A 57671-nucleotide genomic window follows, 5' to 3' on the forward strand; every position below is an offset into this window, starting at 1 on the left:
CGAAGCCGTCGACTCCGCCAAGACCGGCGGCATCATGGGCGGCGCCGGCGGCGGCCTCGGCGCCGGCGCCCGGGTCGTCTCCACCGCCGCCGAGAGCGCCGAGAACGCCTCCGTCGCCCTCGCCGGCCTGGCCAAGGTCACGGGCGCCGCCGACACCGTCCCCGGCCGCATGATCACCGGAGCCGGCCTCAGCTACGGCTACGACGCCGAGTTCAAGACCGGCCCGGTCATGCCCCTCGACGTCGTCGTGGGTGGAGTCGGCGGTGCGGCGGGACCACGTGGACGTTCCGGCGACAACGTTCCGCGCGGCCCGAAGCATGCCAAACCCGTTGAGCTACCGATGCCCGGCAAGTTGCCGCTTGAGTATGTCGAAGATCACCCGACGATCGCGAAGGTGAAAGCGGAGCTGGCGAGCGTGCCGTCCGAGATCTTCAACAAGGTCTGGGCCCATCTGAAGGAGGTGCCGGGTGGCGGGGTCAGTATCGGCCCCCGGCCCATCACGCAGCTCCCGGGCGGCTACCATCTCGCCGGCGTCAGCCCGGTGGGAGGAACTTCACCGGCGGATCACGTACCTGGTATGTACATACCTGGCCAGCGTAGGCTCCTGGTCAATTCGGCTGCCAAGACGCCGAGTAGTGTTGCTGTCCATGAGTTCGGGCATGCGGTCGATGAAGCTTATGGCAATCTGAGTCGTCAGCCAGAGTGGCTGCATGTGCAACAGCAGGTCATGGACCGGATCGGCAACAACCCACGGCTGACTCCGTACATTCGCCAGCCGCACGAGTACTTCGCCGAGGCGTTCAATCAGTGGACTGTCAAGAGGCTGGAAAGATTTACGTTCGGCGACCGCGAGGCCGCGCGGCTCCTGGAGGAATATTTTGAGCGAGCATTCTGAGCCCTATGAAGTCACCGACTACCCGATGCTCGACGCCAATGGCGTCACCATCTGGTTGAAGTACGGCGGAAGGACCGTGGAGGGGTACTTCTACGACGGGTGGTACAAGTTCGAGCCGGGGGATCCCCGCTACGACGAACTCCTCCCGCAAGCACGGCAGAATCCGCAGGATGTCGAAGAGAGCAACGCCCCGATCTACCCCGAGACCATGGCCATGCTGGACGAGATGCAGCGCAAGACGCGGGAGCGGAACGCCGGGCATTAGCAGAACGGGGTTTGCGCGGAGCCCGGGCGACGGTCCGGGCTCCGCGCGTGCGGAGCGGCGCCGCTCCTTGGAGGTCCATCCGTTCCGGTGGGTCATGAGGGATCAGCCGCGCTTGCCGCCGAAGCGCAGCTTCCACGGGGTGAGGGCGGATTCGAGCTGCACGGCCAGGCTCATCTTCGACACGCCCTGCCCGCGTTCCTCGAAGCGAATCGGCACTTCGAGGATGGTGAGTCCGCGCGTGACCGCGCGGTGGTTCATCTCGACCTGGAAGGAATAGCCGTTGCTGTGCACGGAGTTCGGGTCGATCGCGCGCAGTGTCTCGGCGCGCCATGCCTTGAATCCGGCGGTGGCGTCCTTCAGGCGCAGCCGCAGGATCGCGTTGACGTAGCCGTTGGCCCAGACCGACAGGGCTCTGCGGGACCAGGGCCAGTCGGCGGCGGTGGAGCCACCGGCCACGTAGCGCGAGCCGATCACGGCGGCGGCGCCCTTCGTCAGCAGGGCGTCGAGCATGACCGGGATCGCCGAGACGGGGTGGGAGAGGTCGGCGTCCATCTGGACCACGATGTCGGCGCCCTGTTCCAGCGCCCGGATCATGCCGGCGATGTAGGCGCGGCCGAGTCCGTCCTTGGTGTCACGGTGGAGCACGCTGACGTTGTCCGGCGACTCGGCCGCGAGTTTGTCGGCGATCTCGCCGGTGCCGTCGGGTGAGTTGTCGTCGACCACGAGCAGGTGCAGGTTCGGTACCGGCAGGTCCGCGAGCAGACCGGCCAGGACCGGCAGGTTGTCCCGCTCGTTGTAGGTCGGCACGACGACGACGGTCTTCGGGGATGCGACGGTCATCGGCAGCTCCTCGGGTCGGAAACGGGTCAGGGGCTGGTCATCTGGCGCCCGCGGGGCGCCGCGCGTCCTGTTCGTGTGAGGGGGCGGGCCGGAGCCGCCGGAAGAAGTCGAGGATCTGTCGGTTCACCTCCTCCGGTTGCTCCAGGTACCCGTAGTGGCCCGCGTGGGGGATCAGCCGGTGGGCGGCGCCGGGGATGGCCCGGGCCACCTCGGCGACCAGGTGCGGGGGCGTGACCAGGTCGTCGGCGAAGCCGATGACCAGACACGGAGTGGTGATCGCGGCGTAGGCCGCGAGGCGACCGGGGTCCGGTGTGAGGGCGAGCTGGTGCCGCAGGCCGGGGCCGGTGGACAGCGACTGTTCGAACACCGACAGCCAGTCGGACACCGCGAGGTCGTCGTCGAGTGTCCGCGGGGACAGGTTCTGGATCGCCTGCTGGGCCGCGTGGTACCGGCGTGGCAGTGTGATGCCGGAGTCCAGCAGCTCGATCTCGGCGCGGGCGGCGGCCGCGCGCAGCCGGTCGTCGCGGCCTCGGGTGGCCATCAGTACGGCGGCGGTGGCCAGGTCGGGCCGGGTCAGCAACAACTCCTGGACCACGTAAGCGCCGAGCGACGTCCCCACCAGGCGGCACGGTCCGGCGTGCAGGTGCTCGATCAGCCCGGCCAGATCGGCCGCGAGGTCGCCGACCGTGAAGCCGGCCTCGCCGGGGTCGCTGGGGGGCACGCCCCGGGAGTCGTACGTGATGACTCGGTAGCCGGCCTCGGTGAGCGCCGGTGCCTGGTGCAGGTGCCAGGCCCGGCCGCGACCGCCGGCGCCCATGACCAGGACGACCGGCTCTCCGGCTTCCCGGCCGTCGGGTGCGTGGTCGTCGTAGTGCAGCTGTGTCCCGCCGACGGTCGCGACGCTCATCAGCGGTCGGCCAGGCGATCGGCCAGGCTCTTCGGGCGCATGTCGGTCCAGTGCTCCTCGACGTACGCGAGGCAGGTGCCGCGGTCCGTGTCGGCCAGCGCGACCGACCACCCCGGGGGAACAGCGGCGAACGCGGGCCAGAGCGAGTGCTGACCCTCGTCGTTGGTCAGCACCTTGAACGTCGCGTCCGGGTCGTCGAACGGATTCGTCATCATCTGCTCCTTCGGGGGAGGGGTTTCAGGCGAGTGCCTGGCCGGAGACGAGCGTCTCGGCGTATCCGAAGACGTGGCCGCGCCCGACCGAGACCGGCCGCAGCGAGGCGAAGTCCGCGTCGAGCACGTCGAACATCTCCAGCGTCGCGTCGCCCGACCACACCTCGGAGAACTCGACCCCCGTGACGGTCGAGGTCACCAGCCCGACGGGCGGCTGCTCGCCGGGGAGCCAGGCCGGCTGGACCCGGCTGTGCACCAGCGGCACGGTGTGCAGCAGCGGCGGTTCGGCGGCCGGGGCGGTCACGCTCACCGAGGCCTGGGCGATCCGGCGGCCGCCGGTCGCGGCGGTGCCGTGGTAGGTGCCCGCGGCGGAGCCCAGCGGCCCCGCCCTGCCGACCCGCATCGGCCGGGTCTGGTGCACCTCGCCGAACTGCTTCGGCATCCCCTGCACCCAGCCGCGCAGCAGCGGCACGGGCTGGTCGACCCAGGCGTACGGGCAGCGGGCCAGGCGGCGGCCGCGGTACTCGCAGCCGAGCAGGATCAGGAACTCGCTGAACTGGCTGGCACCCGGATCGGCCAGCTCGGTGCCCGGCTCCGAGCACCACTGCCAGTGCGCGAAGACCGCGGCGGCCTGCCCCGGATCGGCACCGGGGTCGAGCTCGGGCGGGAGGAACCGCGCTGCCGCTACCGGGTCCACCCGGTAGTCGACCATGACGACCTCGCCGGAGAAGTGCCACGGCGGAGGGGTCAACGTGGCCGAGGTGCCGGACGGGGAGAGCGGCAGGCTGTAGCCGAGCAGGCCGCTGACGACGGAACTGGTCATCGGAGGGTTTCCTGGTTTCTCCAGGCGGTGGCGAGCCGTGCGGCCGCCTCCGCCAGTCGGTCGGGGGAGTTGAAGCTGTACGCGAGTCGCAGGTGGGTGCCGGTCGCGCTGCCGAAGCGGGAGCCCGGGGCCACCGCGACGCCCGCCCGGTCGGCGGCGGCGAGCAGGGACGCCTCGCCGCGCCGCGGGTCGAAGGTCAGCCAGACGAAGAAGCCGCCGGCCGGACGGTCGATGGTCACCGACTCGCCCAGGTGGGCCCGAAGGGCGGCCACCAGCGTCTCGCGCCGCAGCCGGAGTTGCGCACGCAGCCACGACAGGCGCTGGTCGTAGCGGCCGTCCCCCATCAGCATGGCCACGGCCAGTGAGGTCAGGTGGTTGAGCGCTCCGCCGCTGACCAGCTGGCCGCGGCCGGTCAGTGTCTCGACCAGGTCCGGCCCGGCTTCCAGCCAGCCGAGCCGCAGGCCCGGTCCGAGCGTCTTGGCGAACGAGCCGAGCCGTATCACCCCCTGCCGTCCGGCCAGCGCGGCGAGCGAGGGCGGTGGTGCGGTGCGGTCCAGGCTCAGTTCGGCGTACGCGTCGTCCTCCACGATCGGTACCCCGTGCCGGGCGGCGACCGCGAGCAGCTCCCGGCGGCGCGGTTCGCCGGCGACCGTGCCGGTCGGGTTGTGGAAGGTGGGCGTCAGGTAGCCGAAGGCCACGTCGTCGCCCTGGGACAGGGCCCGGTCCAGGTCCTGCGCCCGCATGCCCTCACCGTCGGCGTCCACCTCGCGCAGTCGCAGGCCGTGGTCGGTCATGATCCTGCGGCCCAGGTCGTAGCACGTGCGCTCGACGACGACGGTCCGGCCGGGCCGGCCCAGGACGGTGCACAGCAGGGCCAGCGCCTGTGAGGTGCCGGCGGTGACCATGATCTCCTCGGCCGTGCAGCCGTGGCGGGCGGCCAGCAGGGCGCGCAGCGGCTCGGCTCCGGCGTTGGCGCCGTAACTGAGCGCCGCGGGGCCGAACTCGGTGAGGGCCTCCGCGTAGAGCGGCACCACCTCGTCGACCGGCAGCAGGTTCGGTTCGAGGTAGCCGGGTCCGAGGTCGATGACGCCGGGTGGGGAGACGGCCTGCACCACTCCCGCACGCCACCAGCGGGTGTGCGGGAGCGGGGCGGCCGTGGTGTCCGGTGGAACCATCAGCTCTGCAGCCCCGGAGCGGCCAGCAGGGCCGAGCGCAGCACCTGCGCGCCCGTGACCAGGGTGGAGGGGTTGCGGGACAGGGCCAGGCGCAGCATCCGCTCGCCCTCGTCCGGCCTCGCCCAGTGGAACTTCTGGCAGGGCAGCACGTAGAGGTTGTGGGAGCGGACCGCGGACCAGACGTCCAGCGCCAGCCGGGAGCCGACGTGCAGGCGCTCCACGCTGGTCCGGGCGTGTTCGTCGACGAAGGCGATGTCGGGTACGCCCGCGAGCTCGGCGCGCACCAGGGCCCGGTTCTCGGCGATCGTGCGCTGCAGCTCGGTCAGGCCGCCGTCCGCCCCGTCGTCCGCGAACCGCTTCACCATGAGCAGGATCAGCGGCGAGGTGCCGAGCAGGATGTCCGAGTGGATCTTCTCGATCGGCAGGTCCACGTTGGCCGAGCGGACCAGCCAGCCGATCTTGAGCTCCAGCGTGGGCCACAGCTTTCCGGTGTCCTCGATGACCACCCAGCGGCAGCCGCTCCCGTCGAGGACGGTGTAGTGGTCGAACTGGGCGTCGGGGTCGAACCCGCGGAACGACGTGTCCAGGGCCAGCACCACGTCGTGCTCGGCGCACTGCTCGGCGAGCCTGGTCAGGCGGGCCTCCGTCATCACCCGGCCGGTGGGGTTGTTCGGCGTGGTGACGAAGACGCAGCCCACCTGCCGGAGCAGCTCGGCCGGCAGGTCGTCGTCGTGGGCCTGCTCCTCCTCGACCGGGATCAGCCGCAGGCCGACCCCGCGCAGGATGTCGGGGATGTTGTCGAACGTGGGGTGGATCAGCGCCACCGCGTCGGACGAGGTGACCAGCGAGCGGGCGAGGATCTCCATGGCCAGCGAGGAGGAGTAGCAGCTCAGCGTCCGCCCGGCGGCGAACGGGTGGCTGTGCTGGCCGAGCATGCCGAAGAACGAGTCGGCGGCCTCCTGCTCGATCTCCGCCACCGGACGGAGGACGGCCTCGGCCCACATGTCCGGCAGCTCGGCGACGATCTTGGCCTGCGCGGCCGTGAGTTGCTGGCGGGCGTGCCCGTCGGCGAGGTTCATCGAGCTGTTCAGGGCGAGGGTCTCGAATTGGGTCAGGTTCTCCGCGGAGACCGTCGGCAGAATTCTGTTCACAAGCACCTCTCAGGAGAGTGTCGGGCGAAGTGTGCTTGGAGCCACGGCGGTTGCCGGGACTCACCGGCTCGGGCGCCGGGATAGGAATCGCATTGACCTGCTGTCAGCAGTAGGCGAACCGGGTGAGCAATCGTTCGGCGTCGTCGATGCGTTCACCGGACGGCAGCCCGGCTTTTCCGACGAAGCGTTTGAGGTACCCGGCCCCCTCGGTGCCGCCGGAGCCGGTCATGTCCGGCAGGTAGCGGCGGCCGAATCCGTAGTGCCGGCCGCGCCAGACGTGCAGTGGCGCTTCGCTCGCGGCGAATGCCTCGCGAACGTCGGCGTCGCGGGCGCCGGCCGCGGCGTCCCGCAGGGACGTGAACTCGCGGAGCACCGGGTCGTTGACCGGGGCCAGGTGTGCGAACCCCTTGTAGATCTCGATCTTCCGCTCGTCGTAGCCGTACACCACCAGTTCCATCAGGTGGTAGTTGAGCGACTGGACGGCGCTGGCGCTCCCGGTCGCGTCCCGGAAGCCCTTGAAGAGCTCCGGGGTCAGCGTCCGCAGCGCGTGGAAGACCACGTTCAGCAGCTCGGCCGCCCAGGTCAGCTGGCTCATCCGCAGGATGTACTCGGCGCGGTCGTGGTCGATGGCCTCGGTCGCGCGGCGCGCGGTCCAGCGGACGAGGAAGAAGCCGATCTCGCAGGCCTGCACGGCGCGCATGAAGATGTGCTCGTCGTGCTTGTCCGACCGGCGGAATCCCGAACAGCGGTTGACCACCATCAGGTCGTGGATCAGCACGCCGTCGTGGCCGGCGAGCCGGACCAGCCCGGCGCTCGCCATGGTGCGGTCCGGGCCGATCGGGGACCGGCCCAGGTGGGCGAGCACGGCCTCCAGGCGGAGCACGCGTTCCGCGCCCTCCTCGACCGTGGTCTCGTGCAGTCCGGCCTCGCGCTCCTCCAGCCCGATCAGGTCGGTGACCAGTGCGTGCACCAGCAGCAGGCCGGCCTGGTACGGGTCCTCCCGCCGGGCGAAGTACCAGCCGGCCACGTGCAGTCCGGTGTAGCGGTAGTACTCGGGTATGTCGAGCCGCCGGCTGAACGGCCGGGTCAGCAGCCGCAGGATCTCGTTCTCGTCGGTGTCCGGCCCGGCCACGGCCGCGTCGTAGCGCCCGGACAGCCGCAGGACCTCGTGCTCGGGCAGCTCGGCGAGCGGCGTCGCGTGCAGCCGGGCGGCCAACTCGGCGCAGGCGGCGGGCAAGGCCCGCGAGCGGGGCGGGGTGACGGCTCGTGCGGTGCTCACCGCTCGGACCCGCTCGTCGCGCGCCGGCCGATGATCAGGTGCTTGTCGCCGCTGGAGCGCCGGACCGTGCCGTCCGCGAATCCGGCCTGTCGCAGCAGGTCCAGGTACTCGGCCGCGGTGCGGTGCCGGCCCTGGGTCTCGATGTGCATGGAGAGGTTCATGACGGCCGTGGCGAGCGGGCCGCCGCGGTCGTCGTCGAAGAGTCGCTCCATGATCAGGACCCGGCCGCCGGGCAGGCACGCCTCGTACGCCTTGCGCAGCAGCGTCGCGCAGGTCTGGTCGTCCCAGTCGGACAGGATGTAGCCGAAGGCGAAGCAGTCGCCGGTCGGCAGCGGGTCGTGGAAGAAGTCGCCGGCCGTGAAGGCCAGCCGGTCGTCGAGCCCGTGCTCGGCGGACCGCGCGGCCAGGTGCGGACCCACCTGGGGAAGGTCGAACACGGTCGAGCGCAGCTGGGGAAAGGCCTGCAGGGCGGCCACGGAGAAGGGCCCGCTCGCTCCGCCCACGTCGATCAGCTGACGCGCGCCGCTCAGGTCGGCCAGGGCGGCGAGTTCGTGCGAGACGTGGTGGCTGAGGCCCCACATCGCGCCCAGGAAGCGGCCCACCGACTCGTCGTCGCGGTAGATGGCCTCGAACGGAGCCGGCTCGTCCCGGTCGGTCTCGACCTTGCCCACGTGCAGGTAGCCGCTCAGTTGTCCGAACTGCCCGGCGGTGTCGTCGATCAGGTGGTCGACGAATCCCATCAGGTAGCGGGGGTCCGCGCGGTCGACGTAGGGCCTCACGTCCGCCGCGAGTGCGTAGCACCCGCCTTCGGCGTCGAGGACGCCGAAGGCGGACAGCACCAGCAGGAGTCGCTCCAGGGTGTCCTCGTCGACGGTCAGGGCGGCCGCGATCTTTCCGGCGCTTTCGCCGCTGTGTCGGGTCAGGTACTCGAAGACGCCGTGCCGGTCCGCGATGCGCAGAGCGTGGGTGGCGTACATTCCGTAGACGGCGCGTTCCAGATCCGCAGGAATCATTGTTTTCGCTGCCCATCGGTGCAAGGGAATGGTCGGGCATGGTCGGGCGGCAGGTTTTCCAGGAGGCCGCCGGGATTCCGGGCGTGGGATTGCCCGGTGCCCGGGAGTGAGGATTCGCCCGGGGTCGCTGAGAAGTATTTCGGCGCACGCGACGGATCGGCCATCTTCTTGACCGCAGAGTGAAACCCCCAGTTCAGGGGTGTTTCCGGAAAGCCGGACGAGCGGTTTCACGCCTGACCGGCAGGGCGGCGGGGCCGGCGGTGACCGTGGCTCGGGACTCGCACCGCCCGGGCCGACATGGAGGGGAGGATTCCGCTCCGGCCGGCCGCACCCCGGGCGTCGAGTTTCGGACGGGCGGTCGGCGCGGGAGCCTGGTTCGAATGGGAAAGCGCTGGTGGGAACCGTTATTCGAGGGCCGTCGGGGCGGGCTCTAAGATCATTTTTCCGCTGGGCTCGGGTTGATCGTGGAGGGCGTCAGACGGTACGGTTCCAGCAAAAAGGGGGAAAGGGTCTCCAGTGAGTAGTGGATATGCTCTCCTGTTGGAATCTGTGACAAAAACCTACGGTTCCGGCCGCAATGTGGTCACAGCCTTGAATGACGTGACGATCGGCGTGCGGCGGGGAACATTCGTCGCGATCATGGGCCCCTCCGGCTCGGGCAAGAGCACGTTCCTGCACTGCTCGGCCGGTCTCGACCAACCCACGACGGGCGGCGTGACCCTGGGCGACACCCGCCTGGCCGGGCTGAACGAGGAGCAGCTCACCGAGATGCGACGGGAACGGGTCGGGTTCGTCTTCCAGGCGTACAACCTGCTCGACTCGCTCACCATCGCCGACAACGTGGGCCTGCCCTTCCGGCTGGCCGGCGAGCCCGTTCCCACCGACCGGGTGCGTGCCGCGCTGGCGAACGTCGGGCTCGACGACATGGGCGACCGCTACCCCGGGCAACTGTCGGGCGGTCAGCGGCAGCGGGTGGCCATCGCCCGGGCCCTCATCACGGGACCTGACGTGATCTTCGCCGACGAGCCCACGGGTGCGCTCGACACACGTACCGGCAGGCAGGTCCTGCAACTGCTGCGGGGGGTCGTGGACCGGACCGGCCAGACCGTGGTGATGGTGACCCATGACCCGGTCGCCGCCTCGCACGCGGACTCGGTGACCTTCCTGGCCGACGGCCGGCTGGCCGGCGAACTCGTCGGGCCGACGCCGGAACTGGTGGCCGACCGGATGACCAGGCTGGGTGAGTGGTGAGCCGCAGAAAGAAGGCCGAGCCGGCGGATCCGCCGGCGGCCCAGAAGGCCAAGAAGAAGATCCGCACCCTCTCGCGGCAGAACCTCTCGCTGGCCTGGAGCACGATTCGCGGCCGCAAGGGCGGCTTCGCGGCGGTGCTGGTCGCCGTCGCGGTCGGCTCCGCCGTGATCACCGCCTGCGGGGTGCTGCTGGAGACCGGGATCAGCTCGGGAGTCCCGGCCGAGCGCTACCACCAGGCAGCCGTGGTCGCCGGCGGCTACCAGGCCATGCCCGTCGACGGCGACACCGACCCGAGGCTCTCCGAACGGGTCAGGCTGCCCGCCGACACGGTCGCGAAGGTCGCCGCGGTCCAGGGCGTCCAGTCCGCGGTCGGGGACGTCAGCGTCAGTCTGACCGTCCTCAGGAAGGGCTCCGTCCTGGACGGTCCGCCCGTGTACGGGCACGGCTGGTCCGCCTCGGTGCTGGCGCCGTTCACGCTGCGCTCGGGCGCCCGGCCGCAGGCGACCGACGACGTCGTGCTCGACAGCGACCTCGCCCAGCGGGCCGGGGTCGCCCCCGGAGACACCGTCACGCTGGTGACCGGGTCGACACCGCAGTCGTACCGGGTCAGCGGCGTCGCCGCGCCCGCGGCCTCGCTCGACCGGCAGTCCGCGGTCTTCTTCACCGACGACCGGGCGGCGCAGCTCTACGGCACGTCGGACACGATCGACGCGGTCGGTGTGCTGGCCGCGAACGGAACCGACGCGGACACCCTCGCCGACCGGATCAAGAAGGCCGTGCCCGGCGTGGTCACCTCCACCGGCGACGACCGCAGCGACGTCGAGACGCTCGACGTCGGGCAGATGCGGTCGTTCGTCATCGAGGTGGCCAGTGCGTTCGGCGCCACCATGATCCTGCTGGTGATCATCGTGGTCTCCGGCACGCTGGCCCTGTCGGTGCAGCAGCGCCGCCGTGAGCTGGCCCTGCTGCGGGCCGTCGGCGCCACCCCCCGGCAGGTGCTGCGCATGATCGGCGGCGAGGCCGTGCTCGTCGGCGGGATCGGCGCCGTGCTCGGTGCCCTCCCCGGCATCCTGCTCGCCATGCTGCTGCACACCCTGTTCACGGCGGCCGGCGCGCTGCCGTCCGGGTTCTCGCTGGTGATCACGCCGTTGCCGGTGCTGTTCTCCCTGCTGATCTGCGTCCTCGCGGCCCGGATCGGCGGCTGGCTCGCCGCCCGGCGCGCCGCGAAGGTCAGCGCCGTCGAGGCACTCGGCGACGTGGCCGTGGAACCGAAGAAGCTCGGCTGGGTCCGGCTCACGATCGGCGTGCTGCTCGTGCCCGGCGGGCTGGCCGTCGCGATCGTGCTGCCGATCGCGCTGCCCGGTGAGTCGGCCATCGACGGCGCCGCCAGCTCGGCGCTGGTCCTGGTGATCGCCATCGGCCTGCTGGGACCGAAGCTGTTCGGCGGCATCGCGGCCCTGCTCGGCCGCCGCCCGGGCGGCGTCACCCGGTTCCTCGCCATCGCCAACTCCCGGGCCCGGGCCCGTCGGCTCAGCGCCGCCACGACTCCGCTGATCATGGGCGTGACCATGGCGTCCGCACAGCTCTTCAGCGGCACGACGCTCGCTGCCACCGCGCACGACCAGGTCGTCGGCGGCGTGATCGCCGACCACGTGGTGACCTCCGACAGCGCGGGCATCTCACCCGATCTGGCGGACGTGCTCCGGAGGGTCCCCGGCGTCCACACGGTCGGGCCGGTCGCCCGGACCTCGACGATCCTCACCTGGCCGGACGGCGACAGCATCCAGTACCGGGTCTCCACGGCGCAGGGCGTCGACCCCGCGGCCGTCCCGGACACCATGAACCTGGACGTGCTGCGCGGCGACCTCGGCGGCCTCACCGGGGCCACGGTCGCACTCAGCCGCCTCGTCGCCGGCACGGTCGGCGCCGACGTGGGCGGCCACGTCGACGTGCACCTCGGCGACGGCACCGTCGAGAAGGCCACGGTGGTCGCGGTCTACGAGAACGGCCTCGGCTTCGGCGACGTCACGCTGCCCCACGACGTGGTCCTCGCCCACACCACCGACCACCTCGACCAGTGGCTGATGGTGAGGTCCGACCGGGCGGCGGACCTGGGCGCGGCGCTGAAGGCGTACCCGACGACGAGCGTGCGCGACGCCGAGGCGGTCACCGTCGCACCGACCGATTCCGCCAACGACGGGATCAGCCTCGTGCTCAACGCCGTACTGCTCGGCTATCTCGCGATCGCCGTCGTCAACACGCTGGTCATGGCGACGATCTCACGGCGGCGTGAGTTCGCCCTGCTGCGCCTGGTCGGCACCCGCACCGACCAGGTCCGGTCGATGATGCGGCAGGAGGCGGCCATCATCGTGCTCTGCGCGATCGTGGTCGGCACGATCGCCGCGCTGCCGTCGCTGATCGGGATGAGCTACGCGATCCGCCACTCGGTGTTCCCGTCCATCCCGCCCCTGATCTACCTCGGCATCGTGGTCGCGGCCGCGGCGATCGCCTGGCCCGCCGTGATGCTGCCGGCCCGGCTCGCCCTGAGGCCGGCGGCCGTGGAGGCGATCGCGCGGCCCGAGTGACGTACGAGCGCCGGCGCGGGTGAGGCGTGGCTTCGGCCACGCCTCACCCGTTTTCGCGCGTCCCCCGCCGGGCCTCCACCAGGAGGGCACTTTCCGCACCGTTCAAGCGGGCAGTTTCCTCACCGCTCAAGAACGTGGAGCCGGTGCGCCTGCGCAGGCCAAGCTCGACCGTCGGAAGATCCGCGCGCCACGCGTGTCTCTAGCGGAAGGCCGAGCATGTCCCACGGTTTTGACAACGCACCCGCCGCCCCGGGGAACCGGGCCGTCCACCACGTCGTAGCCGCGCACGCCCGGCGGGACCCGGGCGCGCCCGCGGTCGTCGATGCCGAGAGGACGCTCACCTACGGCGAGTTGGACGAGCGCGCCAACCACCTGGCCCACCTCCTCGTCGCCGCCGGGGCGAGCGCCGAGTCACGGGTCGGCATGCTCATGGGCCGCTCGGGCCACTCGCCGGAGACCGTCGTCGCCATGCTCGCCGTGCTCAAGGCGGGCGCCGTCTACGTGCCGCTACACGAGAGCCACCCCGACGACCGGATCCGCTGGACGCTCGCCGAGACCGACGCGGTCGTGCTGATCGCCGACGGGTCGACCGCCGGCCGGGCGGCGACCGCCGGGCCGCCCGTGCTCGTCGTGGACGGGGCGGACACCGGCCGACGCCCCGACGCCCCGCGGGTGGGAGTCGACGAGGAGCAACTCGCCTACCTCATCCACACCTCGGGCTCGACCGGCAGCCCCAAGGGCGTGGCCATCACCCACCGCAACATCACGGCGCTGGCCCGGGACCGCCGCATGCGCGCCGCCTTCGGCCGCAGCGCGCTGTTCAACGCGCCGCTCGCGTTCGACGCCTCCACGTACGAGGTCTGGCTGCCGCTGCTCAACGGGGGCCGGGTCGTCATCGGGCCCGCGGAGCTGACCGCGCCGGGGCTGGCCGGGCTCATCGCCGAGCACCGCCTCGACGCGGTCTTCCTGACCTCATCGCTGTTCCGGCTCTTCGCGGAGGAGCGACCCGGCTGCTTCGCGGGGCTGCGCGAGGTGTGGGCCGGCGGCGAGGCGCCGTCGGCGGCCGCCATCGAGGGGATGCGACGTGCTTGCCCCGGCACCGACTTCGTCAACGGCTACGGCCCGACCGAGTGCACGGTGTTCGCCACCACGCACCGGATCACGTCGGACGACGTGCGCGTCCGGGCCACCGTGATCGGCACCGCCCTGGACGACACCGAGGCGTACGTGCTCGACGAGCGGCTGCGGGCCGTCGCGCCGGGCGGTGCCGGCGAACTGTACCTGGCGGGCGAAGGCACCGGCCGCGGCTACTTCGGGCGCCCCGCGCTGACCGCCGAGCGCTTCGTCGCCGACCCGTTCACCCCCGGCAGCCGCCTCTACCGCACCGGCGACCGGGTGCGCCTGACCGAGGACGGGCTCATCGAGTTCCTCGGCCGTGCCGACCACCAGGTCAAGATCCGCGGGTTCCGGATCGAACCGGGCGAGATCGAGGCGGCGTTGCGGGACTGCCCCGGCGTCACCGAGGCCGTCGTGGTGGTGCGGGAGAGCGGTCCGACGCGCAGCATCGTCGGGTACCCGACGGGGCCGAGTCCGCTCGCCGAGCGCGCGCTGCTCGACCGGCTGGCCGAACGCCTGCCGGGCTACATGGTGCCCGCGCGCATCGTCTGGATGGACCGGCTGCCGGTCAACGCCAACGGCAAGGTGGACCGGCCCGCGCTCCCCGAGCCCCCGGCCGACGGCGCCGGGGCGTACCGCGCACCGCGGACGGACACCGAGCGCGAACTCGCCACGATCTGGGCCGAGGCGCTCGGCGTCGAACGGGTCGGTGTGACGGACGACTTCTTCGCCCTCGGCGGAGACTCCGTGCTCACCATGAAGATCGTCGCCCGGGCGCGGGCCAGGGGGCTCGTGCTGAGCACCGCCGACGTCTTCGCCCACCCGACGGTCGAGGCGCTGGCCGGCACGGCGGCGCCGCTCGACGAAGGCCCGGCAGCGCCGACCGGGTCACAGCCGAACGGGTCGCCGCGGGCGGGCAGTTACCCGCTGACCTCGATGCAGAGCGGCATGCTCTTCGACAGCCTGATGCTCGACGACCCGGCGCTGCACCTGGTGCGGTTCGTCGTCCGGCTCGGCGACGTCACCGACCCCGCCCGGCTCGGCCGGGCCTGGCAGGACGCCACCGAACGACACGCGGTGCTCCGGACCGAGCTGCGCTGGGCCGACGTCGAGGAGCCCGTGCAGGTCGTCCGGGACGAGGTCACCCTGCCGGTGACCCAACTCGACTGGAGCGCCCTGCCGGAGGCGGAGCACCCCGGGCGGCTGCGGGAACTGCTCGACGCCGACCGCGCCGCCGGCGTCGACCTCACCCGGGCGCCGCTGAGCCGGGTCACGATCGTGCGGCTCGGCCCGGACTCCGTCGAACTCGTCTGGACGATGCACCACGTGCTCACCGACGGCTGGAGCGCCGCGGAGCTGCTGCAGGACGTGCTCGACGGGTACCGCGGCGAGCCGGTGCGCTCGCGCCCGCCGTTCCGGGACTTCGTCCACTGGCTCGCGGGCCAGGACCTGGCCGCCGCCGACGACTACTGGCGTGGCCGGATGGCCGGCTTCACGAGTCCGGTCGCCGTGCCCGGCGACCACCTGCCGCCCGACGACCACCGGCCCACGGCCAGGCGGTTCGTGCAGGTCACGGTGCCGGCGGAGACGGCCGCCCGGGTCTGCGCTTACGCGCGGCGCACCGGGCTGACCACCAACACGCTGGTCCAGGGGGCGTGGGCGATCCTGCTGGCGCGGCTGAGCGGCGAGCGTGACGTCTGCTTCGGCACCAGCATGTCGGTGCGGCCGGCGGACCTGCCCGGCGTCGAGTCGATGGTCGGCATGATGATCAACACCCAGCCCGTCCGGGTCCGGGTGGCCGACGACGAGGAGCCCCGGACCTGGCTGACGGAGCTCCAGCACGAGCAGGTCGCGGCACGGGAGTTCGGGTACGCCCCGCTGAACCGGGTGCAGTCCTTCGCCGACGTGGCGCCCGGCGCCGCGCTGTTCCACACGGCCGTGGTCTTCCAGAACTATCCGTTCGACCGGACCGCGGTCCGCGCGTTCGACGTCGAGTTCGCCACCAACTACCCCCTGGCACTGAGCGTGTTCCCCGACGAGTCGCTGGTGATGCGACTGCTCTACGACGAGACGATCTTCGAGTCGGCCACCGTCGAGCGGGTCGCCGCGCGGCTGATCACGGTGCTGGACGGGTTGGCCGGCGGGTCCGCGCCCAGCGTCGGCGACGTGACCGTGCTGACCGACGCCGAGCGGGAACTCGTCCTCGGCGGATGGAGCGTGGCCGCTCCCTCCGAGTACCCCATCGAGCGGCGGATGCACCGGCTCATCAGCGAGCGCGCCGCCCGCCGGCCGGACACCGTCGCGATCGAACGCGGCGAGGAGCGGCTCACCTACGCGGAGGTCGAGGAGCGCGCCAACCGGCTCGCCCACCACCTGGTCGGCCTCGGCATCGGCCCGGACGTGCTGGTCGGTGTGTCCGTCGAGCGCGGCCCGGACCTGGTCGTCGGCGTCCTCGGCACGCTCAAGGCCGGCGGCGCCTACGTGCCGATCGACCCCGACCACCCGGCCGAGCGCGCCGCCGCGATCCTGGCGGAGGCGCGCCCGGCGGTGGTGCTCACCCACGCCCGCCACCGCGACCTCTTCGCCGGCACGAGCACCCCGCTCGTCCTGCTCGACCAGGACTGGCCGGCCGTCGCCACCCGGCCGGCGACGGCGCCGCCCGACCGCGGCGGCCCGCGCGATCTGGTGTACACCGTCTACACCTCGGGCTCGACCGGAAAGCCCAAGGGCACCATGGTCGAGCACCGGTCCATGGTCAACACCGTCGAGGCGGTCATCCCGCTGCACGTGCGCCCCGGCAGCCGGATCTACCAGCTCTCCCCGATGAGCTTCGACGCCGCCTCGCTCGTCCTGCTGAGCACGCTCGCGGGCGGCGCCACCCTGGTCGCCCCGGTGACCGCCGGGACGTACAGCGGCGCCGAACTGATCGAGCGACTGCGGGAGTCCGACGTCACCGCGGTCACCGGGCCGCCGACCGTCCTGCCGGTGCTCGACCCGGCGGAGCTGCCGAACCTCGAATCCATCCTGTGCGGCGGCGAGGTCCTCACCCCGGACCTCGCCGAGGCGTGGTCACCCGGCCGCCGGCTGCTCAACGGTTACGGCCCCAGCGAATGCGCGGTCGCCGCGACGCTGTTCGCCGCGGAGCCCGGCGTCCGGTACGACAACGTCCCGATCGGCAGGCCGATCCCCAACACCAGCGCCTACCTGCTCGACGACCGGCTGCGCCCCGTGCCGCCCGGCGTCACGGGGGAGCTCTACCTCGGCGGCGCCGGCGTCGGCCGCGGTTACGTCGGCCGGCCGGACCTGACCGCCGAGCGCTTCGTGGCCGATCCGTTCGGTGCGCCGGGGGCCCGGCTGTACCGCACCGGCGACCTGGCCCGCTGGAACCCGGACGGCACGCTGGAGTTCGCCGGCCGGGCGGACGACCAGGTCAAGATCCGCGGCTTCCGGGTGGAGCCGCGCGAGGTCGAGAACGTGCTGCTGCGGCACGAGGCGGTGGCCGAGGCCGCGGTCGTCGTCCAGGCCGACGGGGCCGGCAAGCGGCTCGTCGCGTACGTGGTGCCGCGCGCCGAGGTGCCCGCCGCGGACGAGCTGCGCGCACACGTCGCCCGGTACGTGCCCGCCTACATGGTTCCGGCCGCCGTGGTGTCGATGACGGCGCTGCCGATCAACCGCAACGGCAAGCTCGACCGGACGGCGCTGCCCGTGCCGAGACCCCGTTCGGACGAGGAGTCGTACGTGGCACCGGCCAACCCGACCGAGGAGGCCGTCTGCCGGATCTGGGGCGAGGTGCTGGACCAGCCCCGGGTGGGCGCGCGCGACAGCTTCTTCGACCTCGGGGGCGACTCGATCAACGCGATCCGGCTGGCCGTCCGGATGCGCACCGCGTTCGGTGTGCCGGTCTCCCCGAGGGACCTGTTCGAGCACCGCCAGGTGAGCGACCTCGCCGGGGTCGTCCAGCAGCGGATCCTCACGAGCCTGGCCGCCCTCTCCAGCGCCGAAGCGCCCGGCCGGATCTGACCCAGGAAGGAACGCAGATGACCCAGTCCGACGAGATGCTCGCCTCCGTACCGGCCCACCTGCGGGCGGAGCTGCTGCGCCGCCTCGCCGGCGAGTCCGCGCCCGTGGACCGGCCGATCCCCGCCGCCCCCCGCGACGGCCTGCCGCCGATGTCGTCGGCACAGGAACGGCTTTGGTTCCTGGCCGAGTTGGAACCGGACAGCCCGGAGTACAACGCGCTGCGCGCGCTGCGGCTGCGCGGCGAGCTCGACGCCGCGGCGCTCGGTGCCGCGCTCGACCAGGTCGTGCGCCGGCACGAGACGCTGCGCACCACGTTCGACGCGCTCGACGGCCGCGGCGTCCAGGTCGTGCACGAGCACACCGTCCGGTCGCTGCCCACCGTCGACGTGTCAGGGCCCGACGCCGCGCTCGCGGTCGAGCGCTTCCTCACGGCGGAGATGAACACCCCGTTCGACCTGCGCCGCGGACCGCTGCTGCGGGCCACCCTGCTGCGCGTGGACGCCCACGAGCACGTGCTCGTGCTGGCCATGCACCACATCGTCTGCGACGGCTGGTCGACCGGGCGGCTGCTCGCCGAGCTGGCCGCCGGCTACGCCGCGGGCACCGGCGGCGGCGCCGCGTCCCTGCCCGCACTGCCCGTGCAGTTCGCCGACTTCGCCGTCTGGGAGCGCGAACGGTCCGGCGCGCTCGACGAACAGCTGGGGTACTGGCGCGACCGGCTCGCCGGGATGCGCACGACCGACCTGCCCACCGACCGGCCGCGGCCGCCGGTGCGGACGTCCGCCGGCGCGATGCTGGCGGTGCAGATCCCCGCCGATGTGCTGGGCCGGCTGCGGGAGTTGAGCCGTGGGCGGGACGCGACGCTGTTCATGGCCCTGGTCACGGTCACCAAGGTGCTGCTGGCCCGGTACTGCGGCGAACCCGACGCCGCGGTCGGCACGGTCACCCTGGGCCGGGCGCGGCCCGAGCTGGAGAACCTGATCGGCTTCTTCATCAACACGGTGGTGCTGCGCACCCGGGTGGAGGAGTCGCTGTCGTTCACGGAACTGCTCGGCCGGGTGCGCACCGGCCTGCTGGAGGCGTTCGCCAACGACGAGGTCCCGTTCCAGCGCCTCGTCGACGTGCTGCGGCCGGACCGGGACGCGTCCCGGCCGCCGCTGGTGCAGGTGATGGTCAATCTGCAGAACATGGCCGACACGCTGCCGGCCTTCCACGGGCTGGACGTCACCGAGATCCAGCCGCCGGTCGACGTCGCCAAGCTGGACCTCACGTTCGACTTCTACGAGGACGCCTCCTCGCTCGTCTGCTACCTGGAGTACAGCACCGACCTGTTCGACCGGGCGACCATCGAGCGGCTCGGCGGGCACCTCGTCACCCTGCTGCGCGCGGTGACCGACGAGCCCGAGGCGCCGCTCGCCGGCCTGTCCATGGTGCCGGCCGACGAACTGCGCACGCTCACCGCGGACTGGCAGGCACCGGCCGACCCGGCGCCGGACCCGCGGACCCTGCACCAGGTCTTCGACGAGCAGGCGGCCCGGACGCCCGCCGCCGTCGCGGTGAGTGACGGCAGCCGCCGGCTCACCTTCGCCGAGCTGGCCGCCCGGGCCAACCGCCTCGCGCACCACCTGGTCGAGGCCGGCGTCCGCCCGGGCGTGCTGACCGGCGTCCGCCTCGAGCGCGGGGTGGACGCGATGGTCGCGCTGCTGGCCGTGCTCAAGGCCGGTGGCGCGTTCGTGCCGCTCGACCCCGAGCACCCCGCCGGGCGGCTGGCCATGATGCTCGACGACGCCGCCGCCCCGGTGCTGATCACCGACTCGGCGACGGCGGGCGACGGCGCCCGGACCACGATCCGCCTCGACACCGACCAGGACGCGATCGCCCGCCACCCCGCCACGGCGCCCGTCACGGCCGTCGGGCCGGACGACCTCGCGTACGTCGTCTACACCTCCGGCTCCACCGGCCGCCCCAAGGGCGTGATGGTCAGCCACCGCAACGTCGGCCACATGATGCGCGCCTGGGACGCCCGATACGACCTGACCGCACTGCGCGGCCGCTCCCTGTCGGTGTCCAGCCTCGCCGTGGACCTGTTCCTCGGCGACTTCCTGATGTCGGCGATGTACGGCGGCGAGATGGTCATCTGCCCGGCGGAGGTGATCACCGACCCGCCCGCACTGGCCGCGCTGATCGCCGAGGTCCGCCCGCAGCTGCTGGTGACCACCCCTTCGCTGGCCAAGGCCGTCACCCAGGAGCTGTCCTGGAGCGGCCGCCGGGCGGACTCGCTGCGCGTCCTCGCGGTCGGTTCGGAAGCCTGGCTGGCCGCCGACGCGGCCGCCGTCCTGGCGTCGCTCGCCCCCGACGCCGTCGTCACCAACAACTACGGCGCCACCGAGACCACCGTGGACTCCACCACGTACCGGCTGCGGGCCGGCGCGCTCGGCGACACGGCGGTCGTGCCGATCGGCCGGCCGCTGAGCGGCACCCGCACGTACGTGCTCGACTCCCGGCTGCGTGCCGTTCCCGTCGGCGTGCCCGGCGAGATCTGCATCGGCGGCGGCGGGGTGGCACAGGGGTACTGGAACCGGCCCGAGCTCACCGCGGAGCGCTTCCTCGACGACCCGTTCACCGACGGGCGGCTCTACCGCACCGGCGACATCGGACGCTGGCGGCCCGACGGCGACCTGGAGTACCTCGGCCGCGCGGACGACCAGGTCAAGGTCCGCGGCTTCCGGGTGGAGCTCGGCGAGGTCGAGGCCGCGCTGCTGCGCCACCCCGGCGTCGCGGCGGCCGCCGCCGCGGTGCGACCCGACCCGGCCGGCCGCGACCGGCTCGTCGGCTACCTGGTCGCGGACGCCGTCGCGCCCACCCTCACCGAGCTGCGCGCGTTCCTCGCCGGGATCGTGCCCGACCCGGCCGTACCCTCCGCACTCGTCGTCCTCGACGAGCTTCCGATGACACCGAGCGGCACGCTCGACCGCAAGGCGCTGCCGACGCCGGCCACCACCGACCACGCCGCCGGGAACCACGTACCGCCGCGCGACCGCACCGAGTCCGAACTCGCCGCGATCTGGGCCGAGGTGCTGGGCCTCCCGCCCGGCATGGTCGGCGTCGGCGACAACTTCTTCGAGCTCGGCGGCGACTCGATCGTCGGGCTGCAGGTCGTGTCGAAGGCGCGGCGGGCCGGCCTGCGGCTGACCGCCAAGCAGATCTTCCTGCACCAGACCGTCGCCGACCTGGCCGCGGTCGTCCGGACCGCGGACCAGCCGGCGCCGCAGGCGGCCGTCGGCGCGGTCGGGGACGTGCCGCTCACCCCGGTGCAGCGCTGGTACTTCGAGCAGTACCCCGAGGGCGCCGCCCACTTCAACCAGTCGATGTTCGTCGAGCTCGCACCCGGCACCGATCCGGCCGCCCTGCGCGCGGCGGTCACGGCGCTGCTCGACCACCACGACGCGCTGCGGCTGCGCGCCGTCCACGCGGACGGCGCCTGGCGGCAGCACTGCGCGATCGCCGAGACGGGCGAGCCGTTCCGTACGGTCGACCTGTCCGGCCTGGACGGTCCGGCCCGCGAGCGGGTGGTCCGCGAGGCGGTCACGGCGGCCCAGACCGGCTTCCGGCTCGACGCCGGGCCGCTGCTCGGCGCGGTGCTGCTCTCCGGTGCCCCCGAGCCCGACCGGCTGTTCGTCACGCTGCACCACCTCGTCGTCGACGGGGTCACCTGGCGGGTGCTGCTCTCCGACCTGGAACTCGCCTACGGGCAGGCGGTGCGGGGCCTGCCGGTCGACCTGCCGGAGAAGTCCACCGGATTCCGGGAATGGTCGACCCGGCTGACCGAGGCGGCCGGGTCCGGCCGCTTCGACGCCGAGCGACCGTACTGGCGGGCCGTCGAGGCCGCGTCCGCCGCGTGCCGGCCCCTGCCGCTCGACCGCACGGCGCCGGACACGCTCGCGGACGCCCGGACGGTCGAGGCCGGCCTCGATGCCGAGCTGACCCGCGCGCTGCTGCGGGACGTACCGGCGGCGTACCGCACCCAGGTCAACGACGTGCTGCTGACCGCGCTCGCGGCGGTGCTGGCCGGCTGGACCGGCGGCGACGCCGTCGCGGTCGAACTGGAGGGCCACGGCCGGGAGAACCTCTTCGACGACGTCGACCTGTCCCGTACGGCGGGCTGGTTCACCACGCTCTTCCCGGTCGTGCTGCCCGTCCCGGGAGCGGACTGGGGCAGTCGGCTCAAGGCCGTCAAGGAGACCCTGCGCGCGATCCCCGAGGCCGGCCTCGGCTACGGCGCCCTGCGCTACCTGACCGAGGACGCCGGGCTCGGCGGCGGCCGCTGCCAGGTCGGCTTCAACTACCACGGTCACTTCGACGTGGCCACCGGAGCGGGACTGCTGCGCGGCTGGCGGCCCAGCCCGGTCCCGGACCGCGGCGCCGACCTGACCCGCCCGAACCCGCTGGAGATCACCGGGATGGTCCGCGACGGCCGGCTGGAGTTCTCCTGGGAGTACTCGGCCGCGCTGCACGACGAGGCGACGATCGCCGGCCTCGCGGCGCGGTTCACCGCCGCGCTCGCCGACATCGTGACGCACTGCGCCGGGGCCGGCGGCTGCACCCCGTCCGACTTCCCGCTCGCCGGGCTCGACCAGGCCGGCGTCGACCGGATCGCCGGGGACGGCCGCACCGTCGAGGACGTCTACCCGCTCACGCCGATGCAGAGCGGCCTGCTGTTCCACTCGCTCGACGCGCACGAGGACGACATCTACTTCACCCACCTCGGGCTGGTCCTCGACGGCGTCACCGACCCCGCCCTGCTCGCCGAGGCGTGGCAACGGGTGGTCGACCGCACGCCCGTGCTGCGTACCGCGATCGCCGACGCCGAGGGCGGACGCCCCCTGCAGGTGGTCCACCGGGACGTCCGCGTGCCCGTCGTCGTCGAGGACTGGTCGGAGCTGACCGAGGCGCAGCAGCGGGAGCGCGTGCGCCTGCTGGCCGAGGCTCCGGTGGAACCGCTCGACCTGTCGCGGCCGCCGCTGCTGCGCCTGCACCTGGCCCGGCTCTCCGCGTCCAGCGTCCATCTGCGCTGCTCCTCGCACCACCTGCTGCTGGACGGCTGGAGCTTCGCCGACGTGCTCGGCGAGGTCTTCGCGGAGCACGCCGCGCTCAGCGGACGCGAGGTCGCGCCGCCGCGTCCGCGCCGACCGTTCCGCGAGTACGTGCGCTGGCTCGGCGAGCAGGACACCGCCGCGGCGCAGGCGTACTGGACCGGCCTGCTCGCCGGGTTCGCCGCGCCCACCGCGCTGCCGTACGACCGGGCGCCGCTGCGCTCGCACCAGTCCCGCGACACCGGCCACATCGACCTCGAACTCACGGCGGCGGAGACGGGGCGGCTGGAGCGCTTCGCCCGGGAGGCCCGGGTCACCGTCAACACCCTGATCCAGGGCGCCTGGGCCCTGCTGCTGTCCCGCTACAGCGGCGAGCGGCAGGTCTGCTTCGGCACCACGGTGGGCGGCCGGCCCGCCGACCTGCCGGGCTCGGACGAGATGGTCGGCCTGTTCATCAACACCCTGCCCGCCCGGCTGACCGTCTCGCCCGACAGCGACCTGCGCGCCTGGCTGCGCGGGATCCAGGAGCAGCAGGTCGAGGGCCGCCAGTACGAGTACGTCTCGCTCGCCCAGGTGCGGCACTGGGCCGCGATCCCGGCGGGCACCGACCTGTTCGACAGCTGCGTGGTCTTCGAGAACTTCCCGTACGACGAGCACGCCGCCGAGCGCCACGGGCTGGGAGTGCGGTCGTTGGCGGGCCTCGAGACGTCGAACTTCCCGCTCACCTGCGTGGCGCACCTGGTGGACGGACTCCACCTGCGGCTCGGCTACGACCCGCGCCTGTTCGACGACGCCACCGCGGGCCGCTTCGCCGATCACCTGATCGGCATGCTCGACCGGATGGTGGCGGCGCCCGGCACCCGGCTGCGGGACCTGCCGACGGTCCGCGGCGCCGAACACGACCGGCTGATCCAGGAGTTCAACGGCACCCCGTCCGGCTACCCCGACCGGTGCCTGCACGAGCTGTTCACGGAGGTCGCGCGCGAACACCCCGACCGGCCCGCGGTCGTCGCCGGCGACACCCGCCTCACCTACGCCGAACTGGACGCCCGCTCCGACCGGCTCGCCCATGAGCTCGTCGGCCGGGGCGTCGGTCCGGAGGTGCCGGTGGGCATCTGCCTGCCGGGCGGCGCCGAGATGATCACCGCCATGCTCGGGGTGCTCAAGGCGGGCGGCGGGTACGTGCCGCTCGACCCGGGCTACCCGGTCGAGCGCCTCGCCTACCTCTTCCGCGACTCGGGTGTCCCGGTGATGCTGACCAGCGCCGAGCTCGCGCCCGGCCTGCCGCCGACCGGCGCCGAGGTCCTGCTGATCGACGACCTGCGGACCGGGCCCGCCGCCGGGCCGGTGCCCTCGCGCACCGTCCCGGACAACCTCGCCGTGCTCGTCTACACCTCGGGCTCGACGGGCACGCCCAAGGCCGGCATGGTCACCCACCGCGGCCTCGTCCGCCTGGTGCGTGCCGCGGGCGAGCACACCTTCGGCGACGCCGCCACGATCGCCCAGCACCACTCGATCTCGTTCGACGCCGCGCAGAACGAGCTGTGGCAGGCGCTGCTCAGCGGCGCGTGCCTGGCCGTGCGGCCCGGCGACTTCCACTCCGTCGACGAACTCGACACCTTCCTGCGCGCCAACGAGGTGGAGGCGATGTCGTTCTCGGCGGGCTTCTTCCACGCCGTCGCCGACACCGACCCGGGAATCCTCGCCGGGCTGCGAAAGGTCGTCGTCGGCGGTGAGGCGCTGTCCGCACCGCACTGCGCCCGCGTCCTCGACCGGCTGCCGGAGCTGCGGATCGTCAACGCGTACGGGCCCACCGAGTGCTCGGTGACCGCGACCTGCTTCCCGGTCGGGCGCGGCGGGCGCCCCGGACGGACCGTTCCGGTCGGTCGGCCCAGCGCGGACGCCCGGGTCTACCTGCTCGACCGGGACCTGCAGGTGGTGCCGGTGGGCGTGGCGGGGGAGGCGTACCTCGCCGGGGACGGCGTGTGCCGCGGCTACCGGGACCGGCCCGGTATGACCGCCGAACGCTTCCTGCCGGACCCGTTCGGGCCGCCCGGTTCCCGGATGTACCGCACCGGCGACCTGATGCGCTGGCTTCCCGACGGCACGCTCGAGTTCGTCGGCCGTACCGACGACCAGGTGAAGCTGCGCGGCTACCGCATCGAGCTCGGCGAGATCGAGCAGGCGCTCGCCCGGCACCCGGACGTGGCGAGGGCGGCCGTCATCGTCCGCGAGGACCAGCCGGGCCGCCGGCGGATCGTCGGGTACGTGGTCTCCGAGCAGGAGCCGGCCGTGCTGACCTCGTACCTCGCCGACCGGCTGCCCGAGTACATGGTCCCGGCCGTGCTCGTCCGGCTGGACCGGATCCCGCTCACCGCGCACGGCAAGGTCGACCGCCGCGCCCTGCCGGAGCCGGTGACGGCCGCGGCCGGCCGGGCCTCTGCGGAACCCCGCACCGCCGACGAGCGCACGATGGCCGGGATCTGGGCGGAGGTGCTCGGCGTGGAACGGGTCGGTGTCACCGATGACTTCTTCGACCTCGGGGGCGACTCGATCCTCAGCATCCAGGTCGTGTTCAAGAGCCGCCGGGCCGGACTGCAGGTCTCCTCCAGCGACCTGTTCCGCCATCCGACCGTCGAGCGGCTCGTCGCCGCGGCCGGCCGGGACCGCCGGGTCGCCGCCACCCAGGAGGCCGAGGCCGGCCAGGTGCCGCTCACCCCGATCCAGCACGAGTTCTTCGCGCGCAACACCGTCGCCCCGCAGCACCTCGTCCAGTCGATCCACGTGGAACTCGCGGCGGACACCGACGAGGCGGCGCTGCGGGCCGCGCTCGCGGCGGTCGTCGCGCACCACGACGCGCTGCGGATGCGGTACCCGCACGACGAGCGGGACGGCTGGTCGCAGTGGAACGCCGCGGCCGAGACCGGCGAGCTGTTCGAGCGCCACGACCTCTCGGGGCTGCCTGACGAGGAGCTGCCCCCGGTCATGGACCGGCTCGCCGCGGCCGCCGACACCGGCCTCGACCTGGCAGCCGGACCACTGCTGCGGGCGGTCCTGTTCGACCTCGGCCCGGGCCGGCGGGCGCACCTGCACCTGACCGTGCACCACCTCGTGATCGACGCGGTGTCATGGCGGATCCTCAACCACGACCTGGACCTCGCCTACCGGCAGGCGCTCGACGGCGAGGAGATCGACCTCGGAGCCAAGACCTCCTCGTTCCGGCAGTGGGCCACCCGGCTCGCGGCGCACACGGCCGCCGGCGGCTTCGCCGATCAGAGCGCGCACTGGGACGCGGTGCCCGAGGCGGCGCCGCTGCCCACCGACGGCCCCGGACCGAACGTGGTGTCGTCGCGCCGGATCCTGCCGGTGCGGCTGGAGCGGGACGAGACCGCGGCGCTGCTGCACGTGGCGCCGGGCAGGTTCCGGGCCCGGGCCAGCGACGTGCTGCTCTCCGCGCTGGCCTGGACGATGTGCCGTTGGTCCGGCGACGACCGGCTGGTGATCGAGATGGAGGGCCACGGACGTGAGGAGATCTTCGACGACGTCGACCTGTCCCGTACCGTCGGGTGGTTCACCAGCTCGTACCCCGTCGCGCTGGAGGTGCCCGGACGGACGGACGGCGAGGCCGACTGGTCGGCCGTCGTGCGGTCGGTGCGCCGCTGCCTGCGCGCCGTTCCCGGCAACGGGCTCGGGTACGGCGCGCTGCGCCACCTCGCCGGGCCCGGCGCACCGGCCGCGGAGCACACGCCTCCCGCGGTGTTGTTCAACTACCACAGCCAGACCGAGGAGATCACCCGGACGGCCGACCGCTCGCTGTTCCACGCCTTCCACGACCCGATCGGCCGGGAACAGGACGACCGCGAGCGGGTCGTGCAGGCGCTGGAGGTGGTCGGCGCGGTCGAGGGCGGCCGACTCGGCTTCGACCTCTACTACTCGGTCAATCTGCACGAGCCCGAGACGATCGCACGGGTCGGCTCCGAACTCGTGGCGGCGCTGCGGTCGATCGCCCGCCTGTGCGAGCCGGCCCTCGCGGCGGAGGACGCCCGGTGAAGGACCTGCTGACGGAGCTGGCCCTCCGACACGGCGTGCCCGGCGCCCAGGTGGCGCTCTGGAGCGACGGCCGCCTCGTCACCGCGGAGACCGGTGAGGAGGCGGCCGGATCGGGCAGGCCGGTGACGGTCGCGACGGCGTTCCCGCTCGGATCGCTCACCAAGCCGTTCACCGCGACGCTCGCGGCCCTGCTGGTCGCCGACGGCGAAGCGGACCTGGACGAGCCCCTGGCGGGACAGCTGGGCGAGCTGCGTGCGGGCCGGGAGTTCACGTTGCGGCAGGTGCTCGGCCACACCGCGGGCCTGGCGGCCAACACCGCCGAGCTGCCACCGGGAACCACCCGCGCCCGGTGGCTCGCCCGGCACGCGGCCGAACTGGCCGTGCACGACCCGGGGACGGTCTTCTCCTACTCCAACCCCGGCTACCTGATCGCCGGCCGCCTGGTCGAGGAGATCACCGGGCTGGACTGGGCGGAGGCCGTGCACTCGATGCTGCTGCGCCCGCTGGGGCACGACGCCGCGGCGCCGGCCGCCCTGGGCCATCTGGTCCGCCCGGCCGGCCGGCCCCGGCCCATCGAGGAGCAGTCCGTACCGCCGTTGGAGGACCCGGCGGCCGGCCTGCGCGTCTGCGCCCGCGACCTCGCGGTGTTCGGCGCCGCACACCTGGGCCTCGGCCCGGGTGCGGCCCTGCTCGACGCCGCGACGGCGCGGTCGATGCGCGAGGACGTCACGTCGGGGCTCGCCGTGGGCGCCTACGGCCTGGCGGACGGCTGGGGCGCCGGATGGTCGCGGTACGGCGCCTGGTTCGGCCACGACGGCACCGGCGACGGCGCGTGGAGCCACCTGCGCGCGAACCCGTCGACGGGGACGGTGGTGGCGCTGACCGCCAACGGCAGCACCGGCGCGCGCCTGTGGGAGTCGCTGCTCGGGCGGCTGGGCGAAACCGGACTGGAGGTCGGCGACCATCCTCGGGAGGACATCGACGCCGCGCCCGGGTCGGCGCCGCCGCAGTGTGCGGGGCGCTACGCCAACGGCGGCTGGGAGTGCCGGGTCGAGGCCGAGGACGGCGACCTGCGGCTCTCGGTGGCCGGTGCGGCTCCGGTGCGGCTCCTGGTCGCCGAGGACCTCTCCTTCCGCACGCCCACGGACGGCGGTCCGCGCGCGGCGATGCCGTACCTCGGACGGTTCCTGCGCGACCCGGCGACCGGGGACGTCGATCGGGTGCAGATCACCGGGAGGCTCTGCGTCCGGCGGTCCTAGCGTGTCCCGAAATCGGTGGGCCCCGTTCGTCGAACGGGGCCCACCGATTTGTCGTATCCGGGGTTATTCGTGTTCGCGTTCGTGTTCGAGTTCGTCGGGTTCGATTGTGTTCGGGCTCGGCATTGTCGGGTTCGACGGCAAAGCCGTCAGGACGATTCCAGATAGGTCAGGACGGCTCGGACCCGGCGATGGCCGGCGTCGGGCTCGGTGAGTTCGAACTTCGCGAAGATGTTGCCGATGTGCTTGTGCACGGCGTTGTCGGTGACGGACAGCTTCCTGGCCAACGTCGCGTTGTCGTGCCCCTCCGCCATGAGCGCCAGGACCTCCTGCTCCCGTCGGGTGAGGGTGGACAAGGGCTGGGTCCGCCTGGCGAGCAACTGGGCCACCACGTCGGGGTCGAGCGCCGTGCCGCCGGCGGCCACCCGGTCGAGCGCCGCCAGGAACTCGTCGATCCGGCTGATGCGGTCCTTGAGCAGATAGCCGACGCCGCGCCCGCCGGCGGAGAGCAGCTCGGACGCGTAGGTCTGCTCCACGTACTGGGACAGCACCAGGACCGGCAGGCCGGGGTGGACCCGCCGGGCCTCGATCGCGGCCCGGATCCCCTCGTCGCGAAACCGGGGCGGCAGCCGCACATCGACGATGGTGACGGCCGGGCGGTGCCGGTCCACGGCGGCCAGGAATCCCTCGGCGTCGGCGGCGACCTCGGCCACCTCGTGGCCGGAACTGGTGAGCAGCAGCTCCAGGCCGGTGGCGAGCAGGACGTTGTCCTCCGCGATGACTATCCGCACGGCAGCTCCACGGTGATCGTGGTGGGGCCCCCGGTGGGGCTGACGACCGTGACGCAGCCGTCGAGGGCCTGCGCCCGGCCCCGGAGACCGGCCAGCCCGCTGCCGCCGGTCTCCCGGGCGCCACCGACGCCGTTGTCGGTGACGACGACCGTCAGCCTGTCCTCGGCGCGCCACACCCTCAGCCCCGCCTCGGTGGCCCGGCTGTGCTTGGCCACGTTCGTCAGCGCCTCGGTGACCGCGAAGTAGGCGACCGTCTCGATGGCCGCCGGGATCCGGTGCAGCTCGCCGATGTCGAGCGAGACCGGCACGCCGCCCCGGGCGGCGACGGTGCGCAGAGCTCCCGGCAGCCCGCGGTCGGCGAGGATGGGTGGGTAGATTCCGCGGAGCACCTCGCGAAGGTCGACCATCGCTTCCTCGTTGATGTCGGTCGCCTCGCGCAGCATCCGGGCGACGGTGGCTGGGTCATGGTCGAGGCACCGCCGGGCCATCGCGAGCCGCATGGCCATGGCCACCAGCCGGGCCTGGGTGCCGTCGTGCAGGTCGCGCTCGATCCGCCGCAGCTCGGCGCCGTGCGCTTCGAGTGCGTCACTGCGGGTGCGGGTGAGCGTGGCCACGCGATCGGCGAGTCGCTGGGTGCGCGACGGTGCGAGCAGGGCGAGGGTCAGCCGGGCGTAGCCCGTGGCGAGCGTCGGCAGGGCCAGGCAGCCGACGGCGAACAGGACGGTCCCCACGGACGGACCGGCGATCGTTCCGGTCCAGCCGACCCGGATGTCCAGCAGCGTCGTCGGCCTGTCCTCCACCGGAAACGTCCACGAGAGCGGCAGCGCCACCAGCAGCAGGGCGTTGCCGGCGCAGAGGACCGCGGCGAGCCCGCAGGCGAGGCCGAACGTGACGTGCAGGGGGAGCCAGTACAGATGACGGGGCAGGGCGATGCTCTGCGCGCGAACCGGGCGGCCGAGCAGACGACCGGCCCGCTGCCGATGTCGTTCGGCCCATGCCTGTCGCATGCCCGGGTGGCAGAGCAGCAGGAACGACAGCAGGCTCATGGCCGCGGTGCCGAATTCCCCGAGCAGATAGACCGTGGCCCGCGGCAGCAGCGACACCCAGCCGCGGACGGCCGGAGCACACCGGGATGCGGCGCGCATTACAGCTGACTGTAGTTCTTTCCCTGCGGAGGAGGGTATGGGCTCATCAGTGCTGGAGGCCATAACATTCCGCTCAAGCTGATTGTCCGGAACCGGAGATGGATAATATCGGCCCACCTCCGCCGGAGTGGAAACGGGTACGGCGGACCGGTCGCACAACCTACCTCCCGAGCGTTGAAAGAGATCGACATGACAGACCATCGTCCGGCCCTGCACGTGCGCCATGTCAGCGCGATCGGAGCCGGGGGCATCGAGTCCGGATATGTGATCGAGAACGTGAGTCTCGGGTGCGAGGCCGGCACCTGGACGGCGTTGGCCGGGCCGGCCGCCGCGGACCGGACAGGCGTCCTGCGGTGCGCCGCGGGGCTGGATCCGGTGACGGCGGGCGAGGTTCGTCGCGCCGAGGGTCTGCGGCTGGCACACATCGGGCTCCTGCCGGTGACGGAACAGTTGGCGACGGTCGGCACGCTCGCCTCGGTGCTCGACCGACTGCCCTCCGGGGGAGGCGAGTTGCTGGGTGAGGCGGTGCACCGGCTGGGCCTGTGGGAGGAGCGGGACACCCCCGTGCGCGAGCTGACGGAGGGTCGGCAACGCGCGGCCGCGGTCGCGGTCGCGCTCGCCGACGCCCCCGGCGTGCTGCTCGCCGACGGCCTCACCGGCGGACTGCCGCCCGCCGGCGCGGCGGCGATCCTGGACCTGCTGCGCGACTTGGTGGACCGGCGGGGACTCTGCGTGCTGGCGTCGGCCGTGGGCCTGGCCGAGCTGGAACGGGCCGACACGGTGGTGCTGTTGGCCGGGGGTCGCGTGGTCGAGACGCGGGTCATGCGCTAGCGCCGCGGGACCGCGGATTGCCGCGCAGCTCACCTGCCTGCGGATGGCCCGGGGTGCCCGGGGGACTGGTGAGCTCGGTCGGCAAGTCCCCTTGCAGGAGCGCCAAGCCGAGCGGGGTGAGGGTGTGGGTGGCGGTGGTGCGGTTGCGAATCGTCGCGATCAGACCCGCTTCGCGCAGGACGGTGGCCTGCTTGCTGGCGCCGGAGAGGGAGATGCCGAGCCGGTCGGACAGATCGCCGGTGGTGCCGCTCTCGGACAGCGCGCGCAGGGCGGCCGCCCGGGTGGCCCCGACGAGGGCGGCCAGCGCCCGGTCGCCCTCGACCCCTGACTCCTCGGGGGCCGGCTCCAGGTCGTTGAGGTGCAGCGGCACGGAGAAGACGAGCGCGGGCAGGCTGGACTGCCGCTCGGAGCGGATGAGCACGCAGGTCTTGGCGGGAAGGAAGAGCGAGGGGCTCAGGATCAGGCCGCGCCCGTCGAGTTTGATGTCGAGGTCGAGGTCGGATGCGATGTGCATCTCCGACGACTCCCAGGTCACCTTGGGGTGCAGGCCGGCGAGCAGGAACTCGATGCCGTTGGTGATCGCCATCCGCCCGCGCACGTCACGCTCGATCTCCAGTCGGGCCTGCATCCGCGACCAGAACGGCAGGACGCCCGCGCAGCAGAACAGGACGGCCACCTGGGCGAGGCTGCGAGCCCGGGCGCGCACGGCCGACGGCACCGAGTCCGCGTCGGCTCCGTCCCGTTCGAGCAGCCACAGGAGATCGGGGACCACCTGGTACTCGGACACGACCTTGTCCACGGCGGGCAGATCGTCGCCGAGGCGCTCACGCACGAACCGGTGCCAACCGACACTGGCGCGGGCCCGGTCACGCCCGAAACGGTGAAGTGCGAAGACTGCTTCGGACATCGGCCCTAAGGTATGAACCATTCTTAACCGTTGAATGTCTTCGCTTGTTACGTGAATGCGCAACACTGACGCCCCCGTGTCACACCTGAATACGCCATTTGTGCGGAGAGCCTAATGGCGTGTCGTGGACAATGGCAAGATCGGGTCCTTTCGATCTTGCCCGGGCTGTGAGATGGAGATGTGGTGAAGCTCGTTGATCACTTGTCGAAGGGCGCGTGACCCGCTCGATAGCATTTGTTTGCCGAGTTGAGGAACGTGTCGGGGAATCGAAATGTTACCCGCCGGTTCCGGCCGGCCGCCGGGCCGACAGGTGACGGTGTATCACATCGGCTCAGTCCGGCGCGAGTTGGTGGTGACAGCCGCATATGCCGCACGCCCCACGCCCTACGCCGCATGCCGCACGCCGCCGGCCGGCTGGCCGGCGGCGCCGTCCGCTGCTCAGTGGATTACCCGCGACTCCGCCGACAACCGCGTGTGCCGGGACTTTCGCAGATCGCGGGTGATATTCAGCCGACGCAGCCAGCGGTCGGTTCCGTCGAAACGCGCCTGGAAAGGCTTGCGGCCGTGGACCACGCGATAGTTGTCAATGTAAACGATATCGCCGGGAGCCAGGGCCACTCCGCTCATCGCGCTGTCCAGGGCCGCTCCGATCACCTCCAGTGCCCGCTGCTCGGACTCGCCCTGCACACCCCGCATGTAATAGGGATCCAGTCGGACGTACGGATCCTTCGGAGAACCGAAGAGCACCGCGACCGGCTCGGGGGACCGCAGGGCGCTCTCCACCCGCTCGGCGCTGCGCCGCTTCAGCTCGACCACCTCGGGATCCTCCCGGCCGCCCGCGGCCTGGTTCTGCGGACGGTGCGAGTCGTCCGGCAGGATCCGGAACCGCTCCTCCGCCAGGGCGGCGCGCGTCGCGTCGTCGAGCCGGACGTCGGCGATGTCGGCGAAGGTCGTCTCCACCCCGTCGGGGTTGCGCAGGCACATGAGGCCCAGGTAGTCGGTGCGCAGGGGGTGGAAGGCGTCCTCGGTGTGCCAGGCGAGCGTCTCCGCGCTTCCCCAGCCGATCTGACCGTGCTCGTGGGCACGGATCGGGAAGATGTCGTGCATGACCCGGCCGTCCTGCTGGGTGGCCCAGCCGATCGGCTCGCCGAGCAGGCAACTGATCAGCAGGAACGGGATGTCGAGGCGCAGCGTCGCGTCCGGCGCCTCCTTGTCGCGCCAGTCCGGCGGGGTGGGGCCGAGGTCGGCGTCGTCGACCGGCAGTCCGGACACGACCAGCACGCCCGACGGCTCGGTCAGCTTGAAGTCGACCAGCGCCGTCCGCAGTCCGCGGGGCAGCTCGTGCGCGTAGACCTGGGCGGCCCGGTGCAGGGCGGGATCCTCGATGGACGAGAAGCGCCCGGTGACCTCCGCGGTGATCTTGCCGATCGTTACGAGGTCCTCGTCGCTCAACCGTAGTTTCAGCATCTTCTTCCTCCGTTGTCGGTGGTCAGGAGTGCGCCGGCTGTCGTGCGGCCGACGGACGGGGCAGCGTCAGCCGGCGCAGGGTCGGGCTCAGGGTCGCGCCGGCGGCGACGACGACCAGCAGCGCGGCCGCGCCGAGGATGCTCACGGTGCCGTCCCGGGTGCCGGTGGACAGCACACCGGCGGTGACCGGGCCTACCGTGGCGGCCAGTTCGGAGCCGAGAGCGACCAGGCCGGACAGGCGTCCGCGCAGCCCGTCGGGCACGGCCGACAGCTGGCAGGTGATCACGGTCGTGTTCGCGACCGGCATGGCCATCGCGGCCACGCCCAGCAGGATGCCGAGCGGCACGCCGCGCGGCGCGTACGCCATGGCGCCGGCGACCGCGGCGAAGACCCAGGTCGAGCCGATGACCAGCACGGCCGGCGACAGCGCCGCCGCGTGCAGCCGGTCGGCGACCAGGGCGCCGATCAGGCCGCCCGCGCCGAAGCACGTCATCATCAGGCCCATCTGCCCGGGCGCGACGTGGTCCTGGCCCGACACGATGAGCACCAGCACGACCAGGGTGTGGAACGCGAGGTTCACGCCGACGATCCAGGCCATCGTCGCCCGGATGGTCCGCATCCGCAGCAGCGGCCCGAACCCGCCGGCCCGCGGTGCGGCGGCGGGCGCGGTGCCTTCGCCCGCCGGGTGGGGCGCGGCGGCACGCCGCGGCAGGTGCAGCGCCGCCAGCGCCACGAACGACAGCGTGAGCGCCGAGGTGTTCAGCGTGAACGGCAGTACCTGGTGCAGCCCGAACGTGAAGCCAGCCAGTGCCGGACCGATCAGCAGCGCGGCGAACGGCCGGGCCGCGTTGCGCGCCAGCGCCTGCGGCAGCTGGTCCTCGGGCACGACCTGGGGCAGCGCCGCGTTCTCGGCCGGGACGAAGACGCCGGCGGCCGCGCCCTCGACGACCGCCACCAGGAGCACCTGCCACAGCGGGCAGCTGCCCAGCAGGACGGCGACGGCGACGCTGAGCATCGCCACCGTACGGACCCCCTGGGCGGCCAGCATCACCCGCTTGCGGTCCACGCGGTCGGCCAGCGCTCCGGCGGGCAGGCTGACCAGCGTACGGGCGCCGGCGAGCACCGCGGCGACGCCGGAGACGTCGGCCGCCGATCCTCCCCGGGTGAGCAGCAGCAGCGGGAACGCGACGTACGCGATCTCGCCGGCCAGTTCGGACAGGAACATCCCCGACCAGAGGATGCGGTAGTTCCGGTTGTGCGGCAGGGGTGTGGTCATGCCGTGGCTTCCCTGTGTGACGGCGGCTGACTCCACCGAGTCTTGCGGCGTCGGGGCGAGCCTCGCCACGAAGTTGACCCGTGGACGAAACTCCGAGGCCAGCCACCTCCCCGTCTCCGGCGCGGGACGCGACCTGTGCAATGTCGGCACGGTTCAAGTTCGTTGAGGACGGAGGCGGGTGCCTCGATATTTGAGGGCTGAGTCGTGTCCGGCCTCCGGCACGGCAGCAGCGAGCCACGACGGAAGGTTGTCCCCCCATGACTTTCGCGCCAGCAACCGCGTCCTCGGAACAAGAGGTGCCCGCACCGCCGGAGGGGCTGACTCCCGTTCCGTGGCGGCCGGTTGCGCTGATCGCCGCCGCGATGACGGTGGGCCTGCTGCTGCTGGCCACCCGGCACGGCTACCACATCGACGAGCTCTACACCCGGGTGGCGAGCCGCCATCTCGCGTGGGGCTACGTCGACCAGCCGCCGCTCGTCGCGCTCGTCGGCAAGGTCGAGACGGCGCTGTTCGGGGACAGCCTCCTCGCCTTCCGGCTGGTGCCGGCGCTGCTGGCCGCGATCGCCGTGGTGCTCGCCCCGGTGATCGCCCGCGAGTTGGGCGCCGGCCGCCGGGCGCAGATACTCGCGGCGTTCATGGCGTTCGCCTCCGGCCTGGTCATGTACACCGGCCACATCATGGGCACCAACAACTGGGACGAGCTGTCCTGGATCACGTCGTCCTGGCTGCTGATCCGACTGGTGCGCACCCGCGACACCCGTCTGTGGTGGGCGATCGGCGTCGTGGTCGGCGTCGGCCTGACCGCCAAGTACCTGCTCGTCCTGCTGCTCCTGTGCCTCGGGGCCGGGCTGCTGGTGTTCGGACCGCGGACGGTGTTCCGGACCTGGCGCTTCCCGGCCGCGATCGGTGTGGCCACGGTCATCGCCTCACCGGTGCTGATCTGGCAGATGACGCACGGCATGCCCCAGCTGGAGATGGAGGCCGCGCTGTCCACGGCGCTGGCGTCGCTGTCCCGCAGCAGCTTCCTGCCGATGCAGCTCCTGCTCATCGGACTCTTCCTGAACCCGGTGTGGATCGCCGGGCTGGTCGCGCTGCTGCGCCGTCCCGAGTGGCGCGCCTACCGGTTCGTCGGCTGGGCGTACCTGCTGATGGTGGTCGTGCTGCTGGTCATCGGCGGGCAGGGCGCCTACACGACCGCGCTGCAGTACGTCCTCCTCGTCGCGGGGGCCGTGGTCGTCGACCGGTGGGCGCGCACCGTCCGGCGACTCTGGGTGATCGGCGGGCTGACCGGGCTCAACGCGGTGCTCTGCGCGGTGCTGCTGCTGCCGACGCTGCCGATCAACACGTACGCGGACAACCTCGTCCTCAGCAAACTGGCCATCGTTCAGTTCGACCAGGCCGGCTGGCCCGAACTGACCCGTCAGGTGAGCGCCGTCTACCGGTCGCTGCCGTCGGACGAGCAGGCGCACACCGTCATCTACGGCAACCACTACGGCCAGGCCGGCGCGATCGACAAGTGGGGGCCGAAGTACGGGCTGCCGCAGTCGTACAGCGGCCACAACTCGTACGCCGACTACGGCCGGCCCGGCGACGACAAGACGACCGTGATCACCATCGGCGTCGACAAGGAGCAGTTCGGCAAGCTCTTCCAGTCGTGCGAGGACCGCGGCGAGTACAGGAACGACCTGCCGGTGTCCGACAACGGCCAGAAGTTCATGGTGTGCCGCGGCCCGCTGAAGCCCTGGTCGCAACTGTGGGAGCAGCTGCGCTGGATCGGCTTCCAGTGCCCCTACACGGCCGAGGCGATCACGGCGACCAGCACCAAGGAGTGCGACTGAGCCGGCGGCCCGGTCATCGCCGGTCCCCCTCACCCGGCCGGTCGACAAAGATCCAGAGCGTGCAGTCCGCGGCCAGCCGCAGCACGTCGCCGTCCCTGAGGGGGGTCCGCGCACCGGCGCAGGCCGGGCTGCCGTTCACGAAGGTGCCGTTGGTGGAGTGTTCGTCCCGCACCCACGCGGTGCCGTCCGGTTCCAGGCCGACGGTCGCGTGGTGGCGGGAGACGTTGTCGTAGCGCTCCAGCAGGCCCTGGGTGGTGTGGGCGGCCGGCGCGCGGCCGAGGAGCAGCGTGCTGCCCGGCGTCACGGTGCGCTCCACCGCACCGAACCGGATCCGCAGGACGGCGGTGGGGAGGTCACGGCGGGTCGTGTGCGCGTCCACGGCCCGCCCGCCGGAGCCGGCGGTACGGGACGGGGGCGCCTCGTCCAGCATCCGCTGGCAGGCCACGCACACCTGATTGGTCGGCACCGGAACCGGGGCTCCGCAGTGCGGGCAGGCCCGCGGCCGCGCCTCCTCCGACGGATCCCCCTCGTCCACCGTCCCCGGGGCCCCCGCCCCGGTCGTGGGCGCGGGCGGTCCGGGCAGCGGGTACCGGGCGACGGCCGGGCGGCTGAGATTGCCGGAGCAGCCCCGGCAGACGAGATCGTCGTCCTCCGCCGCCAGGCCGCAGGACGAACAGATCAGCTGCGCCACGACACCTCTTCCAGGGTGATGCCGGCCGACCGGAGCCGGGCGCTCAGGCGGTCCATGTCGCCCCTGCCGGGAACACCGATGAACCAGATGCGGCCGTCGGCCATCGCGACCTGGATGGGGGGAGGGCCGACCGGTCCGGTTCCCTCGTACCGCTCGCGGCCGAGGTCGGTCAGCGCGGTCAGCCGCTGGTTGCTCGAACCCCTCCAGCGCAGTCCGGGGCTGTTGAGGCGCTCGACGTACGGACCGGTGAGCACCGCGTCACACCGGCTGAGGAGCGCGGAGTGCTGCCGCCTCAGCCGGGAGAGGGAGTACCCGCTGTAGACGAGTACGTCCACGGGGGCGGGCCGCTCGCGGCGCCAGGCGTGGACCCGGTCCAGGAGCGCGGCGAGCGCTTCCGGCTGCTGGAACGGTTCTCCCCCCGAGACCGTGATCCCGTCGAGCGGATCGGGCAGGCCGGAAAGCCAGGCCTGGATCGCCGCGACATCCACCAACGTGCCGGGATCGGCCGTCCAGGTGTCCTGGGAGACGCACCCGGCGCAGCCGATCGTGCAGCCCTGCGTCCAGATGCCCGCCCGGGTCCCGGGGCCCAGCGAGGTCACCGGGTAGTGCGCCTTGTTCAGCATCAGCCGGACGGGGCGAGGGGCGGCGGGGGAGTCCGTCATGCCAGCTCCACGGAGACGATGTCGCCCTCGCGTCGCAGGCCGGTCACCCGGACGTGCGCGCCCGCCGCCGGGTCCCGGTCGAACAGGGCCCGGGCCAGGGGATTGACGAACCGCGACTCCAGGGCCATGCCGATGCCCCGGCCACCCATGTGCGGGTTGCCGGTGCACCACGTCCGCAGCGCGGCCTGGACCTCGGGGTCCACCTCCAGGACGATGCCCTGCTCCTCGTGGACCCTGGCGACGATGTTGTCGAGCTGGAGGCCGAAGATGCGGGCGGCCGCCGCACGGTCGATGAAGTCGAACACCACGATGTTGTCCCCGAAGCGGTTGAGCAGCTCCGGCCGGCCGAGGACCCTGGTGAAGTGGTCGCTGATCGCCGCCTTCACCCGCTCCTCGATCTCCTCGTACGGCATGTCGGGGTGGACATGGGGCACGAGTCGCCCGCTGCCGTCCGCCACGTTCATGCCGAGGTTGGAGGTGAACACGAGGACGGTCTCGGAGAAGTGCACCGTCGAGCCGCGCCCGTCCGTCAGCCGGCCGTCCTCCAGGATCTGCAGGAACTTGTCCAGGATCCGTGGATGGGCCTTCTCGATCTCGTCGAAGAGGACCACCCGGAAGGGCTGTTGGCGTACCGCGTTGGTCAGTTCGCCGCCCGCCTCGAAGCCGACGTATCCCGGTGGCGCCCCGATCAGCCGGTCCCCGGCGTGCTCCGAGGAGAACTCGCTCATGTCGAACCGCAGGTAGGCGGACTCGTCCGCGAAGATCAACGACGAGACGGCCTTGGCCAGTTCGGTCTTGCCGACGCCCGTGGGGCCGGCGAAGAACAGGACGCCGCGCGGCCGGGCGGAGGAGGTGGACTGCTGCGCGCCGGACAGCCCGAGAGCGGCCCGCTTCAGGATGTCCAGGGTCTTGGTGACGGCCTGCGGCTGTCCGACGACGCGCTGGGGGATCGAGTGCTGGCCGTCCGTGATCCGCTTGCGGAGGTACTCCCGCTTCCACGGGTTGTCCATGACGCCGAGTTTGTAGATGCGGATCGCGTCCGGAAGCTCCGTCATCGTCAGGCCGCGGTCCCTGGCCAGCCGGGTGACCTCGATCATCGCCTGCAGGGTGAGTCCGTCCGTCTGCGCCGCGAACGCCTCGCACGCCGCGGTCGCCGGCGGGTCCGAGTCCAGGTCCGTGACGCCGAAGAGCTTCATCAGCAGGCGCGCGGTGGCCTGCCGGTCGCCCAGGTCCGGAGCCGGGAGTCCGATCGACCGGACCTGGTCGTTGGCCGAGGTGAGCCAGGCCGGCAGATCGCCCTCACGGTCCGCCAGCCAGATCACCGGGTTGTACAGCGGGGTCGTACGGCCGCTCCGCGCACCCACCGGAACGGCGGTCCGGGAGAGCCTGGCGCAGAACCTGAAGAAGTCCCGCTCGTTCGGCTCCAGTTCCGTCGCACCGCGCGCGATGCGGGAGGCGTCGTCGATCGCGAGCGCCGCCCGGATCTGCTGCGCGGGACGGGCCAGTTCGGCCATCAGCGTGCGCAGGGCCTCCAACGAGGGAAGCGTTCCCGGCCGGGGACGCCGGGGGAGCAGCCGGGACGCGGCGGCCTCGCCCTGATCGGCCGCCTCGGCCGTGGCACCGGCCGGCAGGTGCACCCGGAGACCGTCCACGGGGTCGTGGACGAGCAGGAACGCGTACCCGTTGGCGCGGAGCGTCTCCCAGAGCAGGTCCAGCAGGGACGACAGACGGGGGCGTTCGCTGCCGGCCTCCCGGACCAGGAAGCTGTCATGACGGTTCCCCCACAGCACGAACTGTGAGTGGACGGGCAGCGTCGCCTCGAATTCCCGGAGGAACGGCGGGCCCGTCGTCGGCGGGACGCCATCAGGTGCGCGCGTGTCCTCGGCGGACAAGGTTTCCCCTCCACAAGGTGCCGGCTTCCGGTCCTGAACCTGTCGGTCCTTCGGGCGGATCACCGATCGCGCTCCCGGTACCCGGGCCGGGACCGCGTGCTCGGGGCGACCGGGGAGACGGCCAGGGGCACCGGCACCTGGCCGGGCGGGACCGCCACCTGGACATCCGTGCTCAGCCCCGCCCGTGCGAGGCGACCACGCAGTTCATGGAAGTCCTGACACCACTGTTCCTCGCGTTCGACGTCGACGCTGGAGGCGTCGTCGCCGGCTCCGGCGGCGGTGCGCACGACCGCGGTACGCATCTGAGCGCCCTGCTGGTCGACGGTCAGGTTGACCGCGTGCTCGGGCCATTCGCTCCGGGACAGGCGCAGGGTGCCGTCGGTGACGGTGAGCGTCTCGAATCCATGGCTGACGTGGTAGCCGAGGTCGGCGAGGGCGTCCGTCACCGTGTCGACCACGTACTGCCGTTCGGCTTCCGCCTCGGCCGCGGCCTGGCAGCCGGCCGCCCGTCGGCGCAGTGGCTCGTCCAGGGGACGGTGGCCGGCCACCACCTCCGCGAGCAGAGCCCGCACCGGGTCCACGTCCGCCCCCCGGGCGGTCTCGAGGTCATGGAGGAGTCCGACGGCTTCGTCGGCGTCGCGCCGTCCGGCCTGCGCGGCCGAGTTGGCACGCTGGACCCGGAGCCTCGTCTCGGTCAGCCAGGTGCGAGCTTCGTCGAGCGAGGTCGCCTCGGCCACCCGCGCCGCGGCCAGCCGCGCGTCCGCCCGGTGGCCCTCGCCACAGTCCGGCAGCAGGCGCGACAGCACCCGGGCCAGGGTCCGTTCCAGGTCCTCGCGCGCGGCGCCGTCCCCGGGCTCGGGCTCGGAGCCGACGGCGCCGGAGGGCGCCGAGCGGTCGGCGAACACCTCGGCGGCATCGACCAGGCGGCGCTCGGCGGCGGGCCCGGCCACGTCGGCGAAGAGGTCCGCCGCGAAGGCCCGAGCGGCCTGCTCCCGCAGCTCCCGCTCCGCGCCGGCCAGCGCGCGGTCGGCCTCGGCGCACCAGGCCTCCAGCTCGGACGTGGCCTGGGTGACGATCCGGAGCGGCTCGGGAGGTCGCACGCCGACGGCGGCACCGTACTGCTGCCGGAAGCCCGCGAGGGACTCGGACAGGGCCGCGATCCGCGCGTTGCGCGTCTTCACCCGGCGCACGGCGGCGTCCCGGGCGGCTGCGGCCAGGAGGGCCGCCTCGCGGGCGGCCTCCTCACGGCGTCGCACGGCCTCGCGCACCGCGGCGTCCTGCGCGGCCGCGCGCAGGGCCGCGGCGCTGAGGGACTCGTCACGCTGGTACGTCGTGCATTTGGGCCCGCTCATTTCTCCCCCAGAACGTGCGGCTGCTGTGCTTGGTGCGCGGTGCGCCACTCCCGGTACCGGAGGAACGTCCAGAACACGTATCCCGCCGCGACCACCAGGGTGACCGGTGACCAGATCTCCAGCGTGACGATCACCCAGATCACGGTACCGAGGACCAGGTAGACGACGCAGCCCCCGCCGAAGGCGATCGTCCGCTTGCGCATCGGCCGCAGTCGGGTGGCCAGCGCCTCCCGCCCGCCGGACAGCCGGCGGCCGAGGTCGGCGAGGCGGGACAGCAGGGACCACCGCGGGTGGTAGACCTGCCCGAGCTTCGCCGCCAGCACCAGCTCGCAGACGAGCGGAACCCCGCAGGTCACCGTCGCTGCGGGGATGAACCGCGACAGGAACTCCTCCTCGCCGACCAGGGTCCCCAGGACCAGCGGCACCCCGACCGGCAGCGCGAACAGCAGGGCCACTGCGCCGAGGGCGCGCAGCACCGCCTCTCCGGTACCGGACAGCCGGCGTTCCTCGTCCTCCCGCCACTCGCGCTCCCGGGCCGACGCGGCGGCCTCGTTGGCGCGTCGCACCTCCTCCAGGCGGCGGGCCTCGGCGACGGCGGACGGCAGCGTGCGGACGGCCGCCAGGTGACGGACCGGATCCCCACCGTCGGCCAGCAGTGCGTCGAACCAACCGATGCCGCCCGGTACGGACGCCGCGGCGGACTCCACCCGCTGTCGTAGCGCCCGGGCCCAGTCCGGGGCGACCGCGATGGCCAGCGCCTCCACTCGGATCTCGGTGCCGACGAGTTCCTTCCGGATCCTGGGCGGCAGCGCGGTCGACTCCCGCAGTCCCTCCCACCGGGCGTTCAGATCGCGCCAACGACGGTTGACGTCGGCGAGCTGGTGGGCGCCCTCGCCGAAGGTCGCCAGGGCGGTGAGCAGGTCATGGTCGTACAACTCGTCGACGAGCTCCCGCGCGGTGCGGTGCCCGTCGTCGTCGTTCTCGTGGTCCTGGGTGGACAGGGCGTGTTCGGCGAGGGTGAGCAGATCCTCGGGAAGCATGCGCTTGCCGCGGTAGACGGGCGGCATCGTCGGGTCGAGCCAGTGCAGCAGCCGCAGCAGCTTCGCGTCCGGCGCGTCGGTTCCGGGGAGGTGGACGTCGATCAGGTCCACGAGCTCCTCGGCGCCGTCGTGCTCGGGATCGTCGAACTGGGCCAGCCAGTTGCGCAGTTGGCGCCAGCCCTGGCTGGGGTCGGCGCGTTCCCCCATGGACACGAAGAACCGGCGGGCGGCGGTCGCCCAGTCCGCCGCCAGTGCCCGGGCCAGGGCCGTCTTCTCCGTGTACCTGACGCCGTTGAACCGCAGCGGCCTGCGGCCGGTGGTGCTCGCCGGCTCAGCGCCCCCACCAGGTGAGTCCTCCGGCACCTCCGGGGTGCCGCCCTCGAGCCACCGGCGCACCTCGGCGGCACCCCACCGGCGGCCCGGATCCCTGACCAGAAGCCCGGCGCACAGCAGCCGTACCCGTTCGTCCGCCACATCCGACACGTCGACCGGTCGGGTGGCCAGATGGTGCCGGACCGCCTGCTCCGACAAGCCCTCGAACGGCACGCGGCCCGTGGCCAGTTGCCGGGCGATCACCCCGACCGCCCACCAGTCCTGAGAACCGGACACCTCGGCACTGAACAGGTACTCCGGCGCCGAATACGCCAGCGTCCCGAACACGCGCTGGGTGAACCGGGACGTCGCATCCAGTGACTTGCTCACGCCGAAGTCCGCCAACGCCAACTCCAGCGGCTCCCGCCGGCGCAGGAGCACGTTCGACGGCTTCAGATCGCCGTGCACGATCCCCGCGTCGTGCAGCTGCGCCACCGCCGCCGTCAGCTGGGAGACGACTCCGGACAGGACGGCCGGCGACACCACCGTCCCAGCCTTGACCAGGTCCTCCAACGACCCCCCGGGGAGGTACTCCGACAGCTCGAAGTCACGCCCGTCCGAGAAGCCCGTCTCGACCACGCGCACCACATGGCTGGTGTCCAGTCCCCGCAGACGCTCCCAGACCTCGGGCATGACCCGGATCCCACTGCGGTACACCTTCGCGACGAACTCACCCCCGGCCGCGTCGCGGACCAACAGCACATCCGCCTCGCGCCCCTGGTGCGGTAACTCCCCGACCACCACGAACCGTTCGGCCAGTGCCGAGGGCAGCCGCAGCAGGGCCGCCGAACCACTACCGCCGTCACGACGCGTCACGGCGGGATCGAGAACGCCACCACCAGAAGTGGCATCGTCACGACGTGTCACATCAGATGACATAGCCGACTCTTCCAAAGCGTCACCCCCGCCTCAGAAGTCTATCCGGCTGGGGCCAACTCATAGTACTCCAGCCGTAGTTCGCGATCTTCGCGGTGGAGGGCCGTCGAGCCCCGCAGCGAGGTCGGCCTGACGGCAGGGTCGGGCCGGCTCGGGTCAGGTGAAGGACAGGAGCATGACCGGCGTCGTGGTGGGGTGCGCGGAGCCGCCCGCCGGTTCGACGGTGACGCCGATGCCGCGTGCCCCGTCCGGTGGCCCGGTCAGCAGGAGGACGCCGTCGCCGGTGGGCAGCAGGCCGGCCGGGCGCATCGTCCCCGCGTCGTTGAACCACAGCTCGTACGTGCTGCCCTCGGCCGGGTCAGGCATGCCGGAGGCCAGGAAGCCGGCCTGGCCGCGGCTGTTCGACCACACCACCGTGCCCACGCCGATGCCTCCAGTGGCAGCACCGGTGGCGGTGCGGGCGTCGGGCGCGGTGAGGAGGCCGGCGAAACGGTCCTGCTGCTGCTGAAGCGCGGCGGCGCGGGCCCGTGCCTGCTCGGCCTGCTGGTTCTGCTGCACGGCCACGGCGCCGGCGCCGGCGGTCAGCGCGAGACAGGCCGCCAGGGCGAGCTTTGCCCAGCTCCTGGTGAGGCGGCCGCGCCGGCGCCCCGGGGCGGGAGTGACGTTCGGGGCCTCCTGGCGCAGCGTCGGCAGCGCGGCCATCACCCGGTCCTTCAGGGCCGGTGGGGGGAGGAGGGCCTGGGCGGCGCCGAGCCGGGCGAGGGTGGCGGCGAACTCGGCGACTTCCTGGGCGCAGGCCGCGCAGTTGGCCAGGTGGCGTTCGAACTCGGCGCTCTCGGCGGGGTCGAGGGAGTGGGTGGCGTAGGCGCCGGTGAGGGTGTGCAGGTCGGCGGCGCTCATGTTCCTACCCCCAGGCAGTCGCGCAGGCGGATCAGTCCGTCGCGCATGCGGGTCTTGACGGTGCCCAGCGGGGCACCGAGGACGTCGGCGACCTGGGGGTAGGTGTAGCCGCGGTAGTACGCCAGCGTCAACGCCTCGCGTTGGAGTTCGGTGAGCGACTTCATGCATCGCCGCACCTGCTCGCGTTCCAGTCTGCTCTCGACCTGTTCGGCGACCTCGTCGAACTCGGCGGTGCCGGAGGCGGCCGCCGCGCGCCGGTCGCGGTCGGCGGCGGCCTGCGCCGAGCGGACCCGGTCCACCGCGCGCCGGTGGGCGATCGTCAGCACCCACGCCATCACCTCGCCGCGCTCGGCCCGGTAGCGGGCGGCGGTGCGCCAGACCTCCAGCAGCACCTCCTGGGCGACCTCCTCGGACTGGGCGGGGTCCCGCAGCACCCGTCGCACCAGGCCCAGCACCGGGGCGGCCACCGTGTCGTACAGCCGGGAGAAGGCGTCCTGGTCGCCGCGGGCGACTCTGGTGAGGAGCTCTTTGAGGTCCGGGCCCGGCCGTCCGGGGCCAGACAGGTGGACGACGGCGCTCATCCGACCGCTCCTCGGGGGCAACGGGCGGGCGGCGAGCCCCACGGACGGACGGCGGGCATCATGAGCCTCCCCACGACGAGGCCGGGGACGGACCACCGGCCAGGTGTACAGAACTGCGGGCACGTGGTCTTCGGTGCCGACGGGCCGTCGGATTGGTCCCGGCTGTCGCCGGTTTCGCCGCCGGTGTGCGCAGCGGAGATCGGAGCCCCCCCCTCCCGTCCGGGCCGTTCCTCCGGCAGGGCCCGTCTCCGGGAGCGCGGCGGCCGGAGCGGTGGCGGCCGGAGCGGTGGGTGCTGCGGACCGCTCACCACCGGGGATGGGGCCCTCGGCCCGTGGCGGAACTCGGGCCCGGCGCCGCCGCTGTCGCTGTGACGTTCGGAGCAATCCCCTCCCGGGTGTGCTCCGAAGACACAGTGAGCACAGGTCGGCGGGCCCTGAGGAGGGCCGCCCGTGACGGAGGGCGCACGTGGTGTTCGCAGTGGAAACGTGGCGGGCGGGCGTGCCCGCGGGGCGCCCCGGTGGCGCGGGAGGCGGCACGGTGGCCGTGGTCGGGGCCGGAGTCGCGGGCCTGACGGCTGCCTTCCGGCTGCACCGTGCGGGCCGTGCGGTGCAGCTGTTCGAGGCCGACGAGCGCCTCGGCGGGCACGCCCACACCCAGCGGGCCGTCGGCGCCGACGGCCGCCCGGTGGCGCTGGACACCGGGTTCCTGGTGCACAACGAGCGGACCTACCCGCATCTGGTGGCGATGTTCCGGGAGCTGGGCGTTCCCACCCGGGCGAGCGACATGAGCATGTCGGTGTGCTGCGACGGCTGCGGGCTGGAGTACGCGGGGGCGCGCGGGCCCGGCGGGCTGATCGCACGGCCGGACACGCTGCGGCGAGGCCGGTACCTGCGGATGCTGGGCGAGGTGCCCCGCTTCCACCGCCGGGCCCGCGCCCTGCTGGCCGACCCGGGGGCGGGGGAGCCGACGCTGCGCGAGTTCCTGGTGGCCGGCGGCTTCTCCCGCTACTTCACGGGCCACTTCATGACCCCGCTGGTCGCCGCCGTCTGGTCCTGCGCACCGGACGCGGCCGGCGACTACCCCGCGCGGTACCTGTTCACGTTCCTGGCCAACCACGGCCTGCTGTCCGTCACCGGATCACCGCGCTGGCGCACCGTGGTGGGTGGCTCGCAGGCCTACGTGGCCCGGATCGCCGGGCAGTTGCCCGTGGTCCACCGCGCGGCGCCGGTGCGGGCGGTGCGCCGGCACGGCGACGGCGTGGCGGTGACCACCGAGGACGGCCGTACCGCCGACGTCGACGCCGTGGTGATCGCCACCCACGCGGACCAGGCGCTCGCCCTGCTGGCCGACCCGAGCCGGGCCGAGCGGGAGGTGCTCGGCGCGTTCGGCTACTCACGCAACCCCGCCGTGCTGCACCGCGACGCCTCCCGGCTGCCCGGCGCCCCCCGGGCCCGGGCCTCCTGGAACTACCGGATGGCGCGGTGCTCGGACGGCGCCGCGGGTGTGCGGGTCAGCTACCACCTCAACCGGCTGCTCGGACTCGACACGGCCGAGGACTACCTGGTGACCCTCAACGAGGACCCGGACCACCCCGTCCCGGCCGAGCACGTCATCTCCCGCACCGTGTACGAGCACCCGGTCTACACCCGTGAGAGCGTCGCCGCCCAGGCCGGACTGCCCGCACTCACCACCGGGCGGACCGCGTTCGCCGGCGCCTACCACGGCTGGGGCTTCCACGAGGACGGCTGCCGCTCGGGCCTCACGGCCGCCCACGCCCTGCTCGGGGTGAGCACACCATGACCGCGAACCCGGCAGCCCCGGCCGACGCGGCCGCGCCACCCGTCCTGCCGGGGCCGTGGGGCGCGGCCCTGTACGAGTGCCGGATCTCCCACGTGCGCACCGGCCCGGTGCGCAACGCCTTCACCCACCGCACCTATCTGTGGCTGGTCGACCTCGACCGGCTGCCGGCCATCCCCTGGCCGCTGCGGTGGCTCGCCTCCTTCCCCGTCCGGGAACGAGGGGTGTCGCTGCGCCAGGACCTCGACCGCTACCTGCGCGGCGAGGGCATCGACCTGGCCGGCGGCCGGGTGCGGATGCTGGCCCACGCCCGCTCGCTGGGGTACGTCTTCAACCCGCTGACCCTCTACTGGTGCCGGGACGGCGCCGGCCGCCCGGTCTGCACGGTGGCAGAGGTCCACAACACCTACGGCGGCCGCCACCGCTACCTGCTGAGCCCCGACGAGCGGGGCCGGGCCGACGTGGCGAAGGAGTTCTACGTCTCGCCGTTCTTCCCCGTCGACGGCCGGTACCGGATGACGCTGCCGGAACCGGGCGAGCGCCTCGCCCTGTCCGTCCGACTGGAGCGCGAAGGCGGGCGCCCCTTCACCGCCACCGTGCGCGGCACCCGCCACCCGGCCGGTGTCACCCGGCTGCTGCGGGCCGCGGCCCGCCACCCCCTGTCGACCCTGGCGGTCAGCGCCCACATCCGCTTCCAGGGCATCCGGCTCCTGCTGCGCGGCCTGCCCGTCCATCCCCGCCCCACCCACGCCCCTCATGAGAAGGTTCCCGCCCCATGACCCTGCCAGTCCGGTTCCTCGCGCCGTCGGCGCCTGCGGCGGTCGATGCGCGGCAGTGGCCCGACGTGGCCCGCCTCCCGCACGTCCCGGCCCGCGCGGCGGTGGCCCAGCGGCTGCTGCGCCGCATCGCCCGCCGCCGCGGCCTGCGCGTCGAGCTGCCGTACGGCCGTCTGCTCGCCCCCGCTCCCGCCGAAGCCCCGGTGCTGCGCCTGCACCGGCCCGGCGCCTTCTTCCACCGGATCGGGGAGAGCGGGCTGATCGGCTTCGGCGAGTCCTACCAGGCCGGCGACTGGGACTCACCCGACCTGGTCGCGCTGCTCACCGAACTGGCCACCGCCCCCGAGACGCTCGTGCCCACCGGCGCGCACTGGCTGCGCCGCCTGTACGTCAAACGGCCGCCCGCCGCCGAGTTGAGCACGCCCGGCAACGCCCGTGCGAACGTCCACCGGCACTACGACCTCTCCAACGACCTGTTCGCGCTCTTCCTCGACGCCACCATGTCCTACTCCTCGGCGATCTTCCCGACCGGACCGGGCGGAGCGCCGGCCGCCTCCTGGGACCTGTTGGCCGCAGCCCAGCACCGCAAGATCGACCGGCTCCTCGACCTGGCCGACGTGGGGCCGGGCAGCCGGGTGCTGGAGATCGGTACCGGCTGGGGCGAACTCGCGATCCGCGCCGCCACCCGCGGCGCCCGGGTGGTCAGCCTCACCCTCTCCGAGGAACAGCAGGCACTCGCGCGCCACCGGATCGCCGACGCCGGTCTCGCGGAGTGCGTCGAGGTACGGCTGTGCGACTACCGCGCGGCCGAGGGCGAGTACGACGCGGTGGTGAGCGTGGAGATGATCGAGGCGGTCGGCCGGCCGTTCTGGCCCGTCTACTTCGCCACCATCGACCGCGTCCTGGCACCGGGCGGACGGGCGGCCGTGCAGGCGATCACCATGCCGCACGAGCGGATGCTGGCCAGCAGCGGCACCTACACCTGGATCCTCAAGTACATCTTCCCCGGCGGCCAGATCCCCTCCCTCGATGCGATCCGCCAGGCCACCAGCCGCCACACGACCCTGCGCGTGACGGCCTGCGACCCGTTCGGCCCGCACTACGCGCAGACCCTGCGGCTGTGGCGCCAACGCTTCACCGAACGGGCCGACCTGGTCGACGCCCTCGGCTTCGACCAGGTGTTCCAGCGGATGTGGGAGCTGTACCTGGCCTACTCCGAGGCCGGCTTCCGCACCGGCTACCTCGACGTCCAGCAGATCCTCCTCACCCGTCCGGAGTCCACCCGATGACCCCCGCCCAGTGTCCGGAGGTGCGCAACGCCGAGGCGCTGCGCGAGCACTACGCCCGCACCATCGACGCCTGGCACGACAACCTGCGCGACCAGCGGGCCGAACTCACCGCTCTGGTGGGCGCGGCGACGGTACGGCTGTGGCAGCTCTACCTGGCCGGCAGCTCACCGGCCTTCGCCGAGCGCAGGATGGGCGTGGACCAGATCCTCGCCGTCCGCCCCGCCGCGGACGGCACGAGCGGCGCCCCCGCGACGGCGGCCCGGTGGTACCGGGGGCAGCCGTGAACGGCACCGCCTTCGCCGTCAACCTGGCCGCCACGGCCGGTGTAGCCCTGGCCGTCCTGCTGGCCGCCTTCGTCATCGGGGTGCGTGCCGGCCGCCACCGCGGTGTCGACGTCGCCTGGGGCCTGGCCTTCACCGCCGTCGCCTGGACCGGCTGGGCGCTGTCCGCCGGGCACGGCGACGCGGGACGCCGTCTGCTGGCCACCGCCCTGGTCACCGTGTGGGGGCTGCGGCTGTCGGCGCACATCCGGTCGCGTTCGCGCGGGCACGGGGAGGACCCGCGCTACGACCGGATGCTCGCCAAGGCCCCCGCCGGACGCCGCGACGGCTACGCCCTGCGCGTGGTCTACCTGTTGCAGGCCGCGATCGTCTGGTTCGTGTCCCTGCCGGTGCAGGCCGCCCAGTACCTCACCGCGCCGCTGGGGCCGCTCACCTGGGCCACGCTCGGCCTGTGGGCGGTGGGGATGTTCTTCGAGACCGTGGGCGACTGGCAACTGGCCCGCTTCAAGGCCGATGCCGCGAACCGCGGCAAGATCATGGACCGCGGCCTGTGGGCCCTCACCCGCCACCCCAACTACTTCGGCGACGCCTGCGTCTGGTGGGCCCTGTTCCTGCTCGCGGCGGCCGACCCGGTCGGCTGGGCGTTCGTGCTCAGCCCGGTCCTGATGACCTACCTGCTGGCGTTCGGCAGCGGAAAGCCCCTGCTGGAACGCCGGCTCGGTGCCGACAAGCCGGGCTGGGACGCCTACGTCGCGCGGACCAGCGGCTTCCTGCCGCGCAGGCCACGCCGGTGAACCCGTCGCGGCGAGCGCCCGGTGAGCCGACGGCGGCGCCGACGACCGTCCGCCCCGGCACGGAGAGGCTTCATGTGCAGCGCCTGCCCGAGCGGCCCGCCGCCGCGGTCCTGCTGCTGCACGGCGGCCGCGCGGACAGCATGCGGCCGGTCTCCCGGTTCAGCCTGGCCGCGCTGCGCATGTGCTTCTTCGCGGCGGAGATCGAACACCGCACCTGGGGCGGCGAGATCCTCCTCGCGGCGGTCCGCTACCGGTACCGGGGCTGGAACGGGCACCGCGCCGATCCCGTCCGCGACGCGGCCCAGGCCCTCGACGCGCTGTCCGCCCTCGCTCCGGGGGTGCCCGTGATCCTGATCGGGCACTCGATGGGAGGGCGCGCGGCCCTGGCCGCCGCAGGCCACGACACGGTGCGCGGGGTGATCGCGCTGGCGCCCTGGTGCCCGCCCGACGATCCCGTGGCCCAGTTGCGCGGCAAGGCCGCCGTCTTCCTGCACGACGACACGGACCGCGTCACCTCCGCCGAGCAGACGCGGGCCTTCGCCCGCCGGGCGGAGGCGGCCGGAGCCGACGTCCAGGTGGTGGCGCTGACCGCGGGCGGCCACGCGATGCTCCGCGGCGCCCGCCGCTGGCACCGGCTGACCGCCGACCACACGGCCGCGATCCTGACCAGGGGCCCACACCCGGCGGACACCGCCCGCCGCCCCGGCGGCAGCGGGCGCCGGCTCGGGGCAGACGAAGGGGCCCGCCGTCACCCGGACGGGTGAATCACCGGGTTCCCGGGCCGACCGGGCAAGCCGACGGCCGGGCGGCGCCGAAGGCATGACGTACGAGCCCGCGAGCCGCGGGCTCCGGCATGGGACTGGAGCATGATGCCTGCAGAGCGCATCGACACCCGACTGCTGGAAGAACTCACCGAGCAGTCACAGGACTTGAACAGCGACGCGGTGCGGATCACGCGCGGGGCGCTGGCCGACTTCGGGCAGGCCGCCGAGCCCGTCCGGCGTCGCTGGTGGCAGCGCGGCGGGTTCCTGGCCGGCGTGGCGGGCACGGCCGCGCTGCTCGGCGGTACCCGGGCCTTCGCCGACAGCCCGTCGCCGTCCGGATCCGTGGCGGACGACATCATGGCGCTGCAGACCGCCGCGTCGATCGAGAACCTGGCGGTGGCCGTCTACCGGACCGCTGCCGGGCTGCCGTTCATCAAGGACGGCAACAAGACGGTGGCCGCGTTCATCGCCAAGACGACCGAGCAGCACCAGGCCCACGCCAAGGCGTTCAACGCCGCCGCCACGCAGGCCGGCGGCAAGGCCCAGAACGACCCGGACCCGAAGTACAAGGCCGTCGTCGACCAGGCGCTGCCCACCATCAAGGGCCCGGCCGACGTGGTCAAGCTCGCCATCGCCCTGGAGGACGTCGCCGCGCAGACCTACACCAAGAACGTCGGACAGGTCTCCAACCCGGACCTGCGCAGGCTCTTCGCCTCCGTCGCCCCCGTGGAGGCCCAGCACCGCGCCACCCTGCTGGCCGTGCAGGCCCTGCTGGCGGGCAACGCCCCGGACCTGATCACCATCCCGGTCGACCCGGCGAAGCTGCCCGCCGCGGCCGGCAGCGTCGGCTTCCCCGACGCCTTCTACCAGACCGACAGTGCTTCGCCGATCAGTGAAGGGGCCGTCAAGTGACCGCGCACGACTGGGAGCTCCAGATCAGCGAAGGCGAACTCGCCCGTCTCACGGCGGACATGGAGGAGGCGCACCGGACGACGCTGCCCGCGATGCGCGCGAGCGCCGTCGACCTGGGTGAGGAGATCCGCGCCCGCCGGGGCGGTGAGCCGCGCGACGCCGGGCGGCGGCGGTTCCTGCTCGGCGCCGGCGGCGCCGCGGTCGCACTCACGCTGGCGGCCTGCTCCAGCAGCAAGTCCACCACCAGTCCCCCCGCGCCTTCCGGCAGTTCCTCCATGCCGCCGTCCGGCTCCGGGTCGGGGCAGTACACCGGCGACCTGTTGGTCGTCGCCCTGGCCGTCGCGCTGGAGAACCAGGCCGTCGGCGCCTACCAGGCCGCCCTCGACGCCGCGAAGGCGGGAAAGCTCGGCACCGTCCCCCCGGCGGTGGCCGCCTTCGTCACCACCGCGATGGGCCAGCACGCCGACCACGCCAAGGCGTGGAACGCCGTCCTCACCGGCGCGGGCAAGCCCGCGATCACGAACGTGCCGCTCTCCAACCAGGCCGACACCGCCGAGGCACTGGGCAAGGCCGCCAGCGTGGGCGACGTCGCCAAACTCGCCCTGATGCTGGAGGACCAGGCCGCCCAGACCTACCTCTTCGCGACCTACAACGTCACCAGCCCCGCCGGCATCGCCACCGCCGCCACCATCGCCCCCGTCGAGGCCATGCACGCCGCCATCCTCAACTACGTCCTCGGCCAGTACCCCGTCCCCGACGACTTCCTGCCCACCGACAAGGCCGCCAGCCCCACCCTGCTCACCGTCTGAGCGGCGCCCGGACCGGTGCGTGCCCGGGAGACACCCCCGAGCCCGGGCACGCACCTCCCCGCTGCCCCGGAACGGGCGGCAGATCAGGCCGAGCGGGCGGCCCGCCCGTTCAGTCCACACCGTTGTGTCACCCCCGACGCCGCGACCAGTGCCATCACCGACGGACTCACCCCCGCTGACGTCAAGAACCGCTGCCCCACCACCTTCCCCCTACCTCGGCCTGCCCGACGACGGCTACCACCACCCGTCCACCTGACCGGCCGACTGCCGCGGCGCGGCGTGCACGACACCCCGTCCCGCGGCATGCCCACGGCGCCCAACTCCCGGACAGACGAGCGAGAACGAGCCCATGACCCACCCCCGCCCCCACCCCCGTGCGCCGCTGGCCGCCCCCCTCCCGCGAGGGCAGCGCCGTCCTGGAGATCGGCGGCACCCTCGGCGCCCTGATCATCCACACCGACCCGGCCGACGACCGCCGGGAGATCGAGGTCGGCCGCACCGACGACGAGACCACTCGCGCCCACGCGGCCGTCCCAGCCCGCCACCTGACAGCACACACCACCCACTGCGCCGTCGCCTCCCGGCTTCCGCCGGCCGCGGTGCGACGCCTGCCGCGGCGTTCTGCGCATCGACATCGGTGGAACGGCTGGCCGCTGGCCTCCGCTCCCTCGTGGTCACGCCCGCGCCGGTACTGGCGGCGATGGCGGAGGCCGGGGCCGCGACGGTGCGCGAGCGGTTCGGCATCGATGCGATGGCCGCGTCCCCGGCCGACGCCTACCGGGCCACGTGCCGCGAGGACCACCCTGCGGATCAGCCGCGCCACACGGAGCGAAAAGGCGGTGAGTGGGATGTCACGGAACGCAGCTGAGGTGATCGTCGTAGGGGCGGGCCTGTCGGGCCTCGCCTGCGCGTCGGACCTCACCGCCACCGGCCGCGACGTGCTGGTGGTCGAGGCCGGTGACGTCGTGGGCGGGCGGATGCGCACCGACGTGGTGCGGGGCTTCCGCCTCGACCGCGTCTGACCGCCGCACGGTGGTGACCCCCACAGCCGGACCGCAGCAGAGCCCCAGAAAACGCTGCACAAACGATTCGACTGGGCCTCCGGGACCGCATCGCCGCACCGTGGAGGCGTGACTTCGCACACCAGGACCGACAGCGGTCTGAGCTCGGCCGGCACCCGGGTGCCGGTGGCCGAGGACCTGCGTCGCCTCCTGAACCTCGCGGCCCGCGGTGACGAGGCCGCGTTCGAGGCGCTGTACCGCGCGGTCGCCGGACCGGTGTACGCAGTCGCGCAGCGGACGCTGCGCAGCCCGGCCCACGCCGAGGAGGTCGCCCAGGAGGTCCTCCTGGAAGTCTGGCGTACCGCCGCCGCCTACCGGCCCGAGCGCGGGTCGGTGATGACGTGGGTGCTGACCATCGCGCACCACCGGGCGGTGGACCGTGTGCGCTCCGCGCAGGCGTCCGCCGAGCGCGATCAGCGGGCCGGCTCCCGGGAACCGTCGCAGGACGATCCGCTGGACGAGCAGGCGGTGCGCTCGCTGGAGCGGCAGCGGGTCCGGTCCGCCCTCACGCACCTGAGCACGGCCCAGCGGGAGGCAGTTGTGCTGGCCTACTACGGCGGCTACACACAGCGGGAGATCGCCCACCGGGTGGGCGTGCCGCTGGGCACCGTCAAGACCCGGATCCGCGACGGCCTCATCCGGCTCCGGACGGCGATCACGCCCGACGGCGATCGTCCCCGGCCGAGCGAGACCGCGTCTCGATTCCTCGAACTTCCCAGCTGCGGGAGGACATCATGACAGTCGACCAGCAGATCCCCACCGGCGGGCGCCCCGCACCCGCGAGCCCTCCCACCGAGACGCCCGAGTGCGAGGCGTCGACGTGCTCGGGCATCTCGACTCCGGAGTCGGTCGAACTGCACACAGCCTGGCCCGGCTGGATTCCCCTGCTGGTGATCGCCGTCCTGGTGCTGTGCTGCGTGGGGTTCGCCGTAGGGAGGATCGCCGGATGGTGACGTCGTCCGTTACTGATGACTCACGGGTGAGCCGTCGTGCTGCGGGTGTCAGCGGCCGGCGACAGTTCCCCGGGTGTGGTCTGGCTCTGCACGGTTTCCGGTCACCGGGCCGTACGCTCATCTGCGGCTGAGCCGAGTGCGGAGACGGCGTCGCCCGTGATGTGCCGGTGGTCCTTGATGCCGGTGGCATCTGATGACCGGGGCTCCAGCCGCGGCTACGAAGCGACCGGCTCGGGCCGGAAGGCCTGGTCGATGTTGTCCTCGACCCAGGCGCGGAGTGCGTTGAGCGGGACGGCGGCGCTGTGGCCGAGCGGGGTGAGGGAGTACTCGACGTGCAGGGGGACGGCGGGGTAGACCGTGCGGTCGAGGATGCCGACGTCCTCCAGGCGGCGGAGTGCCTGGGTGAGGACCTTGGGGCTGACGCCCTGGAGTTTGCGCTGGAGTTCACCGAAGCGCTGGGGGCCGTCTTCGAGGGCGCCGATGGCCAGGGCGGACCACTTGTTGGCGAGCAGGTCGAGCAGAGCGCGGCAGGGGCACTGGGCGGCGTAGACATCGTGGTGCGAGTGCTGGCCGCTCGGGCAGGTGGTCGTCATGCTCACTCTCCTCACCAGGTCACTTCCCTATGGGAAGTAAGAGACCTTGAAGGTAACTATACCCACGGGGATAGCGTCGTGGACGTCATCGAGGGCCGCCAACGGGCCCCCGAAGGTTACTGGTTCAGGGAGATTTCGCATGTCCGCAGACACGATGCGCGCGGTGGTCCAGGACGGCTTCGGCGGGCCGGAGGTGCTGACGGTACGGCAGGTGCCGCGCCCGGTTCCGCTGCCGACCGAGGTGCTGGTGCGGGTGCACGCGGCCGGGATCAACCCGGTGGACTGGAAGACCCGCGGCGGCACCGGCATGGCCGGTCTGCTCGGTGAGCCGCCGTTCACCCTCGGCTGGGACGTGTCCGGCGTGGTGGAGGAGGTCGGCTTCGGTGTGACCACGCTGAAGGTCGGCGACGAGGTGTACGGCATGCCGTGGTTCCCCCGCGTCGCGAACGCCTACGCCGAGTACGTCACCGCCCCGGCCCGCCAGTGGGCCCGCAAGCCCGCCACCCTCGACCACGTGCACGCCGCCGCCGTGCCGCTGGCCGCGCTGACGGCCTGGCAGGCCGTCAGCGACACCGCCCACATCACCGCCGGCCAGCGCGTGCTGGTCACCGCCGCGGCCGGCGGCGTCGGCCACTTCGCCGTCCAGTTCGCCAAGCACCTGGGCGCCCACGTGATCGCCACCGCCAGCGCCGCCCGCCACCCCTGGCTCCGGGAACTCGGCGCCGACGAGACCGTCGATTACACCACCACCCGTTTCGAGGACGCCGTCTCCGACATCGACGTCGTCATCGAGCTGGTCGGAGATCCGGTCGACGGTTCCAGCTCCCGCTCGCTCAAGGTGCTGCGCCCCGGCGGCCTGCTGGTCACGATCCCGGCCGGCGTCTCCCCGGAACTCGCGCTGGCCGCCGAGGCCGTCGGGGTCCGAGTGACGCCGTTCCTGGTCGAGCCGGACGGCACCGCGCTGACCACGATCGCGGGGCTGATCGACGCCGGCGAGGTCGCCGTCGAGGTCGAGGAGACCTTCCCGCTGGAGCAGGCCGCTCGGGCCCACGCCCGCGGCGAGGCCGGTCGCACCCGCGGCAAGCTGGTCCTCACCGTCGCCGACTGACCGCCGCCAACTGACCGTCACCAACTGACCGTCACCGCAATCGCTTCGGAGCATCACATGTACTACGAGATCCGCCGCTACCAGGCCCAGCCGGGGCGCCGCGACGACTGGGTGCGGTACATGGAGGACGTGGTCATCCCGTTCCAGGCCTCCCTGGGCATGGACGTGACCGCCTCCTTCGTCGACGCCGAGGACGAGGACGGCTACGTCTGGATCCGCCGCTTCGAGGACGAGGCCCAGAGCGAGGCCGTGTCTGCGGCGGTCTACCAGCACGACCGCTGGAAGAACGAGATCGGCCCGGCCGTCCACGGCCTGCTGATCCCGGAGAAGTCCGTCGTCACCAAGGTCCTCCCCACCCCCGCCTCTTCCCTGAAGTAGCGGCCGCCCCACCGCAGGCAAGGAACTCCGCCATGAGCAGCGACATCCTCCAGAAGTCCACCCCCGCCTCCTCGATCAGTCAGGCCGCCGCCGGCGCCCTGATCGCCGCCGTGCACGCCGCCGCCGCCCGGATCGGCTTCACCGCAGCCGTCGCCGTCACCGACCACGGCGGGCACCTCAAGGCGTTCGACCGGGCCGACGACGCCCCCTTCCTCACCGCCGAGGTCGCCCTCGACAAGGCCTGGACCGCAGCCGCCTTCCACACCCCCACCCACGGGTGGAACGACTACCTGGCCAACCCGAAGATCGCGCCGCTGGGCGGCCATCCCCGGCTGATGGCGGTCGGCGGCGGCTACCCGATCACCGAGAGCGGCCGCTGCGTCGGCGGCCTCGGCATCTCCGGCGGCAGCTACGAACAGGACCGGCAGGCCGCCGAGGAGGCCCTCGCCGCCCTCGGGTTCGAGCTGCCGGCCCGCTGAGACCGCGTCGGGCACCGGTGCCCCGCGTCCGCCTCCGGCCCCCGCCCGGCCCGCGCCGACAGGTCGGAGGCGGGCACGTCGATGCGGCGCTGCACGACCACTACGGCTTCGACACCGCGATCGGCAGGGTCATCGTCACCCTGGAACTCCACGCCGATCAGCCGGCCTGACACACGGCCACCGTCTGGGGCGGCTGCCAGCCGGGCGCCCGCCGCGACGGCAGGCCTGATCTCCTCACGAGACGGCGGCCTTCCAGACCCACGAGGTGACGCGCGGCCGGTCAGCGAGCTCGCCCCGGCCGGTGGACCACAGGAGGACCTGGACAGGGTCACCAGACGGAGCACCAGGGAACAACCGGCTGAGCACCCCGGCACACAGATCCTGCGGGGGCCGCCACGCAATCCCCAGCCCCCGGGTGATGTCATGCGTGTGAAGGAGCGTCTCGGCGACCCCCATCGCGGCGAACCCCGCAGGATCACACGGCCCCCAGTGCCAGGCGCGATCACCGGGTGCGGCTGCGGCGACCGCAGTGCTCAGCAGTCTTCCGCAAGCGGTCACCACCCCGAGCACCTCACGCGCCGGCGCATGGGCGTTGACGACGAGGTCAAAGGGCAGATAGGCCTCCGCCGGACGGGCCGCCAGCTGTCCGGCATAGGCCAGCAGGTCGTGCGCGACGTGCGCGGCAGTCTGCCGGCAACTCCACTCCAGCGCCCCTGCGCGGGCCTGCCAGTCCCCGGACTCGTGCGGGCCGAGCACCCGAACCATCTCGTCCACAGCCCGGTCGACGTCTCGACTGCCGATGCCATCCATGCCGTGATCGTCGCAGCGTCGGCAGCCAACAACAAGCGCAATCCGACCGCTGACGAAAGCCGCCCGGACGCATCCTGCCGGGGAGGTCGAAGGTGACGTCGATCAAGGGAACGGGCAGGCCGGCGGTGGCTTGGGCGCAGGCGTTGGCCGTTGTCCTGGGTGGTGACGGCCCAGGACAACGGCGGGGTCGACGTGCCGGAGCTCCCGCACCGCGGTACCGGGGCTGGCGGTGGGGAGGGCGGCCGTCAGTCCGAAGCGGGTGAACGTCTCGCGTCGCATCGCCTCCCGCGTTGCTCGGCGGGTTTCGGGCGTGC

The 57671-nt window shown here is 72.9% G+C and carries 47 protein-coding genes; 25 read left to right on the plus strand and 22 right to left on the minus strand.

All coding sequences use genetic code 11. The features are described from left to right. Both ACZ3YL_RS27150 and ACZ3YL_RS27155 read left to right on the plus strand, forming a co-directional pair. Positions 1 to 895, plus strand: an 895-nt coding sequence (locus ACZ3YL_RS27150; protein WP_465660169.1) for an anthrax toxin lethal factor-related metalloendopeptidase, incomplete at its 5' end; no start/stop codon positions are given. After that, the gene (locus ACZ3YL_RS27155; protein ID WP_188307751.1) at positions 879 to 1160 is read left to right on the plus strand and encodes a hypothetical protein; all 282 of its coding nucleotides are present in this window, start codon (positions 879 to 881) and stop codon (positions 1158 to 1160) included. The genes ACZ3YL_RS27150 and ACZ3YL_RS27155, both read left to right, overlap by 17 nt. A 102-nt stretch (positions 1161 to 1262) precedes the next feature. Here the strand turns inward: ACZ3YL_RS27155 and ACZ3YL_RS27160 are convergent, their stop codons facing one another. From ACZ3YL_RS27160 to ACZ3YL_RS27195, 8 genes are all read right to left on the minus strand, one after another. Then, positions 1263 to 2000 (minus strand): polyprenol monophosphomannose synthase, encoded by a 738-nt coding sequence (locus ACZ3YL_RS27160; protein WP_188307752.1) that lies wholly within the window; start codon positions 1998 to 2000, stop codon positions 1263 to 1265. A 37-nt stretch (positions 2001 to 2037) separates the two neighbouring features. After that, entirely contained in the window at positions 2038 to 2907 is an 870-nt protein-coding gene (locus tag ACZ3YL_RS27165; protein ID WP_188307753.1) for an alpha/beta fold hydrolase, read from the minus strand. Then, positions 2907 to 3119, minus strand: coding sequence for an MbtH family protein (locus ACZ3YL_RS27170; protein ID WP_465660170.1), 213 nt, complete (start codon positions 3117 to 3119; stop codon positions 2907 to 2909). The genes ACZ3YL_RS27165 and ACZ3YL_RS27170 overlap by 1 nt, the downstream gene beginning before the upstream one ends. A 25-nt stretch (positions 3120 to 3144) precedes the next feature. Further along, complete coding sequence (gene mppR, locus ACZ3YL_RS27175; protein ID WP_188307755.1) at positions 3145 to 3942, minus strand: enduracididine biosynthesis enzyme MppR; 798 nt, start codon at positions 3940 to 3942, stop codon at positions 3145 to 3147. Beyond that, a complete protein-coding gene (locus tag ACZ3YL_RS27180; RefSeq protein WP_465660171.1) occupies positions 3939 to 5117 on the minus strand; it encodes an aminotransferase class I/II-fold pyridoxal phosphate-dependent enzyme in 1179 nt (392 codons plus the stop codon). Before ACZ3YL_RS27180 ends, mppR begins: the two co-directional genes overlap by 4 nt. Further along, positions 5117 to 6268, minus strand: coding sequence for an enduracididine biosynthesis enzyme MppP (gene mppP / locus ACZ3YL_RS27185; RefSeq protein ID WP_317621314.1), 1152 nt, complete (start codon positions 6266 to 6268; stop codon positions 5117 to 5119). Before mppP ends, ACZ3YL_RS27180 begins: the two co-directional genes overlap by 1 nt. A 103-nt stretch (positions 6269 to 6371) precedes the next feature. Continuing rightward, positions 6372 to 7547: a tryptophan 2,3-dioxygenase family protein gene (locus ACZ3YL_RS27190; RefSeq protein WP_465660172.1), complete on the minus strand. Its 1176-nt coding sequence runs from the start codon at positions 7545 to 7547 to the stop codon at positions 6372 to 6374. After that, positions 7544 to 8560, minus strand: coding sequence for a methyltransferase (locus tag ACZ3YL_RS27195; protein ID WP_465660173.1), 1017 nt, complete (start codon positions 8558 to 8560; stop codon positions 7544 to 7546). The genes ACZ3YL_RS27190 and ACZ3YL_RS27195 overlap by 4 nt, the downstream gene beginning before the upstream one ends. 540 nt (positions 8561 to 9100) lie before the next feature. On the opposite strand from ACZ3YL_RS27195, the gene ACZ3YL_RS27200 reads away from it, so the two are divergent. From ACZ3YL_RS27200 to ACZ3YL_RS27220, 5 genes are all read left to right on the plus strand, one after another. Beyond that, positions 9101 to 9811 carry an ABC transporter ATP-binding protein gene (locus tag ACZ3YL_RS27200; RefSeq protein WP_465660174.1) on the plus strand — a complete coding sequence of 237 codons (711 nt, stop codon included), beginning with the start codon at positions 9101 to 9103 and terminating at the stop codon, positions 9809 to 9811. After that, complete coding sequence (locus ACZ3YL_RS27205) at positions 9805 to 12396, plus strand: ABC transporter permease (RefSeq protein WP_317621315.1); 2592 nt, start codon at positions 9805 to 9807, stop codon at positions 12394 to 12396. Before ACZ3YL_RS27200 ends, ACZ3YL_RS27205 begins: the two co-directional genes overlap by 7 nt. A 216-nt stretch (positions 12397 to 12612) precedes the next feature. Continuing rightward, the gene (locus tag ACZ3YL_RS27210) at positions 12613 to 17532 is read left to right on the plus strand and encodes an amino acid adenylation domain-containing protein (RefSeq protein WP_465660175.1); all 4920 of its coding nucleotides are present in this window, start codon (positions 12613 to 12615) and stop codon (positions 17530 to 17532) included. A 17-nt stretch (positions 17533 to 17549) separates the two neighbouring features. Then, positions 17550 to 26675, plus strand: a complete 9126-nt coding sequence (locus ACZ3YL_RS27215) for an amino acid adenylation domain-containing protein (protein WP_465660176.1) — start codon at positions 17550 to 17552, stop codon at positions 26673 to 26675. Further along, the gene (locus ACZ3YL_RS27220) at positions 26672 to 27934 is read left to right on the plus strand and encodes a serine hydrolase domain-containing protein (RefSeq protein ID WP_465660177.1); all 1263 of its coding nucleotides are present in this window, start codon (positions 26672 to 26674) and stop codon (positions 27932 to 27934) included. Before ACZ3YL_RS27215 ends, ACZ3YL_RS27220 begins: the two co-directional genes overlap by 4 nt. A gap of 146 nt (positions 27935 to 28080) precedes the next feature. On the opposite strand, the gene ACZ3YL_RS27225 is transcribed toward ACZ3YL_RS27220, so the two are convergent. Together ACZ3YL_RS27225 and ACZ3YL_RS27230 are read right to left on the minus strand one after the other, a co-directional pair. Then, positions 28081 to 28722 carry a response regulator gene (locus tag ACZ3YL_RS27225; protein WP_188307763.1) on the minus strand — a complete coding sequence of 214 codons (642 nt, stop codon included), beginning with the start codon at positions 28720 to 28722 and terminating at the stop codon, positions 28081 to 28083. Then, a complete protein-coding gene (locus ACZ3YL_RS27230) occupies positions 28713 to 29867 on the minus strand; it encodes a sensor histidine kinase (RefSeq protein WP_465660178.1) in 1155 nt (384 codons plus the stop codon). Before ACZ3YL_RS27230 ends, ACZ3YL_RS27225 begins: the two co-directional genes overlap by 10 nt. Positions 29868 to 30056: 189 nt before the next feature. Between ACZ3YL_RS27230 and ACZ3YL_RS27235 the strand changes: the two genes are divergently transcribed. Beyond that, complete coding sequence (locus ACZ3YL_RS27235) at positions 30057 to 30698, plus strand: ATP-binding cassette domain-containing protein (RefSeq protein WP_188307765.1); 642 nt, start codon at positions 30057 to 30059, stop codon at positions 30696 to 30698. On the opposite strand, the gene ACZ3YL_RS27240 is transcribed toward ACZ3YL_RS27235, so the two are convergent. The 3 genes from ACZ3YL_RS27240 to ACZ3YL_RS27250 all read right to left on the minus strand — a co-directional run bounded on the left by ACZ3YL_RS27240 (position 30688) and on the right by ACZ3YL_RS27250 (position 34348). After that, a complete protein-coding gene (locus ACZ3YL_RS27240; protein ID WP_188307766.1) occupies positions 30688 to 31530 on the minus strand; it encodes a helix-turn-helix domain-containing protein in 843 nt (280 codons plus the stop codon). The two genes, ACZ3YL_RS27235 and ACZ3YL_RS27240, sit on opposite strands and share 11 nt — an antisense overlap. 513 nt (positions 31531 to 32043) lie before the next feature. Further along, positions 32044 to 33072, minus strand: coding sequence for a guanitoxin biosynthesis L-enduracididine beta-hydroxylase GntD (gntD, locus tag ACZ3YL_RS27245; RefSeq protein WP_188307767.1), 1029 nt, complete (start codon positions 33070 to 33072; stop codon positions 32044 to 32046). A gap of 22 nt (positions 33073 to 33094) precedes the next feature. Beyond that, the gene (locus ACZ3YL_RS27250; protein WP_188307768.1) at positions 33095 to 34348 is read right to left on the minus strand and encodes an MFS transporter; all 1254 of its coding nucleotides are present in this window, start codon (positions 34346 to 34348) and stop codon (positions 33095 to 33097) included. A 257-nt stretch (positions 34349 to 34605) separates the two neighbouring features. On the opposite strand from ACZ3YL_RS27250, the gene ACZ3YL_RS27255 reads away from it, so the two are divergent. Next, positions 34606 to 36186: a glycosyltransferase family 39 protein gene (locus ACZ3YL_RS27255; RefSeq protein ID WP_465660179.1), complete on the plus strand. Its 1581-nt coding sequence runs from the start codon at positions 34606 to 34608 to the stop codon at positions 36184 to 36186. A 13-nt stretch (positions 36187 to 36199) separates the two neighbouring features. On the opposite strand, the gene ACZ3YL_RS27260 is transcribed toward ACZ3YL_RS27255, so the two are convergent. From ACZ3YL_RS27260 to sigK (ACZ3YL_RS27290), 7 genes are all read right to left on the minus strand, one after another. Further along, positions 36200 to 36877, minus strand: a complete 678-nt coding sequence (locus tag ACZ3YL_RS27260; protein WP_465660180.1) for an FHA domain-containing protein — start codon at positions 36875 to 36877, stop codon at positions 36200 to 36202. Continuing rightward, a complete protein-coding gene (locus ACZ3YL_RS27265; RefSeq protein ID WP_465660181.1) occupies positions 36865 to 37539 on the minus strand; it encodes a 4Fe-4S single cluster domain-containing protein in 675 nt (224 codons plus the stop codon). Before ACZ3YL_RS27265 ends, ACZ3YL_RS27260 begins: the two co-directional genes overlap by 13 nt. Further along, positions 37536 to 39329 (minus strand): AAA family ATPase, encoded by a 1794-nt coding sequence (locus tag ACZ3YL_RS27270; RefSeq protein WP_465660182.1) that lies wholly within the window; start codon positions 39327 to 39329, stop codon positions 37536 to 37538. The genes ACZ3YL_RS27265 and ACZ3YL_RS27270 overlap by 4 nt, the downstream gene beginning before the upstream one ends. A gap of 161 nt (positions 39330 to 39490) precedes the next feature. Beyond that, on the minus strand, positions 39491 to 40783 hold the full coding sequence (locus ACZ3YL_RS27275; protein WP_465660183.1) for a hypothetical protein: 1293 nt from the start codon (positions 40781 to 40783) through the stop codon (positions 39491 to 39493). Continuing rightward, positions 40780 to 43011, minus strand: coding sequence for a serine/threonine-protein kinase (locus ACZ3YL_RS27280; RefSeq protein ID WP_188306995.1), 2232 nt, complete (start codon positions 43009 to 43011; stop codon positions 40780 to 40782). The genes ACZ3YL_RS27275 and ACZ3YL_RS27280 overlap by 4 nt, the downstream gene beginning before the upstream one ends. Positions 43012 to 43227: 216 nt before the next feature. Next, the gene (locus ACZ3YL_RS27285; protein ID WP_465660184.1) at positions 43228 to 43971 is read right to left on the minus strand and encodes an anti-sigma factor; all 744 of its coding nucleotides are present in this window, start codon (positions 43969 to 43971) and stop codon (positions 43228 to 43230) included. Beyond that, positions 43968 to 44552 (minus strand): ECF RNA polymerase sigma factor SigK, encoded by a 585-nt coding sequence (gene sigK / locus ACZ3YL_RS27290; protein ID WP_188306993.1) that lies wholly within the window; start codon positions 44550 to 44552, stop codon positions 43968 to 43970. Before sigK (ACZ3YL_RS27290) ends, ACZ3YL_RS27285 begins: the two co-directional genes overlap by 4 nt. 538 nt (positions 44553 to 45090) lie before the next feature. On the opposite strand from sigK (ACZ3YL_RS27290), the gene ACZ3YL_RS27295 reads away from it, so the two are divergent. From ACZ3YL_RS27295 to ACZ3YL_RS27350, 12 genes are all read left to right on the plus strand, one after another. Then, positions 45091 to 46353, plus strand: a complete 1263-nt coding sequence (locus ACZ3YL_RS27295) for an NAD(P)/FAD-dependent oxidoreductase (protein ID WP_188306992.1) — start codon at positions 45091 to 45093, stop codon at positions 46351 to 46353. Further along, a complete protein-coding gene (locus ACZ3YL_RS27300) occupies positions 46350 to 47129 on the plus strand; it encodes a DUF1365 domain-containing protein (RefSeq protein ID WP_465660185.1) in 780 nt (259 codons plus the stop codon). The genes ACZ3YL_RS27295 and ACZ3YL_RS27300 overlap by 4 nt, the downstream gene beginning before the upstream one ends. Further along, positions 47126 to 48415: a class I SAM-dependent methyltransferase gene (locus ACZ3YL_RS27305; protein WP_465660186.1), complete on the plus strand. Its 1290-nt coding sequence runs from the start codon at positions 47126 to 47128 to the stop codon at positions 48413 to 48415. The genes ACZ3YL_RS27300 and ACZ3YL_RS27305 overlap by 4 nt, the downstream gene beginning before the upstream one ends. Then, positions 48412 to 48699 (plus strand): class I SAM-dependent methyltransferase, encoded by a 288-nt coding sequence (locus ACZ3YL_RS27310; protein ID WP_465660187.1) that lies wholly within the window; start codon positions 48412 to 48414, stop codon positions 48697 to 48699. The genes ACZ3YL_RS27305 and ACZ3YL_RS27310 overlap by 4 nt, the downstream gene beginning before the upstream one ends. Continuing rightward, a complete protein-coding gene (locus tag ACZ3YL_RS27315) occupies positions 48696 to 49490 on the plus strand; it encodes a DUF1295 domain-containing protein (RefSeq protein WP_188306988.1) in 795 nt (264 codons plus the stop codon). Before ACZ3YL_RS27310 ends, ACZ3YL_RS27315 begins: the two co-directional genes overlap by 4 nt. A 74-nt stretch (positions 49491 to 49564) precedes the next feature. Beyond that, on the plus strand, positions 49565 to 50254 hold the full coding sequence (locus ACZ3YL_RS27320) for an alpha/beta fold hydrolase (RefSeq protein WP_465660188.1): 690 nt from the start codon (positions 49565 to 49567) through the stop codon (positions 50252 to 50254). 102 nt (positions 50255 to 50356) lie between these two features. After that, positions 50357 to 51166 (plus strand): ferritin-like domain-containing protein, encoded by an 810-nt coding sequence (locus ACZ3YL_RS27325; protein ID WP_465660189.1) that lies wholly within the window; start codon positions 50357 to 50359, stop codon positions 51164 to 51166. Further along, positions 51163 to 51975 carry a ferritin-like domain-containing protein gene (locus tag ACZ3YL_RS27330; RefSeq protein ID WP_465660190.1) on the plus strand — a complete coding sequence of 271 codons (813 nt, stop codon included), beginning with the start codon at positions 51163 to 51165 and terminating at the stop codon, positions 51973 to 51975. Before ACZ3YL_RS27325 ends, ACZ3YL_RS27330 begins: the two co-directional genes overlap by 4 nt. A gap of 637 nt (positions 51976 to 52612) precedes the next feature. Beyond that, positions 52613 to 52843 carry a hypothetical protein gene (locus tag ACZ3YL_RS27335; protein ID WP_188307006.1) on the plus strand — a complete coding sequence of 77 codons (231 nt, stop codon included), beginning with the start codon at positions 52613 to 52615 and terminating at the stop codon, positions 52841 to 52843. A gap of 1 nt (position 52844) precedes the next feature. Continuing rightward, positions 52845 to 52997: an FAD-dependent oxidoreductase gene (locus ACZ3YL_RS27340; protein ID WP_317621248.1), complete on the plus strand. Its 153-nt coding sequence runs from the start codon at positions 52845 to 52847 to the stop codon at positions 52995 to 52997. Positions 52998 to 53105: 108 nt separating this feature from the next. Next, on the plus strand, positions 53106 to 53774 hold the full coding sequence (gene sigK / locus ACZ3YL_RS27345; RefSeq protein ID WP_465660191.1) for an ECF RNA polymerase sigma factor SigK: 669 nt from the start codon (positions 53106 to 53108) through the stop codon (positions 53772 to 53774). Beyond that, positions 53771 to 53989, plus strand: coding sequence for a DUF6480 family protein (locus ACZ3YL_RS27350; protein ID WP_188306985.1), 219 nt, complete (start codon positions 53771 to 53773; stop codon positions 53987 to 53989). Before sigK (ACZ3YL_RS27345) ends, ACZ3YL_RS27350 begins: the two co-directional genes overlap by 4 nt. Positions 53990 to 54204: 215 nt before the next feature. Here ACZ3YL_RS27350 and ACZ3YL_RS27355 read toward each other — a convergent pair whose 3' ends face one another. Next, the gene (locus ACZ3YL_RS27355) at positions 54205 to 54582 is read right to left on the minus strand and encodes a winged helix-turn-helix transcriptional regulator (RefSeq protein ID WP_188306984.1); all 378 of its coding nucleotides are present in this window, start codon (positions 54580 to 54582) and stop codon (positions 54205 to 54207) included. Between the two features lie 139 nt (positions 54583 to 54721). On the opposite strand from ACZ3YL_RS27355, the gene ACZ3YL_RS27360 reads away from it, so the two are divergent. The 4 genes from ACZ3YL_RS27360 to ACZ3YL_RS27375 are packed head-to-tail and all read left to right on the plus strand — an operon-like array spanning position 54722 to position 56717. Beyond that, positions 54722 to 55690 (plus strand): NADP-dependent oxidoreductase, encoded by a 969-nt coding sequence (locus ACZ3YL_RS27360; RefSeq protein WP_465660192.1) that lies wholly within the window; start codon positions 54722 to 54724, stop codon positions 55688 to 55690. Between the two features lie 57 nt (positions 55691 to 55747). Further along, positions 55748 to 56068, plus strand: coding sequence for an NIPSNAP family protein (locus ACZ3YL_RS27365; protein ID WP_465660193.1), 321 nt, complete (start codon positions 55748 to 55750; stop codon positions 56066 to 56068). A 32-nt stretch (positions 56069 to 56100) separates the two neighbouring features. After that, positions 56101 to 56547 (plus strand): GlcG/HbpS family heme-binding protein, encoded by a 447-nt coding sequence (locus tag ACZ3YL_RS27370; protein ID WP_188306981.1) that lies wholly within the window; start codon positions 56101 to 56103, stop codon positions 56545 to 56547. Between the two features lie 17 nt (positions 56548 to 56564). After that, a complete protein-coding gene (locus tag ACZ3YL_RS27375) occupies positions 56565 to 56717 on the plus strand; it encodes a hypothetical protein (protein ID WP_465660194.1) in 153 nt (50 codons plus the stop codon). Positions 56718 to 56781: 64 nt separating this feature from the next. Here ACZ3YL_RS27375 and ACZ3YL_RS27380 read toward each other — a convergent pair whose 3' ends face one another. Continuing rightward, positions 56782 to 57357 carry a maleylpyruvate isomerase N-terminal domain-containing protein gene (locus tag ACZ3YL_RS27380; protein ID WP_465660195.1) on the minus strand — a complete coding sequence of 192 codons (576 nt, stop codon included), beginning with the start codon at positions 57355 to 57357 and terminating at the stop codon, positions 56782 to 56784. Between the last annotated feature and the right edge of the window lie 314 nt (positions 57358 to 57671).

This window comes from Kitasatospora sp. NPDC023176, from assembly GCF_055560495.1.

Excerpts from the sequence above, each read along its gene's own strand:
- ACZ3YL_RS27160 (WP_188307752.1), bottom strand. The coding sequence starts at position 2,000 with ATGACCGTCGCATCCCCGAAGACCGTCGTCGTCGTGCCGACCTACAAC.
- ACZ3YL_RS27165 (WP_188307753.1), bottom strand. The coding sequence starts at position 2,907 with ATGAGCGTCGCGACCGTCGGCGGGACACAGCTGCACTACGACGACCAC.
- ACZ3YL_RS27170 (WP_465660170.1), bottom strand. The coding sequence starts at position 3,119 with ATGACGAATCCGTTCGACGACCCGGACGCGACGTTCAAGGTGCTGACC.
- mppR (WP_188307755.1), bottom strand. The coding sequence starts at position 3,942 with ATGACCAGTTCCGTCGTCAGCGGCCTGCTCGGCTACAGCCTGCCGCTC.
- ACZ3YL_RS27180 (WP_465660171.1), bottom strand. The coding sequence starts at position 5,117 with ATGGTTCCACCGGACACCACGGCCGCCCCGCTCCCGCACACCCGCTGG.
- ACZ3YL_RS27195 (WP_465660173.1), bottom strand. The coding sequence starts at position 8,560 with ATGATTCCTGCGGATCTGGAACGCGCCGTCTACGGAATGTACGCCACC.
- ACZ3YL_RS27210 (WP_465660175.1), top strand. The coding sequence starts at position 12,613 with ATGTCCCACGGTTTTGACAACGCACCCGCCGCCCCGGGGAACCGGGCC.
- ACZ3YL_RS27215 (WP_465660176.1), top strand. The coding sequence starts at position 17,550 with ATGACCCAGTCCGACGAGATGCTCGCCTCCGTACCGGCCCACCTGCGG.
- ACZ3YL_RS27230 (WP_465660178.1), bottom strand. The coding sequence starts at position 29,867 with ATGCGCGCCGCATCCCGGTGTGCTCCGGCCGTCCGCGGCTGGGTGTCG.
- ACZ3YL_RS27235 (WP_188307765.1), top strand. The coding sequence starts at position 30,057 with ATGACAGACCATCGTCCGGCCCTGCACGTGCGCCATGTCAGCGCGATC.
- gntD (WP_188307767.1), bottom strand. The coding sequence starts at position 33,072 with ATGCTGAAACTACGGTTGAGCGACGAGGACCTCGTAACGATCGGCAAG.
- ACZ3YL_RS27250 (WP_188307768.1), bottom strand. The coding sequence starts at position 34,348 with ATGACCACACCCCTGCCGCACAACCGGAACTACCGCATCCTCTGGTCG.
- ACZ3YL_RS27255 (WP_465660179.1), top strand. The coding sequence starts at position 34,606 with ATGACTTTCGCGCCAGCAACCGCGTCCTCGGAACAAGAGGTGCCCGCA.
- ACZ3YL_RS27265 (WP_465660181.1), bottom strand. The coding sequence starts at position 37,539 with ATGACGGACTCCCCCGCCGCCCCTCGCCCCGTCCGGCTGATGCTGAAC.
- ACZ3YL_RS27275 (WP_465660183.1), bottom strand. The coding sequence starts at position 40,783 with ATGAGCGGGCCCAAATGCACGACGTACCAGCGTGACGAGTCCCTCAGC.
- ACZ3YL_RS27285 (WP_465660184.1), bottom strand. The coding sequence starts at position 43,971 with ATGAGCGCCGCCGACCTGCACACCCTCACCGGCGCCTACGCCACCCAC.
- sigK (WP_188306993.1), bottom strand. The coding sequence starts at position 44,552 with ATGAGCGCCGTCGTCCACCTGTCTGGCCCCGGACGGCCGGGCCCGGAC.
- ACZ3YL_RS27300 (WP_465660185.1), top strand. The coding sequence starts at position 46,350 with ATGACCGCGAACCCGGCAGCCCCGGCCGACGCGGCCGCGCCACCCGTC.
- ACZ3YL_RS27305 (WP_465660186.1), top strand. The coding sequence starts at position 47,126 with ATGACCCTGCCAGTCCGGTTCCTCGCGCCGTCGGCGCCTGCGGCGGTC.
- ACZ3YL_RS27310 (WP_465660187.1), top strand. The coding sequence starts at position 48,412 with ATGACCCCCGCCCAGTGTCCGGAGGTGCGCAACGCCGAGGCGCTGCGC.
- ACZ3YL_RS27325 (WP_465660189.1), top strand. The coding sequence starts at position 50,357 with ATGATGCCTGCAGAGCGCATCGACACCCGACTGCTGGAAGAACTCACC.
- ACZ3YL_RS27350 (WP_188306985.1), top strand. The coding sequence starts at position 53,771 with ATGACAGTCGACCAGCAGATCCCCACCGGCGGGCGCCCCGCACCCGCG.
- ACZ3YL_RS27355 (WP_188306984.1), bottom strand. The coding sequence starts at position 54,582 with ATGACGACCACCTGCCCGAGCGGCCAGCACTCGCACCACGATGTCTAC.
- ACZ3YL_RS27360 (WP_465660192.1), top strand. The coding sequence starts at position 54,722 with ATGTCCGCAGACACGATGCGCGCGGTGGTCCAGGACGGCTTCGGCGGG.
- ACZ3YL_RS27365 (WP_465660193.1), top strand. The coding sequence starts at position 55,748 with ATGTACTACGAGATCCGCCGCTACCAGGCCCAGCCGGGGCGCCGCGAC.
- ACZ3YL_RS27370 (WP_188306981.1), top strand. The coding sequence starts at position 56,101 with ATGAGCAGCGACATCCTCCAGAAGTCCACCCCCGCCTCCTCGATCAGT.
- ACZ3YL_RS27380 (WP_465660195.1), bottom strand. The coding sequence starts at position 57,357 with ATGGATGGCATCGGCAGTCGAGACGTCGACCGGGCTGTGGACGAGATG.